The following is a 55,814-nucleotide window of genomic DNA, read 5'->3' as shown; positions in this document are numbered from 1 at the left end:
TGCCGGTCTCCGACCACACCAAGCAGGTGGTGGGTGCCGATGCCGTGGTCGACCGCGTCTTCTACTGGGGCGAGCACCGGCACGATCCCGAGCACGAGATCGACGGCCTGGTGGTGAAAGTCGACGAGATCGCGCTGCAACGCCGGCTCGGCGCCACCTCGCGCGCCCCGCGCTGGGCGATCGCCTACAAGTACCCGCCCGAGGAGGTCACCACCAAGCTCCTCGACATCCGGGTCAACGTGGGGCGCACCGGCCGGGTCACGCCCTACGCGTACATGGCGCCGGTCACGGTGGCGGGGTCCACCGTCGAATTCGCCACGCTGCACAACGCTTCCGAGGTGCAGCGCAAGGGCGTGCTGATCGGAGACACCGTCACCATCCGCAAGGCCGGCGATGTGATCCCCGAGGTGCTCGGTCCCGTGGTCGATCTGCGGGACGGCACCGAGAAGCCCTTCGTCATGCCCACGCAGTGCCCGGAATGCGGTGCGGAACTGGCTCCCTCGAAGGAGGGCGACGCCGATATCCGGTGCCCCAACACCGAGACCTGCCCCGCGCAGTTGCGCGAGCGCCTGTTCTATCTCGCGGGCCGCACGTGTTTCGACATCGAGGGCCTGGGCTACGAGGCGGCGTCGGCGCTCACCGCCTCGCCGGTGCTGCACAACGAGGGAGATGTCTTCTCGCTCACCGAGGAGCAGCTCGCGCAGGTGCCGCTGTTCACCAACGACGGCGGTGCGCTGTCGGCGAATGCGCAGCGATTGCTGACGAATCTGCAGGTGGCCAAGAACAAGCCGCTGTGGCGGGTGCTGGTGGCACTGTCGATCCGGCACGTGGGACCGTCGGCCGCGCGGGCGCTCGCACAGGAGCTCGGCAGCCTGGATGCCATCGAGGCCGCGGACGTCGAGCAACTCGCCGAGGTCGACGGTGTGGGCCGCGTGATCGCCGAGGCCGTGGTCGAGTGGTTCACCGTGGACTGGCACCGCGAGATCGTCGCGAAGTGGCGCGCCGCGGGCGTCACGATGGAGGACGAGCGCGACGAATCGGTGCCGCGCAATCTCGAGGGCCTGTCGATCGTGGTCACCGGTTCGCTGCAGAACTTCTCGCGTGACGGCGCCAAGGAGGCCATCCTGATCCGCGGCGGCAAGGCCGCCAGCAGCGTGTCGAAGAAGACGGCCTTCGTGGTGATCGGCGAAGCACCCGGTTCCAAGGCCGACAAGGCCGAGCAACTCGGCGTGCCGATCCTCGACGAGGCCGGGTTCGAGAAGCTGCTCGCTGAAGGCCCGGAGGCGTTCGCCGCGCCCGACGCTACTTGACGAGTACCGTCGCCACGATGCCGGCGAGGTAGCCCAGGCGGGCCACCTCGGACGGACGGAAGTCGGGGCCGCCGGGCCGCCCGACCACCACCACCTTGCCGATGGCCCCGAGCGGTGCGCCCGCGAGCTTGGTGTCGAGCTGCTGCCAGGTGTCCGGCACCCACTGCGCCTCCGCGTCGAGGGCCACGGGGCCGCTGAGCGGCAGGAAGCCGAGGTCCGCCGGCGCCGTCTCCGGCAGTCCCGAGGAGCCGAACACCGGCCACGGCGAATCCGGGTTGTTCGAGAGCACTGCGCACCAGCCCACCCGCAGCACGCGCGGCACCTGATCGACCAGCATCTGCAACTGGTCGTGGCCCGCGCCCGCCACGTGATCGATGAGTTCGAGCTCGCGATGCGTGTCGAGGACCCCCGAGTACGGGCGGATCGAATCGACCTTGATCCCCTCCAGGGCCTCGGCCGCGGTGATCAGGGTGTCGGGGAGGGACTGCGGTCCGAGATCGACCACCAGATCGTCGACGGCGTAGCCCTCTCCGCGCTCCACGACGTCGAGCGACAGGATGTCGGCACCCACCGTGCCCAGAGCCACGGCGAGGGAGCCCAGGCTGCCGGGCCGGTCCGTCAGGCGTACACGCAGGAGATAAGACACGCACCGATTGTGGCACCAGGCCCCGGCGGGTGCAGATCGCGGTGCGCCGACCGTGACGAAGCCGTGAAGACTTTGCAGCCGCACTGGCGGAGGGGTCGCTTCTTCGGAGAATGGAGCGGGTGCCCATCCGGGCGATGGATGAACTGCTGGAAGGCGGAAACGACATGACCATTTCAGGATCTGCTCGCGTGATCGGGCTCCTCGTGGCAGCCACGGCCCTCACCGCCCCCGCCGTCGCGACTGCGGCGCCCGGCAAGCCCGCACCGAAGTCGCCGGTGATCCGCAACTGCCTCAGTGAGCCCACCGTCAAGCCGAAGACCATTGATCTGTCGTGTGCCGACGCGAACTCGCGGATCGTGGGGATCACCTGGGATGAGGCGTGGGGCCCGGAGATGGCGACCGGTATCGGCACCATCGAGGAGAACACCTGCAAGCCCGACTGCGCGCGCGGGAAGCAGACCGCCCGCAAGGTGACGATCAACGTGCACACGCCGGTCGGCAAGGGCGCCGACCGTCGGTTCACCAAGGTGACCTACGGCTCGTCCGGCTCGTGGGGCAACAACTTCAAGGATGCGGAGCTGCCCCGCTGATCCGACGTCGGCAAGATCACACCGCCCCGGTTGGTGCGACGGGGCATCGGCGCCGACACTGGTACGCATGCCTCACACCGACACCCGGGCGGAGGCAGGAGCGGCCCACAAGGCCTCGCTGACCTCCGTCGCCCGACGTATCGAGCCCGGCCGCGAACACGACTTCGTCGCCTGGACCGATGCGGGAATCGCCCTGGCTCGCACCTACCCGGGATTCCTGGGCGGCGGATGGGTGCGATCCGCCCACCAGGCCGACGAGTACTTCGTGATCTACCGGTTCGCCTCCGAGGAGCACCTCGCGGAATGGCAGCAGTCGCGGGTGCGCAAGCACTGGCTCGAACGTGGCGAGGGGATGGCGGTGGAGACCGCCACGCACCGGCTCTCGGGGATCGAGGGCTGGTTCGATCCACAGCCGCACGGCACCGGACCGGTCGCCGCGCCGGTGGTGAAGGTGCCGCCGCGGTGGAAGCAGGCCGTGGCCATCTGGCTCGGTTTCTTCCCGCTGTCGCTGCTGATCAACTTCCTGGTGCTGCCGCACCTGAACTTCCTGCCCGCGCACGGCTGGGGCCTGGTGGGCCGCACCCTCATCGCGACCCTGATCAACACCCCGCTGATGGTCTTCCTCGTGTTGCCGTGGATCACCGCGCGGCTCAAGCCGTGGTTGGAGCGGCGCTGATCGTCGACTGAGCAAGAACGGTCAAGCGGGACGGGGCGGTCGCGATCGATACTGATCGCATGCCCGAACCGCTCGACCCGCTCCGCCGCCTCCTCGAGGCGGTCCTCGCGGAACCCCACGGCAGCCTCGACGAGATGGCTGCGGGCGCGTACAGCTCGCCCTTCCACTTCGCCCGGCAGGTGAGTGCCGGTGCCGGGGAATCACCCGTGGCACTACGCCGCCGGATACTCCTGGAACGAGCCGCCTGGCACCTGCAGCGCGGATCGACGGTGACCGATGCGGCCTTCGCCGCCGGGTACGAGTCGGTGGAGGGGTTCAGCCGGGCCTTCACCCGCGCCTACGGGCACGCGCCCTCGGCGCTGCCGCGCACCGTCGGGCATTGGCTGCCCGCACCCAACGGCCTGCACTTCCATTCGCCCACCGTGCTGTACGTCGATGCGGCGGAAGGGCGAGCCGGCCATGAGGAGTCGGCGGGCAACGTGGTGGCGCTGCAGGTGCAGCACGACGCGGCGGACACTGTGGCTCTGCTGGACGCCGTCGCGGAGCTGCCGGCCGAGGAGTACCGCAAGGTCCGGCTGCCTGGCTCGCATCCCCGCCGGTGGGACGGTCCGGACGAATCGCTGTCGCAGATCATGTGGCATCTGGTGCACAGCACGGAGCCCTGGCGCGCGACCATCGCCGGTGAGCCCGAACCGAACCGCGATCCCGACCCCGATCCCGCGGTGCTCCGCGCGCACCACGCGGCGAACTCGTCGCGGTGGCTGGCGATGGTCCGCGACATCGATCGTCGCGGCGCGTGGGCCGACCGGGTGATCGACGCCCTGTGCGATCCGCCCGAGTCCTTCCTGCTGTCCCAGATCGTGGCCCACGAACTGACCTTCGCGGCGCACCGCCGGCTGCTGGCGCGATGGATGCTCGCCGATGCCGGAGTCGACACCACCGCAACCGAACTCGATCCCGACCCCATCATCTGGCACCGACGCATCACCGGAGGAACCCGTGACTGACTACCGCTACTACACCGCGTCCACGCTCGACGGCTTCCTCGCCGACGAGAACGACAGTCTGGACTGGCTGCTCAGCCAGCCGATCGATCAGGAAGGGCCGCAGAACATCACGGAGCTGATGAAGCGGACCGGCGCGATCGTCATGGGCCACACCACCTATCAGTGGGTGGTCGACCACATCGCCGAGACCGGCGATCCGTGGATGTACGCCGAGTGGCCCACCTTCGTGTTCACCCACCGCGACATCGCCCCGGTGCACGAATCGGTGTTCGTCGTTGCGGGATCGCCCGCGGAGCACCGCGCGAGACTGGAGAGCGCCGCGGGGGACAAGGGCGTGTGGGTGGTGGGCGGAGGAGATCTCGCCACGCAGTTCGCGTCGGACGGGATGCTGAACGAGCTGATCGTCAGTTACGCGCCGGTCACCGTCGGCGCCGGACGGCCGCTGTTCACCCGCCCCTTCGACTTCGAACTCATCGAGTGGGCCCGCAATCAGGCCTTCCTCATCGGCCGCTACCGGGTGGTGGGCCCGCGCACGTGAGCGCCGCCTAGGATTGGGGGCATGTCTGCCATCTCTCGTGATGAGGTCGCCCATCTGGCGCGACTGTCGCGCCTCGCCGTGACCGACGACGAGCTCGACGTGTTCGCCACGCAGCTCGATTCGATTCTCGAGCACGTCAAGGTGGTGACCGAGGTGGGTGACGCCGACGTCGCGCCGCTGACGCTGCCCGTGGGCAATGTGAACGTCAATCGTGCGGATCAGCCGGTCCCGAGTCTCACGCCCGAGCAGGCGCTGTCCGGTGCCCCGAACCGCGAGGGCGACCGCTTCGCCGTGCCGCGCATCCTGGGGGAGGAGTGACCGTGACCGATCTGCGCGCATCCACCGAGATCACCGGTGCCTCCGCCGCCGACCTGGCCGCGAAGATCGCCTCGGGTGAGCTGAGCTCCGTCGAGGTCACCCAGGCCCACCTGGACCGGATCGCCGAGGTCGACGGCGAGCTGGGGGCCTTCCTGCACGTCTCCGGCGAGCAGGCACTGTCCGCGGCGCGCGCCGTCGACGAGGCCCGCGCCCGCGGGGAGCAGCCGGCGTCGGCCCTGGCCGGCGTGCCCTTGGCGCTCAAGGACGTCTTCACCACCACCGACGCGCCGACCACCTGCGGATCGAAGATCCTCGAGGGCTGGACCGCGCCCTACGACGCGACGGTCACCACGAAGCTGCGTGCCGCGGGCATCCCGATCCTCGGCAAGACCAACATGGACGAGTTCGCCATGGGCTCGTCCACCGAGAACTCGGCCTACGGCGTGACCCGCAACCCCTGGGCGCCCGACCGCACCCCGGGTGGATCCGGCGGCGGCAGCGCCGCCGCGCTGGCCTCCTACGAGGCGCCGCTGGCGATCGGCACCGACACGGGCGGTTCGATCCGCCAGCCCGCCTCGCTGACCGCCACCGTCGGCGTCCGGCCGACCTACGGCGCCGTGAGCCGTTACGGCCTCGTCGCCTGCGCCTCGTCGCTGGACCAGGGCGGGCCGTGCGCACGCACCGTCCTCGACACCGCGCTCCTGCACGAGGTGATCGCCGGGCACGACCCGCGCGACTCCACCTCGCTCGACGCCGCGGTGCCCGATGTGGTGGCCGCGGCCCGCGCGGGTGCCACGGGTGACCTGAAGGGCGTGAAGATCGGCCTGGTCAAGGAGTTCGGCGCCGACGGCACCGAGCCGGGCGTGCAGGCCTCCTTCGAGAAGGCGGTGCAGCAACTGCGCGATCTGGGCGCGGAGACCGTCGAGGTCTCGCTGCCCACGCTGCAGTACTCGCTGGCGGCGTACTACCTGATCCTCCCGTCGGAGGTCTCCTCCAACCTCGCGCGGTTCGACGCCATGCGGTACGGCCTGCGCACGGGCGACGACGGCTCGCACTCCGCCGAGGAGGTCATGGCGCTCACCCGCGAGGCAGGCTTCGGCGCAGAGGTCAAGCGGCGCATCATGATCGGCACCTACGCGCTGAGCTCCGGCTACTACGACGCCTACTACGGCAGCGCGCAGAAGGTGCGTACGCTGCTGGCGCAGGACTTCGCCAAGGCCTACGAGCAGGTCGACGTGATCGTCTCGCCCACCACTCCCACCACGGCGTTCAAGCTGGGGGAGAAGGTGGACGATCCGCTGGCGATGTACCTGTTCGACCTGTTCACGCTGCCGACGAACCTCGCCGGTCACTGCGGCATGTCGGTGCCCTCGGGCCTGTCCACGGACGACGGGCTCCCCGTCGGCCTGCAGATCCTGGCGCCCGCCCAGGGCGACGACCGGCTGTACCGCGTGGGCGCCGCCTACGAGGCCGCCCGCGGCCCCGTCGTCGCCTGATTCCCTGACTTAACTGCGTTAGCCCACACTGTTTCCCCAGGAAGCGGTGTGGGCTAACGCTGTTAAGTCGGAGCGGGAGGCTATGCGGCGGGGTGCAGGTGGGTGGTGATCCCCAGCATGTTCCAGGTGTTGATGGTGCCGACGGCGATCAGCAGATCGGTGCGGCGTTCCTCGCCGAGCAGGCGACCGGCCTCGTCCCACAGCTCGTCGTCGATCGCGTCGATCCCGCCGGTGAGGCGCTCGGCGAAGGCGAGGCCCACGCGCTGCGTCTCGTCGAAGAACGGGCTCTCCTCCCAGGCCGCCACGCCGTAGATGGTGCGGGTGGGGACGCCGCGCCTCTCCAGGTCGGTGCTGTGCATGTCGACGCAGAAGGCGCAGCCGTTGATCTGCGAGGCGCGCAGCTTCACCAGGTCGTAGAGCACGTGGCCGAGGGACTTGCCCAGGCGCCCGTCCAGGGCGATCAGGGCCTTGTAGGTCTCGGGCGACGACGTGGCTCCGTTGGTGCGGGTCATGATGGTTCCTCTCAATAGTTGGATATTCAATGTCCAGGTTTTGGTCTGTTTTCGCGACGCGTCGGTGGATCAGGCGCCGCGGAAGTGCCTGCGGGCGGCCTCGGCCACGTGCCGTGGCGTGCTCGCCGCGAGATCGGCGATCGACGTCGCGGCCAGCTCGCGCCGCCAGCTCAGCTCGGCGCCGCGCATCGCATGCGCGATGCCGCAGGGCTTGGTGAAATCGCTCGCCGGATTCTCCGAGTTCATTCCGCGCTGGCGGATCTCGGTGCACGCGAAGGCCTCCGACGGCCCCTCGATCGCCGCCACCACGTCCATCAGGGTGATGTCGCCGGTCGAGCGTGCGAGCCGGATGCCGCCGCGCCGCCCGGGGAGCGACTCGGTGATACCCGCGCGCGCCAGGGCTTGCAGCTGCTTGCCGAGGTAGGCGGGAGGCAGGTCGTAGGACTCGGCCAGGCGGGAGGCGGGAACCGGGGTGAGATCGCCCTCGTCGAGCCAGTGCAGCAGCACGCACACGTGCGCCGCCCACTCGACACCCTCGTTCATCCGCACGGTCGCCTCCTTAACCTGGACACAATGTATCCGGTTAAATTCGGGTCCGCAAGCCGACGTCCCGCACCAGATCCGAGCCCTGGTGCTCGTCGTAGCGGTGGCCGAGCCCGGGCGGTGGTGCGGTCGCTCCGAGCAGATCGACCGTCGCCTGCAGGAACCCGACCACCGGCAGCCAGGGCGGCCGAGGCGTCGCGCGTCCCGGAGTCGTGGCGGCGCGGTCGGGCGGCGCGACCAGCAGTCGCGGCGACCAGATCCCCACCGGATCGGAGGCGTTCAACAGGGCCGGGCCGGTCACCGGAACATCAGCGGGGGTGCCCGATTGGAGGGTGTTCACCGGTGGCCGCCCGAATGCGATCGCGCGTCGCTGCGCCGCCACCACTCCGACGGTGCCCAGGCTCTGCCCGTAGAGGTATACCCGCGCCGACGGTGCCCGGCGGTGCAGCGCCTCGATCAGGGCCACGGTGCTTTCGGCGGCCGCATCGCGGTGGAACAGGAAGGACTGCCAGCTCGGCTGCTCCGTGTACTGCGCCACCACGATCGCGCTGTCGCCGCCCAGCTCCGATTCGACGCCGCGCACGAAATGCGGGTCCACCCAGCCCGATCCGGTGGGCACCGCGATCACCACCGCGCGCCGATCCAGGCCGCCCGCGGTGAGCAGCCGGTCGACGGCGATCTCGGCGCGCACCGGGGGCGACGAACCGTCGGAGAGCGCCGAATACACCCGCAGCCCCGGTGTGGGGGAGTCGATCCCGAGGAAGCGGGCCTGATAGGACTGCTGCGCGGCGGCATCGGCCGTGGTCACCGGCAGCGCCAGAGCCGACGCCGCCACCACTACCGCCAGCGCCGCCGCGCGCGCCCGCACGCGAAGAGTCCACACCACGGCGACGACATACGGGGCGCCGATCGTCGCGATCGCCAGCACCGCGAACTCCGCCGGCGACACCGCGGCCACATCCGCCGCGTCCCGCACGGCGCCCTGCCACAGCAACCACACCGCCAGCGCCACCGCCGTGACCTGACCCGTCACCCGGCACACCGCGCCCGACGGTGCCCCGCCTCCCGCGAAACGCTGGGCCGCCAGCGCGCCGAGCAAGGCCCCGAACAGACCGAAGACGGCGATCACCGCCAGCTGCGTCGGTACCGAGCGCGGGAGCAGGTTGGGGTACAGCGCCAGAACGACGCCGGCGGTGTAGCCGACGAGCGGGCCCGCGGCCGGGCGCGCCGCGATCACAGCCGGCCCCCGGCGCTGATCCAGCTGGCCGCGAGCTCCGTACCCGACTCGGCCCGCGGCGGACCGTCGTGCTGGCGCCAGGTGTTCGCGCGCACCGCGAGCATCGCGATCGCGGCCACCTGGCCGCATTCGCGCCGTTGCGCCGCGGGCCGGTGCGCGCACACGGCCTCCAGTCGGTCCGCGAGGGTCTCGTCGATCCGCAGCCGCGCCCACCCGCCGAGCGGTCGCCCGGCCGAATCGGCCAGCCGCAGAACGTCGTACCCGAGGTCGTGCGCCTGGCACGGCGCGGTGAAGTCCGCGGGCAGGCGCACCAGCGAGGAGCAGTTACCGTGCGGGTTCAGCGCGTAGCCCGGGCCGGCCGCCGCGCGATAGTTCAGCCCCGCGGGGACCGCCGCGAGCTGCCGCGACGACGAGGCCGACGGATCGGTCAGAGCACGTACCGCGGCGGCCGAAGCGGAGTCCTCGACGGGTGCGACGGTCCGGGCGGATTCGACGGTGACGGCGGGGGCCGGAGCGGCGGTGGCGGGGATCGCCATCGCCAGGGGGAGCGCGATCGCCGTGGCGGCGAGGAGGGTTCGGCGGTTCATGAGGGCGACGCTATGAACCGGCCGCGCGGCTCCGGATCGGCCGCGCGAGTGGACCGATATCACTCGAAAGTATGAGGACAGTGCGCGCGCAGCACCCCTAGCGTTCACTGCATGTCGAAGACCAGCAAGATCGAGCGGTTCGGCCGGGCGACGGTACGCGCCGGCCGCTACCTCGACCAGCAGAGCGCGCTGCACATCCAGGACCCGAACGGCACCCTGCACGACACCCCGCTCGGGGTGTACCTCTCGCGCAAGGCGAACTGGCTGTTCCTGTTCGTCGCGCTGATCATGTGGGCGGTGGCCTGGCCCACGCTCAAGGAGCAGTTCACCGTTCCGGCCGCGCTGCTGCCCATCATCAGCGGGTTCTCGGTGCTGCCGCTGGCCATCGCCTGGGCGCACCCGCGGGCCGCCTGGGGCATCATCGCCGCGACCGCCGCGATCTTCCCGCTGCTGTGGTTCGACGCCAAACAGGACTGGCAGTGGAACTGGCAGGTGTCCCTGATCATCGCCATGCTCGTGTCCACCGTGCTGGTGTACCTGCGCGGCAAGCCGCTCGACGCCATCGCGGTGGCCGCCGCATCGTCGATCCTGTTCTGGGTCAACGCCCAGGAGGGCACCGGCGGCGGCTGGGTGGCCGGACTCCTGGTGACCCTCGCCGTGTGCCTGCTGCTGCGCCTCGCGCTGCAGTCACGCACCCGCCTCGAGGAGCAGACCGAGGTCAGCGAACTCGAACGCGGCCGCCGCGCCATCCTCGAGGAGCGCACCCGCATCGCCCGCGACCTGCACGACATCGTGGCCCACCGGATGTCGCTGGTGGTGGTGCAGGCGCAGACCGCGCAGTACCGGGTACCCGATGTCTCCGAACGCGCCCGCGCCGAATTCGACGGCATCGCCGTCTCGGCCCGCGAGGCGCTCAACGAGGTCCGCGCCCTGCTCGGCGTGCTACGGCTCGACGACGCCTCCGCCGACCTCGCGCCCGCCCCCGGCCTCGGCGGCGTCGACGAGCTCATCGACGGCGCCCGCGCCGCGGGTGTCACCGTGGACTATCTGCCACTGCCCGATCCGACGGCGGTGGGCGAGACCACCGCGCTCGTCGCCTATCGGATCGTGCAGGAATCGATCGCCAATGCCACCCGGCACGCGCAGGGCGCGGCGATCACCGTCGCCCTCACCCTGGAGACCGGAACCCTGAACCTGCGCGTGGAGAACGGACCCCGCACCTCCGACGCCGACCTCGGCGGACCCGGACTCGGACAGGGCATCCCCGGAATGATGGAGCGCGCCCGCACCGTCGGCGGTTCGCTCGCGGCGACCCCCGTGGCCGGCGGCGGATTCGCGGTGCGTGCGTCGCTGCCCGCCCGCACTGACGCCGCGGCCTAGGCTGGAGCGGTGCCGATCACCGTCTTCATCGCCGACGATCAGGCCATGGTGCGCCAGGGCTTCGGCGCTCTGCTCGGCGCCCAGCCCGACATCTCCGTGATCGGCGACGCGCCCGACGGCAGGGCCGCCGTCGCGGAGGTCGCCCGGCTGCTGCCCGATGTGGTGCTCATGGACGTCCGCATGCCCGAGATGAACGGGTTGCAGGCCGCGGAGGAGATCCTGCGCCGCCACGACGGTGTGCGGGTGCTCATGCTCACCACCTTCGACATCGACGACTACGTCTACGAGGCGCTGCGCGTGGGTGCTTCCGGATTCATGCTCAAGGACGCCCCCGCGGAGGAACTCGTGCGCGCCGTCCGCGTGGTGCACGAGGGCCAATCGCTGCTCGCACCGTCGGTCACCCGGCGGATGATCGCCGAGGTCACCGCCGCCCGCTCCCGCCGTCGCCCGGCCCCCGCCGAGCTGAGCACCCTGACCCCGCGCGAACGGGAGGTGCTCGAGGCCGTGGCCGCCGGACGGTCCAACGCCGAGATCGCCGAGGCCCTGTTCGTCTCCGAGCAGACGGTGAAGACCCACGTCAGCAAGGTCCTGCAGAAGTTGGGGCTGCGCGATCGCGCGCAGGCCGTGGTCTACGCCTACGAGACCGGAGTCGTCACGCCCGGGTGAACGCGGGTGAACTCCTCGTGAGTTGTCATGACAGGTTGGGGTCGGCCCGGGAAGAATGGACCCCATGAGCCTGCGAATCGGAGTCCTGACCGGCGGTGGCGATTGCCCCGGCCTCAACGCGGTGATCCGCGCCGTGGTGCGCACGTGCGATTCCCGCTACGGTTCCTCGGTCGTCGGCTTCCAGGACGGATGGCGCGGCCTGCTGGAGAACCGGCGCATCCACCTCGCCAACGACGACCGCAACGATCGCCTGCTCACCAAGGGCGGCACCATGCTCGGCACCGCGCGCACCCATCCGGACGTCCTGCGCAACGGGCTCGACAAGATCACGGAGACCCTCGACGACAACGGGATCGACGTGCTGATCCCGATCGGCGGCGAGGGCACGCTCACCGCCGCGTCCTGGCTCGCCGACGAGGGCGTGCCGGTGGTCGGCGTCCCCAAGACCATCGACAACGACATCGACTGCACGGATGTCACTTTCGGCTTCGACACCGCGCTGACCATCGCCACCGACGCGATCGACCGGCTGCACTCGACCGCCGAATCCCACCAGCGCGTGATGCTGGTGGAGGTGATGGGCCGGCACGCAGGCTGGATCGCCCTGAACTCGGGCCTGGCCTCCGGTGCGCACATGATCCTGATCCCCGAGGTGCCCTTCGACGTCGAAGAGCTCTGCGCGATGATCAAGCGCCGGTTCCAGCGCGGGCACTCCAGCTTCATCGTGGTGGTCGCCGAGGGTGCCAAACCCGCCGAGGGAACCATGGAACTGCGGGTGGGCGGGCTCGACGAGTTCGGCCACGAGCGGTTCACCGGCGTCGCGCACCAGCTGGGCGTGGAGATCGAGAAGCGGATCAACAAGGAGGTCCGCACCACGGTGCTCGGCCACGTGCAGCGCGGCGGCACCCCCACCCCGCACGACCGGGTGCTGGCCACCCGCTACGGCGTGAACGCCGCCGACGCCGCACACGCGGGCAAGGTGGGCAACATGGTCTCGCTGCGCGGCACCACCGTCGGGCTGGTGCCCCTCGCCGACGCGGTCCAACAGCTCAAGCGCGTGCCCCGCGAACGCTACGACGATGCCGCGGAGTTCTTCGGCTGACCCCGCCGGATCGGCACTGGCCGTCCAGAAGCGACCGTTAAGCGCCCGGCCGCACGCTGATCGGCATGAACCAGAATCCTCCCTCGAACCCGGGCTTCCCGGGAGCGGACCCGTACAACCCCAACGAATCGACCCAGCTGCGTCCCACCTGGCAGTCGGGCGAGACCCCGCAGTACGCGCTGCAGCCGCCGTACGGCGCCCCGGCGCAGATGCCGCCGCAGTACCCGATGCCGGGACCCGCCGCACCCAAGGCACCGCGCCCGCGCTGGCTCCTGCCCGGCCTCCTCGGTGGCGGCGCCGTGCTGCTGGTGATCATCCTCATCGCGGGTGTGGCGATCGTGCGGAGCGCCGGCGGCTCGTCCAATTCGCCCGGCGATACGGTCAAGGCCTACTTCGCCGCGCTGCAGGCCGGGGACGCGAAGAAGGCGTTGAGCTACGGCAAAGAGGCGCCCGCCACCACCGATCTGCTCACCGACGAGGTGCTCCGCAAGCAGACCGCGCTGGCCCCGATCAAGGACGTCACCATCGTCAGCTCGTCGGCCGACACCTTCGGCAAGGTGCACCTCACCGTGACCATCGGCGAGGTCGCCTACGACGAGGAACTCATGATGGAGAAGGCCGGCAGCGATTGGAAGCTCAAGACCGCCGCCGTGAAGATCGAGCCCTCCGTCTCCTCCGACGCCGATAAGAAGGCCCTCACCATCCTGGGCAAGCCGTTGCCCGCGTCCGGCGTCGCCTACGTCTTCCCGGGCGCGCTCGACCTCGGCACGTCGAACAAGAACCTGCAGGCGCAGTCGTCGAAGTACAGCATCGACGGCGGCACCGGGCAGGCCTCGGTCAAGGGACTCTCGGCGTTCTCCATCGGCGGCTCCGTGCGGATCGCGTTCGGGCTCAGCGAGGCCGGCAAGAACTCCGCCCGGCAGCAGATCGCCGCCACGTACGCCGGGTGCGCCGCGTCGAAGGACGGGATGCCGGCGGGCTGCCCGCAGTCCGACTTCTTCGGCGCCGACGGCTCCTACACCTGGACCGCCCCGAACGCCGACGGGATCGACCTCAGCGACGAGGTCAGCAACGGCACGATGACCTTCCGCGACAACCGGCCCTGGGCGTACACCGCCACCTCCCGCGACGGTCGCCCGCTGACCGGCACCGACACCGCCTTCACCACCGGCACCATCACGGTGACCCCGGACGCGGTGGCCGTCTCCGTGCGATGACCGGCCGACGATTAGGCTGAAGGGCATGAGTGCCCAGCTTTCCGAGATCGACCTTCCCGAGTACGCGGACGTGGTGGACCGCTACGAGCCCGTGATGGGCATGGAGGTCCACGTCGAGCTCGGCACCGCCACCAAGATGTTCTGCGGTTGCCGCACCGAGTTCGGTGCCGAGCCCAACACGCAGGTGTGCCCCACGTGCCTCGGGATGCCGGGCGCGTTGCCCGTGGTCAACGAGGAGGCGGTGCGCTCGGCGATTCGCATCGGCCTGGCCCTGAACTGCTCGATCCGGCCCTCGTCGCTGTTCGCCCGGAAGAACTACTTCTATCCGGATCAGCCGAAGAACTACCAGATCAGCCAGTACGACGACCCGATCGCGCACGACGGCTACGTGGACGTACCGCTCGAGGACGGCACCGTCTGGCGGGTCGAGGTCGAGCGCGCCCACATGGAGGAGGACACCGGCAAGTCGACGCACATCGGCTCGGCCACCGGCCGCATCCACGGCGCCTCGCACTCCCTGCTCGACTTCAACCGCGCCGGCGTCCCGCTGGTCGAGATCGTCACCAAACCCATCGAGGGCGCGGGGGAGCGGGCACCCGAGATCGCGCGTGCCTACGTCACCGCGCTGCGCGACCTGCTGGCCGGGCTCGACGTCTCCGACGTCCGCATGGATCAGGGCTCGATGCGCTGCGACGCCAATGTCTCGCTGAAGCCGAAGGGCACCACCGAGTTCGGCACCCGCACCGAGACCAAGAACGTCAACTCGCTCAAGTCCGTCGAGGTCGCCGTGCGGTACGAGATGCGCCGCCAGGCCGCGGTGCTCGACGCCGGCGGCGAGGTCACCCTCGAGACCCGCCACTTCCAGGAGGGCGACGGCACCACCACTCCCGGCCGCCCCAAGGAGAGCGCCGAGGACTACCGCTACTTCCCGGACCCGGATCTCGCGCCCGTGGCGCCCGCCGCCGAGCTGGTCGAGGAGCTGCGCGGCACCATCGGCGAACTGCCCTGGCTGCGCCGTGCCCGGATCCAGGCCGACTGGAACCTGTCCGACGAGGTGATGCGCGACCTGGTGAACCTGGGCGCGATCGACAAGATCATCGCCACCGTCGACGCCGGCGCCACCCCCGATGCGGCGCGCTCGTGGTGGGGCAGCTTCCTGCCGCAGCAGGCCAACACGCGTGAGGTCGAGCTCGAGGCGCTGGCCATCTCGCCCGCCCAGGTGGCCCGCGTGATCGCGCTGGTCGAGGAGGGCAAGCTCACCAGCAAGCTGGCGCAGCAGGTTATCGTCGGTGTACTCGACGGCGAGGGCGAGCCCGACGAGGTGGTCGCCGCCCGCGGCCTCGAGGTCGTGCGCGACGACGGTGCGCTGCAGAAGGCCGTCGACGAGGCGCTCGCCGCCAACCCCGACATCGTGGACAAGATCAAGTCCGGCAAGGTGGCTGCCGCCGGCAAGATCGTGGGCGATGTCATGAAGGCCACCCGCGGCCAGGCCGATGCGGCCCGCGTCCGCGAGCTGGTGCTCGCCGCCTGCGAGTAGCCCGTCAGTCCTCGCCGCCGGTGGCATCGCCACCGGGGAGCGGGAGCAGCACGATCCGGTCGTCCGTCGGCGCGACCGGTCCGGTGACCTTGTTGGTCGTGAGTCCCTGCGGCAGTCCCTTCGGTCCCGTCGCGAGGCGGCCGAAGACCCCGTAGCGCTTGCGGTCGAGCATCGGGATCGGTTCGCGATCCGCGGCGGTGGCGCCCTTCGGCAGCAGCACCAGTTCGACCTTCCCGGCCCGGCTCTCACTGACCACCACGCCACCGTCGACCGCGGCGCAGCCCTCCAGGCCCGGCCGGTCGGGCCAGGACCAGGCCACCGTGGTGGGGGAGCCCGGCGTCACCACGCGCAACCGGTCCTGCGTGACGCCCTGGTCGGCCACGAAGACCGGGCCGCCCTCCGGATTCCGGCACAGCGATGCGCGGACCCCGCCGTCGGTGGCGAGCACCTTGGGCGGCACCGGCGTGCCCGGGGTCGGAGAGGGGAGCAGGAGCACCTTGCCGGCCAGCGACTGCGGGTCGCGCGCGGCGTTCGGATCGCCCGCGTTGCCGGTGGCCACCACCAGATCGCGGCCCACGAACAGCAGGGAACCGGCATTGCCGATGGGGCCCTTGGGGATCCCGGCCAGGATCACCTTCGGCTCGTCGCCCGGCGTCACCCGCACCACCCGGTTATCGGTGGGCGTGCTGACGTACGCGAACATCAGGCGGTCTTCGGCGTAGCTGGGCGAGAGGACGAGCGAGGTGAGCCCGCCATCGCCCGCGGTGTCCACGCCGATCCGCAGGACCTCGCGGTTGGGCATGTCGGTGGTCGTGTACTGGACCGCCCCGCCCCGCTCGGCGACGTACCCGTTCTCCAGCTCGTCCGTGGGGATCACCGCGGTGGGATCGGTGAGGCAGGTGGCCAGCACCAGCGGGTCCTGATCGATGCACGGGCCGGGCGGCTTCGGTGGCCGGCTCGTGGGGAGCGCCTGCGGTGTGGTCGTCTGGGCGCCGCCGGTGGGCAGGCCGGTGAACGGCGCCGACTCGCTCCCGCTGAAATCGGCGCACGCCGAGACCAGCAGCACCGCGGCGACCGACGCGGCCAGCGTGGCGCGCGCCGCCCGGGACCCCTCACTCATGCCGCCACCCTACCGATCGGGGGTGAGCGCGGTTCGCTCCCGGCTCGGACGGCCCGCGCACTCTACGCTGGGTGACGTGAGCGACAAGGACGGAACCGAGAAAGAGTCGACCGACGCCCCGCAGGCCCCGTTGGACACCTCGTCCACCGGCGATCTGCCGCGGTTCGGTGAGCGACACCCGACCGGTGGGTTCGTGCTCGACCCCCACGACGATTCGGATACCGGCATCGGCCCGGTGCTGCCGCGGTACCGCGACGAGCCGACGGTCGCCGGGGACGACAGCGCGCCGCCGACTGCGGCCGCCGCCGTGACCCCACCCGCCGCCGTGACCCCGCCCGCCGGGGACACCCCCGCGGTGCCGGACACGAGCGACCTCGCCGCGGCCATCGCGGCGGCGAACGCCGCCACCGAGGCCATCTCCACCAGCGGCACGACGCCGGCCGACGGTGCCGCGCTGTCCAGTGAGGAGCGCGACGAGTTCGGCAAGCGGTACAACCGCCGCGCCGGCCGCGAGCGCGCGGCGCAGGCGCGGGCCGAGGCCGAGGGCGTCCCGGTCGAGGCCGCCGCCACCGATGTCATCGAGCCGCCGCGCGGCCGCCGCTTCGGCAAGCCCGTGGGCGACGAGAGCGAGGAGCTGCGGGCGGCCAAGCAGGCCGCCAAGCGCGGCACCACCGACCTCGGCCTGCTCGTGCTGCGGGTGGCCGTCGGCGTGATCCTCGCGGCGCACGGCGCGCAGAAGCTGTTCGGCATCTGGGGCGGCCCGGGCATCGACGGCTTCGCGAAGTACCTGCAGAACAGCCCCGACCCGTCGCTCGGCTTCGAACGCTTCACCAAGGTGATCGCCGTCGCCACCGGCGTGGTCGAACTGGGTGGCGGCGCCATGCTGGTGCTCGGCCTGCTCACGCCGATCGCCGCCGCCGGCGCCGTGGGCGTGATGCTCTCGGCCACGCTGTTCAAGCTGACCACCCTGGGACAGGGCATCGTCTTCTTCGCCCCGAAGGGCGTGGAGTACGAGCTGCTGCTCATGTTCGCCTCGGTCGCGATCCTGCTCACCGGGCCGGGCAAGCTCTCGCTCGACTTCAACCGCGGCTGGGCGCGACGCCCCTACATCGGGTCGGTGGTGTGGCTGATCATCGCGATCGCCGCGGCCGTCACGGTGTGGATCCTGCTCAACGGCGCCAACCCCCTGGTCAAGCGCTGACCCCACGCAACGAAGAAGCCCCGGTCCACGAGGACCGGGGCTTCTTTCGACTATCGGGTCACGGCACGTGCCGCACCGCGCCCTTGTCGGCCGAGGTGGCCAGGGCGGCGTAGGCGCGCAGCGCGGTGGTCACGGTGCGCTGCCGGTCCTTGGGCTGCCACGGGCGTTCCGAGGCCTCCATCTTGGCGCGGCGCCGCTCCAGCTCGTCGTCGTCCACCAGCACCTCGAGGGCGCGGGTGTGCACGTCGATGCGGATCCGATCGCCGTCCTCGACCAGGCCGATCACGCCCCCGGCCGCGGCCTCGGGGGAGATGTGGCCGATCGACAGGCCCGATGTGCCGCCGGAGAACCGGCCGTCGGTGATCAGCGCGCACACCTTGCCCAGTCCCCGGCCCTTGAGGAAGGACGTGGGGTGCAGCATCTCCTGCATGCCGGGGCCGCCCTTGGGGCCCTCGTACCGCACCACGATCACGTCGCCCGGCGTGATCTGCTTGCCCAGGATCTTCGAGACCGCCTCCTCCTGCGACTCGACCACCACGGCCGGGCCCTCGAAGGTGAACAGGTCCTCGTCGATGCCCGCGGTCTTGAGGATCGCGCCGTCCACGGCGATGTTGCCGCGCAGCACGCACAGCCCGCCCTCCACGGTGTAGGCGTGCTCGATGTCGCGGATGCAGCCGCCCGCCTGATCGGTGTCGAGGCTCTCCCACTGGTTCTTGGTGGAGAAGGGCTCGGTGGTGCGCACTCCGCCGGGTGCCGCGTGGAACAGCTCGAGCGCCTCGTCGGTGGCCTTGCCGGAGCGGATGTCCCAGTCGTCGAGCCACTTGTCGAAGGACTGCTCGTGCACGGTGTGCACGTCGGTCTCCAGCAGGCCGCCGCGGCGCAGCTCGCCCAGGATGGCGGGGATTCCGCCGGCCCGGTGCACGTCTTCCATGTGGTAGTCGCTGTTCGGCGACACCTTGGACAGGCAGGGCACCTTGCGGCTGATCGCGTCGATGGTCTCCAGGTCGAAGTCGACCTCGCCCTCCTGCGCGGCGGCCAGCGTGTGCAGCACGGTGTTGGTGGAACCGCCCATCGCCACGTCCAGCGCCATCGCGTTGCGGAAGGCGGCCGGGGTGGCGACGTTGCGGGGGAGCACCGACTCGTCGCCGTCGCGGTAGTAGCGCGTGGCGGCCTCGACCACCACGGTGCCCGCGCGCTCGAACAGGGCGCGGCGCGCGGCGTGGGTGGCGAGTGTGGAGCCGTTGCCCGGCAGGGCCAGACCGAGGGCCTCGGTGAGGCAGTTCATCGAGTTCGCGGTGAACATGCCCGAGCAGGAACCACAGGTGGGGCAGGCGGACCGCTCGACCTCGCTGAGCCCTTCCTCGTCGATCGCGTCGTTCGCGGACGCCGAGATGGCGGTGATGAGGTCGGTGGGCGCCTTGGCGATCCCGTCGACGATCACGGCCTTGCCGGCCTCCATCGGCCCGCCGGAGACGAAGACGGTGGGGATGTTCAGCCGCATCGCGGCGTTGAGCATGCCCGGGGTGATCTTGTCGCAGTTGGAGATGCACACCAGCGCGTCGGCCGTGTGAGCGTTCGCCATGTACTCCACGGAGTCGGCGATGATCTCGCGGCTGGGCAGGCTGTAGAGCATGCCGCCGTGGCCCATGGCGATGCCGTCGTCGACGGCGATGGTGTGGAACTCGCGGGCCACGCCGCCGGCGGCGCGGACCGATTCGGCGACGATCTCGCCCATGTCCTTGAGGTGCACGTGACCGGGGACGAACTGGGTGTACGAGTTGGCGATCGCCACGATGGGCTTGCCGAAGTCGCTGTCGGTGAGGCCGGTGGCGCGCCAGAGCGAGCGAGCGCCCGCGGCGTTGCGGCCGACGGTGGTGGTGCGTGAGCGGAGCGGTGGCATTGGACGTGAGCCTCGGATCTTGAACTAGTGGCTGAGAAACGGATTCCCTCTACAGGAATGAGCCTGCGCGAGGGTGATTTATTCCCCGGTGATGTCCGGAATGCGTCCCCCGGAGGCGGTTGCGACGCGGGGGAGCTGGCTCAGGGTCACGGCGGGTAGGCGCACCTCGGAGCCGTCGGTGCGGACGGCGTAGACCGCACCGTTGTTCCCCAGTCTAATCCCCGACAGGTCGTCCCAGTCGATGGAGTCGCTGCTCGTGACCCGCACCGAGCGGATCCCGCTGGGGCCGATCACGGTGCGTACGCGCAGGATCCAGAGCGCGGCCAGGATCGGAAGCAGCAGCAGCAGCCAGCCCAGGACCTGCAGGCCCACGCTCGCCGCGCCCCCGTCCATCGCGCGGCCCACGGTCCACGGTCCGACGATGGGCGCCAGGCACACCGCGAACAGTGCGACGCCGAGCAGGGCGATGCCGGGGTGCTTGAAGACCACACGATCGCCCGCGTTGATCGGCACCTCGGTGTCCGAGGTGTGATCGGTGGTCACGATGCGGGTCGAGTCCTTGGTGGCGGGGCTGTCGCTCATAACATGCATTGTCGCATGCGGCAGCAACATCCCAGAATGTGAGACGCACTGACTCGCCGGTTTGACTCAGGCGCACGTGGAGGCCTACTTTCACTGTTGTGAAGCACAGCTACCAGCTCCTCGTAATCGGTCGGCGCGTCGCCGCCTGAACCGGTTACATCCGTTTCACACCAGCATCGACGCGCCACCCTCGCTCAGCTACCGCTGACGGGGGTTTTTTGTTGCCCGGATGGACTTCCGGACAGCGCCGCGCGTCGAACCGTCCATAACGCAGAAGATCTCCACGAGCACGAGAAGGTCAAGCCGTGAGTGCACCTACCGCTCGGCCCCACCCAGGGCAGAAGCCCGGGGCCCGCAAGCCCGGCGCCGGAATCCCCGGCGCGCACCCCGCCGCCTCGAAGTCGAACGTCGCCGACGTCGCGCACAGCACCCTCGACGGTGCCCGCACCGTAGCGCCCGAGCGCGTCACGGGCGCGCAGTCCGTGGTCCGGTCGCTCGAGGAGATCGGTGTGGACACGGTCTTCGGCATTCCCGGCGGCTGCATCCTCCCGGTCTACGACCCGCTGCTCGACTCCAAGAAGGTGCGCCACGTCCTGGTGCGGCACGAGCAGGGTGCCGGCCACGCCGCCACCGGCTACGCCCAGTCCACCGGCAAGGTCGGCGTGTGCATGGCCACCTCCGGTCCCGGCGCCACCAACCTGGTGACCCCGCTCGCGGACGCCCAGATGGACTCGGTCCCGATCGTCGCGATCACCGGCCAGGTGGGTCGCCCCCTGATCGGCACCGACGCCTTCCAGGAGGCCGACATCTCGGGCATCACGATGCCCGTCACCAAGCACAACTTCCTGGTGTACGACGCCGCCGACATCCCGCGCGTGATCGCCGAGGCCTTCTACCTGGCGCAGAGCGGACGCCCGGGCGCGGTGCTCGTCGACATCCCGAAGGACGTGCTGCAGGAGGACACCGTCTTCTCCTGGCCGCCGCAGATCGACCTGCCCGGCTACCGCCCCGTGACCAAGCCGCACGGCAAGCAGATCCGGGAGGCCGCGCGCCTCATCGCCGCGGCGAAGTCGCCCGTGCTCTACGTGGGCGGCGGCGTGCTCAAGGCCGAGGCCTCCGAGGAGCTGCTGAAGCTGGCCGAGCTCACCGGGATTCCGGTGGTCACCACCCTGATGGCCCGGGGCGTGTTCCCGGACAGCCACCCGCAGCACATGGGCATGCCCGGCATGCACGGCACCGTCGGTGCCGTGGCCGCCCTGCAGCGCTCCGACCTGCTGGTCACGCTCGGCGCGCGGTTCGACGACCGGGTCACCGGCAAGCTCGACTCCTTCGCGCCGGATGCCAAGGTGATCCACGCCGATATCGACCCGGCGGAGATCGGTAAGAACCGGTTCGCGGACGTCCCGATCGTGGGCGACTGCAAGGAGGTCATCACCGAGCTGATCGCGGCGATCTCCGAGGACCGCGCCACCATCGCGGCCCCCGACCTCGCCACCTGGTGGAGCTACCTGGACGGGATCCGCGAGACCTACCCGCTGGCGTACAACAAGCCCTCCGACGGTGCGCTGAGCCCCGAGTTCGTGATCGAGCGCCTCGGCGCCGCAGCGGGTCCCGACGCGATCTACTGCGCCGGCGTGGGCCAGCACCAGATGTGGGCGGCGCAGTTCGTCAAGTACGAGAAGCCGCGCACCTGGCTGAACTCGGGCGGCCTCGGCACCATGGGCTACGCGGTTCCCGCGGCCCTCGGCGCCAAGATGGGCGCTCCCGAGAAGGAGGTCTGGGCGATCGACGGTGACGGCTGCTTCCAGATGACCAATCAGGAGCTCGCCACCGCCGCTATCGAGGGCGCACCGATCAAGGTGGCCATCATCAACAACGGCAACCTGGGCATGGTGCGGCAGTGGCAGACGCTCTTCTACGAGCAGCGCTACTCCAGCACCGACCTGTCCACGCACTCGATGCGCATCCCCGATTTCGTCAAGCTCGGCGAGGCCCTGGGCTGCGTCTCCTTCCGCTGCGAGCGCGAGGAGGACGTCGACGCGATCATCGCGCAGGCCCGCGAGATCAACGACCGCCCGGTGGTCATCGACTTCATCGTGGGCGCCGACGCCCAGGTGTGGCCGATGGTGGCCGCCGGCACCAGCAACGACGAGATCATGGCGGCGCGGGACATCCGTCCGCTGTTCGACGAGGACGACGCGGCCGACGAGCCGGCCGTCATCCACGCCGTGATGGAGCGTTCGGAGGAGCAGAAGTGAGCACCACGCACACGCTGAGCGTTCTGGTCGAGGACCGTCCGGGCGTGCTCGCCCGCGTCTCGTCCCTGTTCTCCCGCCGGGGTTTCAACATCGAATCCCTCGCGGTGGGCGGTACCGAGCTCAAGGGCGTCAGCCGCATGACGATCGTCGTGACGGTCGACGAGCTGCCCCTGGAGCAGGTCACCAAGCAGCTGAACAAGCTGGTCTCCGTTCTCAAGATCGTCGAACAGGATTCGACGACCTCGGTGGCGCGCGAGCTCATGCTCATCAAGGTGCGCGCCGACGCCACCACCCGTGGCCAGGTCACCGACACCGTCGACCTGTTCCGGGCCAAGATCGTCGATGTCTCACCGGATTCGGTGACCATCGAGGCCACCGGCACGCCGGACAAGTTGGATGCGCTGCTGGCCGTGCTGGACCCGTTCGGAATCCGGGAGATCGCCCAATCGGGTGTGATCGCCCTGGGTCGGGGTCCGAAGTCGATCACGGCAACGCGATAATCATCACAAGTTTCTAGGAACCGAAGGGATACCGAACCAAGTGGCAGTCGAAATGTTCTACGACGAGGACGCCGACCTCTCGATCATCCAGGGCCGGAAGGTGGCCGTGATCGGCTACGGCTCGCAGGGCCACGCGCACTCGCTGAGCCTGCGTGACTCGGGCGTCGACGTGCGGATCGGCCTGCAGGAGGGCTCGAAGTCGCGCGCCAAGGCCGAGGAGCAGGGCCTCACCGTGGACACCCCGGCGCACGTCGCCGAGTGGGCCGACGTGATCATGGTGCTCGCACCCGACACCGCGCAGGCGTCGATCTACACCAATGACATCGAGCCCAACCTCAAGGACGGCGACGCGCTGTTCTTCGGCCACGGCCTCAACATCCACTTCGACCTGATCAAGCCGCCGGCGAACATCACCGTCGCCATGGTCGCGCCGAAGGGCCCGGGCCACCTGGTCCGCCGTCAGTTCGTCGACGGCAAGGGCGTTCCCGCGCTCATCGCCGTGGACCAGGACCCGAAGGGCGAGGGCCAGGCCCTTGCGCTGAGCTACGCCGCCGCCATCGGTGGTGCGCGCGCCGGCGTCATCAAGACCACCTTTAAGGAGGAGACCGAGACGGATCTCTTCGGTGAGCAGGCCGTGCTGTGCGGCGGCACCGAGGAGCTCGTCAAGACCGGTTTCGAGGTCATGGTCGAGGCCGGTTACGCGCCGGAGATGGCCTACTTCGAGGTGCTGCACGAGCTCAAGCTGATCGTCGACCTCATGTACGAGGGCGGCATCGCGCGCATGAACTACTCGGTGTCCGACACCGCGGAGTTCGGCGGCTACCTCTCGGGCCCGCGCGTCATCGACGCCGGCACCAAGGAGCGCATGAAGGAGATCCTGTCCGACATTCAGGACGGCACCTTCGTCAAGCAGCTCGTCGCGAACGTCGAGGGCGGCAACAAGCAGCTCGAGGCGCTCCGCAAGGAGAACGCCGAGCACCCGATCGAGGTCACCGGCAAGAAGCTGCGCGACCTGATGAGCTGGGTCGACCGGCCGATCACCGAGACCGCGTAACCGGGTCTCCCCACACGCCGGAGCCCCGTCGAACCGCTGAGGTTCGACGGGGCTCTTGTGTGTCCGGGCGAGGAGGACTACCCTACTGAACATGTTCAGTGAACGTGTTCAGTCGCGGTCCGAGGCGAAGGCCGACACCCGGGCCCGGGTGCTCGCGGCCGCCGATCGGTCGTTCCGGGCGCACGGTTTCGCCGGGACGACGGTGCGCGCCATCGCCGCGGACGCCGGCGTCAGTGTGGGGACCGTGATGGCGGTCGGTGACAAGGATGCGCTGCTCATCGCGATCGTCGACGACTGGATCGCGGCGGTGCACGCCGAACGCCCCGGGGGTGAGCCGCTGCCCGCGCTGTCGGCCGACGAGGCCGTCGCCCGGCTGGTGGGCACCGTCGCGCCCTTCGTCACCTACTTCAACGCCGACGGTGACCTCTCGCGCGAGTACGCCGCCGTGCTCGCTCGGGGCGTTCATCGCTCGCGGACCTTCGGCGACCTGGCGGACGAGCTCCGCGGGGACTTCGCGCGGATCTTCGCGGCTGCGGGGCATCGCGATCCCGAGGCCGCGGCACGCACCCTCTACTTCGTCTACATCGGCCTGTTGTTCACCACGTCCGGGGCCGCGATCACGCGGGAGGAAGCCGGTGCGGGTCTCATTGAAGCCATCGAACAGATTCTCGGACAAGGAGTTCCGCAATGACCACTGGATACATCGATACCCCGCACTGGCCCTGGCTCACGGTGGCGCTCGCCGTCGTCCTCCTCGGCGACGCCCTGCTCTCGATCCGGCCGCCGCAACTCATCCAGGACTGCCTCGACGGGGTGCGGTTTCCGCGTGACTGGTGGTGGACGCTCATCGTGATCAAGGTGTGCGCCGGTGCCGGGCTCCTCGCCGGGCTGCAGTTCCCGGGCGTCGGCGTCGCGGCGAACGCCGGCGTGGTGGTCTACTTCGTCTGTGCGGCCGTGGCGCACGTGCGCGCGAACTTCATGGGCTCGACCTTCTGGGTGAACTGCCTGGGGATGCTCGCCTTCTCGACGATCGTGCTGATCGCGTCCTACGTCTAGCGCGTCTCGAAAGAAACCAGCGCTGCTGATTGATAGTGATAGTCTGGGGCCAATCGGCTATCACCAGGGTGGGGCCGCGGACGAAAGCGAGACGTGAGATGCGACTGGCACTGACGCACATGAGCCGGACCATGAACGACCCGTTCCCGGGACAGGCGGAGTACGAGGAGACGCTCCAGGATCTCTCGGAGGCGTCGGTGCGGCGCAACTTCGACCCGTACATCGACATCGACTGGGACAACCCGGAGCTGGCCATCGTCCCGGACGATCCGCGCTGGGTGTGCGATCCCCGCTTCGATCCGATCGGCCGGCACCCCTGGTACCAGGCGCAGCCGCTGGCTAAGCAGATCGAGATCGGCATGTGGCGCCAGGCCAATGTCGCCAAGGTGGGCCTGCAGTTCGAGTCCATGCTGATCCGCGGCATCATGCAGTACACCGCGGCGCTGCCCAACAACTCGCCGGAGTTCCGGTACGCCACGCACGAGGCGAAGGAGGAGTGCCAGCACACGCTGATGTTCCAGGAGTTCGTCAACCGCGTGGGTGTGGACGTCCCCGGCGGCAGCTGGTTCCTGCGCCGCATCTCGCCGATCGTGCCGCTGTCCGCCACGATCACGCCGCTGTACTTCTACATGATGGTGCTGGGCGGTGAGGAGCCGATCGATCACCTGCAGAAGCAGTTCCTGCGCTCGGGTTCCGAGCAACATCCTGCGATGAGCTCGATCATGCAGATCCACGTGGCCGAGGAGGCCCGGCACATCGGCTTCGCGCATCAGTTGCTGGAGCACCGCATTCCGGCTCGCGGATGGTTCCCGCGCCTGGTGCTCTCGTTGATGCTGCCGATCACCATGCGGGTGATGGTCACGATGATCATGATGCCGCCCAAGCAGTTCTGGGAGACCTTCGACATCCCGCGGTCGGTGAAGAAGGACATCTTCTGGCGTTCGCCCGAATCGCAGCAGATGAAGCGCGACGTCTTCGGCGATGTGCGGATGATGGCCGAGAAGGCGGGCCTGTGGAATCCGCTGGCCCGGCTGATGTGGCGGATCTGCGGTATCGACGGCCGCGTCTCGCGCTTCCGCAGCGAGCCGGCCTACGCCGCGCAGTAATCTCTCTGTCATGGGTGAGGACAATCGAGTTCCGGGTCCGGCGTGGGAAGGACGTGCGCTGAGGTTGCCCGCCGCGCCGGTGGCCGCGAACGCTGCAGAACTCGCGGTCGTCGCGGTGGACGCGGCGCGGTCCGTGGCAGGACTGGAGCTCGACTACACGCCGGGCTCGCTGCGTGCAGTGGACGAGGTCCTCGACGGCTTTCGTGAGCCGGGGTCCGACGCGATGGCGGAGACGATCTTCGTCTTCGGCTGCTACGTCGGCGAGGTGCTGGTGCGGCACGCGGGCTACCGATGGATCGACACTCCGAATGACGGAGTGCAGTTCGTGGGGCCGCTGAGCGTGGTGTCCGGTGGACAGTACGCGTCACCGATCAACAAGGCCTTCAAACGTGTGGACGAGGGCGAAGTCGACAGCGTCGCCTATTTCTACGAGGTGTTCAGCGCCCCGAACTCCTGAGCCGGATCACAGTCGCGCTATCGCCCGGGTCGCGGCGTGGAAGCCGCACATACCGTGCGCGGCCGGACCGGGCGGCGTCGCGGCGGAGCAGATGTACATCCCCGGCACGCCGAGGTCGTAGGGCTGCAGCGTGATCCGCGGGCCGAACACCAGCTGCATGGGGTCCTTGGCGCCGGTGTTGATATCGCCGCCCACGAAGTTCGCGTTGTAGCGGGACATCTCGGTGGTCGAGCACACCGCGGTGCCCACGATCCGGTCGCGGAATCCGGGGGCGAAGCGCTCGATCTGCGCGATGATCGCCGCCGTGGCGTCGCCGGTGAAACCCGCCGGGACGTGCGCGTACGACCACACCGGATGCACATCGCCCGAGCTGCGTGAGGGGTCGGCCAGGTACTGCTGGCCCACCAGCACGAAGGGCCGCTCGGGCATCCGTCCGGCCGCGATCTCCCGCTCGGTGGCGGCGACCTCGGCGAACTCGCCGCCGAGGTGCACCGTGCCGGACCGTCGCGCATCGGGATTGGTCCAGGGCACCCCGCCCTGCACCGCGAAATCCACCTTGAACGCGCCGGGACCGTGCCGGAACCGGCTCAGCGCACGCCCGATCCGCCGCGGGAGGCGGTCGCCGAGGATCGCCGCGACCTGCCCCGGATCCAGGTCGAACAGTGTGACATCGGACGCGGGTAGGTTCGCCGCGCTCACCCGGGCCCCGGTCTCGATCTTCCCGCCCAGATCCTCGAACTCGGCGGCCAGAGCGGCGGCGATGCTGCCCGATCCGCCCTCGGCCACCTGCCAGCCGTACCGGTGGCCGGCGGTGATGAGTCCCAGGCCGATGGCCGAGGTCATCGGGCGATGCAGCGGCTGGAAGGTGTGCGCCGCGATGCCCGCCCACAGGCCGCGGGCCTGCGGGGTGCGGAAGGCGCGCCCCAGCGCCGCAGCGGGGAGCGGCGTCGGCATCCCGAACTCCGCCAGCGCCACCGGATGCCGCGGCACCCGCAGCATCGGCCCCATCATGGTGGGGGAGATCGCGTCGAAGTGCCGCACCGACCGGTCGAACAGCCGGCGCCACACCGCGCCGTCGGGCCCCAACCCGGCGGCCGTCTCGGCCACACCGCGGTGCAGCACGCCGGCACTGCCGCCGTCGAGGGGGTGCACGCAGTCCAGCTCCGCCGAGCGCCACCGCAGCCCGCGCCGCTCGATGTCGATCGAGGCCAGGAACGGCGAGCCCACCGCCATGGGATGGATCGCCGCGCAGTGGTCGTGGATCAGGCCGGGGGCCAGAGCCTCGAAGGAGCGCACGCCGCCGCCCACGGTGTCGGCCGCTTCCAGCAGCGTGGTCTCGATCCCCGCGCGGGCCAGGGTGATCGCCGCGGCGAGCCCGTTGGGTCCGCCGCCGACGACGGTGCCGGTTGTCATACCGACGAGCCTACGGGGAACCGCACCGGGTCGGTCGTCCACGTGATCTCGCAGGAGACCGGACCGTCGGGCAGCCAGGGCTGGCTGTTCACGCAGTCGATCACGCTCCACCGTCCCCGCGCGATCACGCCGAGGGCGGCGTCGATGATCTTGAAGTCCTGGCTCATCCGGGTGATCGGCTGCGATTCCGCCCACACCACGATCACCTCGCCGGGCTCGAACCGCGCCTGCTCCTGCACCGCGGCGATCAGGCGCTCGTCGTGCAGGTGCCCGTCGCCGAAGTTGAAGCCGATCAGGGTGTTGCACACCAACTCGCCCTCGCGCAGCGTGCGCTGCTCCACATCGGGCACGTGCCGCAACATCATCGAGAACAGGCCCCGACCGTTGCTGTGCAGCGCCCGCCAGCCGAGCCCCTTCTCCAACAGCACCTCCGCCCACTTCCGATCGATGCCGAAGGCCACGAACTGATCGACGGTGTTGTGCACCGGCCGCTGCACCCGATTCAGCTTCTCCTCGGCACCCGGCGCGAAGGCCCACATGCCCGTCGCCCAGTTACCGGCGTACTGCCGCAGCGAGGGGAGGAACGAGACCTTATCGGGCCGGATGTTGCCGAGCACCGGGAAGAAGGCGAGCGCGGCCAGCGTGGGCAGCACCAGCCAGGCCGGCGACATGTCCAGCACCGAGAACCCTTCCTGTGCGGGGAATCCCACGAACAGGAAGACGGCGGTGTACGCGAACAGCAGGTTCCACTCCAGCGGCACCGCCAGCGGGAAGGTGGAGATGATGAACAAGTGGTAGCACACCATGAACACGGCGCACACCACGGTGAGCGTCCGGTTGGTGGAGAAGAGCAGCACCAGGGGAGCGGCGATCTCGACGAACGTGCCCAGCCCCTCGGCCATGAACCGCGACAACTTCGAGGGCAGCAGATCGTGGGGCGCGTTGCGGTAGTGCGCCCGCCGCAGTCCCTTGAACGGCATGCACGGCGAATTGGACACCATCACCGGGATCACCATGATGAAGTGCCGGCCGATCTTGGACAGTCCGGCGCCCACCCACACCGACACGATCAGCAGCTTGAGCCCCACGATCAGGGTGGCGAAGGAGAGCAGCGGGAACAGCGCGAACATGATCAGGGCGGGTAGGTACTGCTCGCCGCGCGCGCCGAGGAAGATCGTCTTGTCGCGCAGGCCGATCAGGATCAGCAGTGCGATCGGCGCGAGCATCGACACCGGCGGCAGCAGCGGCCACGGCGAATCGCCCACCGCGCCGCCGGGCAGCGCGATACCGACGACCAGACTCGCGAGCAGGGCGAGGTACAGCGCCACGTCGAGACCGGTGCGCCGGTTGCCGGCCGTGAACGGCACCCAGGTGTACGGGCGCAGTCGAATGGTCCCGGTGCGGGCCCAGAACCGGATCCCGCCCGTCATCGGCTTGATCTTGAAGGTCAACGGTCCCCACGCGCCCGCGATCCCGATGGCCTCGAGGAGCACGGTCCACAGCACCAGCTTCTGGTAGACGATCGGCTGGTTCCACCACTGGCCGACATCCCAGAAGTGCAGGCCCGATGTGGCCGTGGCGGCGAGCACTCCACCGAAGGCGAAGAGCACCGCGAGTTTCGCGATGTACACCAGGTAGATGCCCCAGGCGCTGCCGAAACCGTTGTCCACCCAGTGCTGCGTGGCGAACTTGGAGCGCTCGCGAATGGGGCGGGCGAGGAATTCGTCGGGGTCGACGGGCGGGAAGGCGGGTTGCAGGAATCCCATGGCGGTCTTCTTCTCTCTTCGCTTCGGGACGGAGGTCAGTGGGCGGCGTCGAGGCGGCGCAGGGCGGGCTTGTCGATCTTGCCGACGGGGTTCTTGGGCAGTTGATCGACGATCGTGACGGCGGTGGGCTGCTTGTACTTCGCGAGATGCTCGCCGGTGTGGGCCAGGACCCGCTCGGCCGCGAGCGAGGCGCCGGGGGCGGCCACCAGGTAGAGCACGGGTACCTCGCCGTACTTCTCGTCCGGGCGGCCGATCACGGCGGCCTCGGCCACCCCGTCCAGCGCGTACACCGCGGTCTCGATCTCCTTGGGGTAGATGTTCTCCCCGCCGCGGATGATCATGTCCTTCGCGCGGTCCACCAGGACGAGGTAGCCGTCCGCATCGAGGAATCCCACATCGCCGGTGTGCAGCCAGCCGTCGACCAGTGTCTTCGCCGTCTCCTCCGGCCGATTCAGGTAGCCGCGCATGATGTTCGGTCCCGCGAGCAGCACCTCGCCGGCCTCGCCCGCGGGCATCTCGGCACCGTCGGCGTCGACGATCCTGATCCGCTGCTCCGGGAGCGGCAGGCCCACGGTGCCCACCTTGCGGACACCGTCGAGCGGGTTGCAGGTGGCGGCGCAGGTGCACTCGGACAGGCCGTAGCCCTCGATGAGCGGGAAGCCGTACCGCGCCTCGAAGCCCGTCAGCAGCTCGCGGCTCGCCGGTGCGGCGCCGCACACCGCGAACCGCACCCGCGAGGTGTCGGGGCGCACCTCGGGCGGCAGGCCCGCCAGCATGGTGTAGATGGTCGGCACGGCCGAGAAGTACGTGGCCCCGGTGCGTTCGACGATGTCGAAGAAGGTGCGCGGATCGAATCGGCCCACGATGGTCACCCGGCCGCCGGCCCGCAGCGGGTTGAGGGTGGAGACCACGATCGCGTTCACATGGAACAGCGGCAGGATCAGCAGGCTGTGCTCGCCGGGCTCGAACTCGAAGGCCGCACTCGACATCTCGCTCATCGCGATCAGGTTCGCGTGATCGAGCATGACACCCTTCGGCCGCCCCGTGGTCCCGGAGGTGTATATCAACAGCGCCAGGTCCGACGGTGCCGCCACCGCCGCGCCGTCGTCGGGCGCGTTCTCCAGCAGGGACTCCGGGCGCAGGACCGTCACTCCGGCGGGGGCCGCGTCGTCGGTCGCGATGAGCACGCGCGCCCCGGCGTCGCTGATCTGATAGCCCGATTCGTTCGGTGTGAGATAGGGATTGATCGGGGTGGCGGCGGCGCCGAGCCGCCACGCCGCGAACAGGTCGACCACCAGGTGTGCGGTGTTGGGCAGCCGGATCGCCACCACATCGCCGCGTCCGACTCCCGCCGCCCGCAGCCCGGCGGTGGTGCGCCGTACCGCGTCGAGGAAGGCGGTGTTGTCGAGATCGAGCGCGTCGTCGGCGACGGCCGGATCGTGCGGCGCGGCCCCGGCGCGGGTGTCGGGGACGGTGGCGAAGGTGAGGTCGGTGGACACGGCGACTCCTATTCGTTCGGTGAGGAGAACCCTAGGCGTGATGTGATGTCGGTCACTCCGTCCCGCGGCGACCAAATCGGTGCGGGATTTCGTCGTGGGAGGACAAAGGAATCGCCTCACGAGACGTCGACAGAGCCCTAGCCTGACCTCATGAGACAGTCGTCGGGCAGTCCCGAACTCGGCTCCGATCCCATCGGGTCCACCGTGGCCGGTGTGCTGACCTCGTTGGAACCGCACACGGTTGCCGATCGGATGACCGCGCTCATGCTGGCCGAGATCCCGGAGCTGCGCGGTGATCACGCCCTCGAACTCGCCCTGGCCGCGAGTGTCGCGGGCAACGTCGACACCGTGCTGCACGCCATGGTGCTCGGCGTGGATCCGGCCTCCATCGAGGCGCCGCTCGCTGCGATGGAGTACCCGCGGCGGCTCGCCCAACGCGGCCTGCCGGTGACGGCGCTGGTGCGCGCCTACCGTCTCGGCCAGGCGAGCATGGTGCGGCAGATGCACGACGCCGTGCGCGCCACCGGCCTGACCGCGGAACAGAAACTCGCCGCGCACGAATGGATCACCGACTGGTCCTTCGCGTACTCCGACACCGTGATCGAGACCGTCATCACCGCCTACCAGCGCGAGCGCGACCGGTGGATGCAGGCCCGGTCCGGGGCCCGGGTGGCGCGCGTGCGCGAGCTGCTCGCGCACGACGGCCCTGTCGACATCGACGCCGCCTCGCTCGCCCTCGGCTATCCACTGCGCCGCCACCACCTCGCGCTGATCGCCTCGTACCCCGACGAGACCGACCGCGTGGAGCGGCTCGAGTCCTACGTTCGTGAGCTCGCCACCGCCGTCGGCCCCGTGGAGGCGCCGCTGCTGCTGGCCGCCGATCAGCGCACCGTCTGGGGCTGGCTGCCGGTGGCCGACCCGGTCGAGGCGATCGACCGGGCGCGGGCCTTCGCCGCACCGTCGGGCGACGGTCCGCGGGTGGCCTTCGGAGCCGTGCGCCCCGGCGTGGAGGGCTTCCGCCGGTCGTACGCCGAGGCCGCCGCGGTGCGGCGCAGCGCGGGGGAGCGTCCGGTGGTCTTCGCGGGCGACCCCGGGGTGATGGTGGCGGCGCTCATCGGTGCGGACCCGGCCGCGGCGGGGCGATGGGCGCGGGACGTCCTGGGACCGCTGGCCGACGACACCGAATCCGACGCCCGCCTCCGCGGCACCCTCGCGGTGTACCTGCGGCACGGCGGAGGGTTCAAGGCCGCGGCGGCGGAACTGAACCTGCACCCGAACTCGGTGAAGTACCGGGTGCAGCGCGCCCTGGAGCGGCGTGGCCGCGGCATCGGTGCCGATCGCCTCGATGTGGAGGTCGCGCTGCTCGTGTGCGACCCGGCGGCAGGTGGGCGCCCCGCAGGTCACTAAGCTTCAGGCCACAACCGGCACCCTGATTGAGGAGCGCAAGTGAGCCGTCCCGTGGTATTGATCGCCGACAAGCTGGCACCGTCGACAGTGGAGGCGCTCGGCGACGGCGTCGAGGTGAAGTGGGTCGACGGTCCGGACCGTCCCGCACTGCTGGCCGCGGTCCCCGAGGCCGATGCGCTGCTGGTGCGCTCGGCGACCACCGTCGACGCCGAGGTCCTCGCGGCCGCCACCAAGCTGAAGATCGTGGCCCGCGCCGGCGTCGGCCTGGACAACGTCGACGTTCCCGCCGCCACCGAGCGCGGCGTGCTCGTGGTCAACGCGCCCACGTCGAACATCCACACCGCCGCCGAGCACGCCGTCGCGCTGCTGCTGGCCACCGCCCGGCAGATCCCCGCCGCCGACGCCACGCTGCGCGAGCACGAGTGGAAGCGCAGCAAGTTCAACGGTGTCGAGATCTTCGGCAAGACCGTCGGCGTGGTGGGCATGGGCCGCATCGGCCAGCTCGTCGCGCAGCGCCTGGCCGCGTTCGAGACCAAGATCATCGCCTACGACCCCTACGTGAGCCCGGCCCGCGCCGCGCAGCTCGGCATCGAGCTGGTGACCCTCGACGAGCTCGTCGAGCGCGCCGACCTGATCACCGTGCACCTGCCGAAGACCCCGGAGACCAAGGGCCTCATCGGTCGCGAGCTGCTGGCCAAGACCAAGAAGGGCGTCATCATCGTCAACGCCGCCCGCGGCGGCCTCGTCGACGAGCAGGCGCTCGCCGACGCCATCACCTCGGGCCACGTCTTCGGCGCCGGACTCGACGTCTTCGAGACCGAGCCCTGCACCGACAGCCCGCTGTTCGAGCTGCCGCAGGTCGTGGTGACCCCGCACCTGGGCGCCTCGACCTCGGAGGCCCAGGACCGCGCCGGCACCGATGTCGCCAAGAGCGTGCAGCTGGCGCTCGCCGGCGAGTTCGTCCCCGACGCCGTGAACGTCAAGGGCGGCGCCGTCGACGAGGAGGTCGCGCCCTGGCTCGAGCTCACCCGCAAGCTCGGTGTGGTGCTGGGCGGCCTGCCCGGCCCGCTGCCCGAGAAGGTCGGCGTCACCGTGCGCGGCGAGCTGGCCAGCGAGAACGTCGAGATCCTGCAGCTCTCGGCCCTGCGCGGCCTGTTCTCGGCCGTCATCGAGGACGCCGTCACCTTCGTCAACGCCCCCGCCCTCGCGGAGGAGCGCGGCGTGAGCGCCGAGCTGGAGAAGCTCTCCGAGAGCCCCAACCACCGCAGCCTCGTGGACGTGCGCGCCGTGTACGGCGACGGCACCGTGCACAACGTCTCCGGCACCCTGTCGGGCCTGGGCCAGGTGCAGAAGGTCACCAACATCAACGGCCGCAACTTCGACCTGCGTGCCGAGGGCTTGAACCTGTACGTCGCGTACCCGGACCAGCCGGGCTCGCTGGGCAAGCTGGGCACCGTGCTCGGTGACGCCGGCATCGACATCCAGGCCGCGGCGCTCAGCCAGGACGCCGAGGGCGACGGTGCCACCGTGCTGCTGCGCGTGAGCCAGCCGGTGCCGGCCGATGTGCAGCAGAAGATCAGCGACGCCGTCTCGGCCACCACCGTGGTGCAGGTGGACCTGTCGTGAAGCTCGCGGTGATCGGTGGCGACGGTATCGGCCCCGAGGTGGTGGCGGAGGCCCTCAAGGTGCTCCGCGTGGTGGTCGGCGAGTTCGAGACCACCGACTACGACCTGGGTTCGCGTCGCTATGAGCGCAATGGCGAGCTGCTGACCGACGAGGATCTGGCGTCGCTGCGCGAGCACGACGCGATCCTGCTCGGCGCCATCGGCGATCCGCGCAAGGTGCCGCCGGGCGTGCTGGAGCGCGGCCTGCTGCTGAAGATGCGGTTCGCGCTCGACCATCACGTGAACCTGCGGCCCTCCAAGCTGTTCCCCGGCGTCGAATCGCCCCTGAAGAACCCGGGCGAGATCGATTTCGTGGTGGTCCGCGAGGGCACCGAGGGCGCGTACACCGGCAACGGCGGCGCGATCCGCGTGGGCACCCCGCACGAGGTGGCCAACGAGACCTCGGTGAACACCCGCTTCGGCGCGGAGCGCGTGGTGCGCTACGCCTTCGCGCTCGCGCAGACCCGCCGCAAGAAGCTCACGCTGGTGCACAAGACCAACGTGCTCGTCTACGGCGGCGGCCTGTGGCAGCGCACCGTCGACGAGGTGGCGCGCGAGTTCCCTGATGTCGCCGTGGATTACAGCCACATCGACGCGGCCACCATCTACCTGGTGACCGACCCGTCGCGGTTCGACGTGATCGTCACCGACAACCTGTTCGGCGACATCCTCACCGATGAGGCCGGCGCGGTCTCGGGCGGCATCGGCCTGGCCGCATCGGGCAACATCGATGCGACGGGCACCAACCCGTCGATGTTCGAGCCCGTGCACGGCAGCGCCCCCGACATCGTGGGCCAGGGCATCGCGGACCCCACCGCGGCCATCCTGTCCGCGGCGATGCTGCTGCGTCACCTCGGCAACGAGGAGGGCGCGCAGCGGATCGAGACGGCCGTCGCGGCCGATCTCGAGGCCCGTGGCGACGCCCCGATCCGCACCGTCGAGGTCGGCGACCGCATCGCCGCCGCCCTCCGCTAGGCCCCGTTCTCTGACTTAACGTCGTTAGCCCACACTGTTTCCCCAGGAAGCGGTGTGGGCTAACGCTGTTAAGTCAGGAGGGGGTGGTCGACGGTGCCGGCTCCCGGTCCCGTTCCCGCGGCTGCGCATCGCGGGGGACGAGGGGGTAGGCGAGCAGCGGGGCCAGGGCGACGATGCCGAACGCGGCGGCGAAACCGGTGGCGTGGATCAGCGTTCCGAGGATCGGTCCCGCCGCCGTGGTCACGATGAACTGGCCGGTGTTCTGGATGCCGAGGGCGCGCCCGCTGTAGTACGGGCCGGCCTTCTCGGCGATGGCGGTGAAGGCCAGGCCGTTGTCGGCGACGGTGACGACCGAGGCGATCAGGAAGACCGCCACCGCGACCGGCGATCCGATGGCGGTGAGCGCGCCGAGTGCGCCCATCGACGCGGCGGCGCCCAGGGCGATCCACTTGATGGGCGCGGTGCGCGACCCGAGCCGGTCCGACCAGGCGCCCGCGGCGATCCGCCCCAGCGCGCCGCAGAGCTGGCTGGCGGAGACCAGCAGGCCTGCGGTGGCGGGCGTCCAGTGCAAGCCGATGATCAGCCAGGTGATGCCCCACGTCCACACCGCGCCCTGCGGCAGCACCAGCAGCAGGGAGACCGCGTGGATGCGGGCCAGGAAGGAATCCTCGCGGTACGGATTGGCGCGGGCCTCCGCGGCGGCGGGACCGCTCTCGGGCCGCGGCGGGTCGATGATGAACGCCCACACCAGGATCAGGGAGATCGCGGCCACGGTGAGCGGGACCAGCATGGCGGCGGTCAGGCCCACCCGGTTCGCGAGCAGCGGCATCGTGAGCGAGAGCAGGGCGATGCCCAGCGGCTGCGAGGTCTGGCGGATGCCCATCGCGGTGCCGCGACTGGAGGCGGGGAACCAGCCCACCACGATCCGTCCGCTGGCGCCGTTCCCGCTCGCCGCCATCGCCGACGACATGAACAGACCGATCGCGACCACCGGCAGCGGTGCGTGCGCGGCGAAGGCGGCGACGGTGCCCGCGAGACCGGCGGTGGCACCGGCGAGGCTCACCAGGAGCACGCGCCGCTCGCCGTAGCGATCGATCATCGCACCCCACAGGATGGTGGTCAGCAGGAGTCCGGCGGGCGCAGCGGCGGCGAACAGTCCCGCGCGCTGCGGGCCGAGACCGTCCTGGATGAGCTGGGGGAGGAGGAAGGCGGTGCAGTTCACAGTGGCGGTGGTGGTGATCGCGGCGGTCATGGAGACCACCAGGATCCACCAGCGGCGGGCGGCGGACATCTCCATCGCGACTCCCAACTAGTGAGATTGCATGCTTAACATCTGAGACGAAGCCTAGCGGATCGAAGTAGCCCGGCCAAACGGTAGGCTCGCGGCATGCGCCTTGCACGAATCGCCAGCAGTGACGGAGTCGCGTTCGCGGCCATCGAGGGAGACCCGGACGACGGTGCGCGGGCACGCGAGATCTCCGAACACCCCTTCGGCACACCGGAGTTCACCGGGCGCAGCTGGGCACTCGACGATGTGCGGCTGCTCGCGCCGATCCTCGCCAGCAAGGTGATCTGCATCGGCAAGAACTACGCGGCGCACGCCGCGGAGATGGGTGGCGAGGCACCCAAGGATCCGGTGATCTTCATCAAGCCCAACACCTCGATCGTGGGCCCGCTCGCGCCGATCAAGCTGCCCCGGAACTCACAGCAGGTGGACTACGAGGGCGAGCTCGCCGTGGTGATCGGCCAGCCCTGCCGCGATGTGGCCGCCGCACGCGCCAAGGACGTCATCCTCGGCTACACCGTGGCCAACGACGTGACCGCCCGCGATCAGCAGGCGCACGACGGCCAGTGGACCCGCGCCAAGAGCTACGACAGCTTCTGCCCGCTGGGCCCCTGGATCGAGACCGAATTCGACCCCTCGGACGCCCGGATCTACACCGAACTCGACGGCGAGATCAAGCAGGACTCCCGCACCTCGCTGATGATCCACTCGATCGGCGACATCGTGGAGTGGATCTCCTCGGTGATGACCCTGCTCCCGGGCGATGTGATCCTCACCGGCACCCCCGAGGGCGTCGGACCGATCCGCGCCGGACAGCACGTGGCCGTCACCGTCGAGGGCATCGGCACGCTCACCAGCCTCGCCGAGGACCGCTGATCACTCCCGGTCGATGATGCGCACCGTCCCCGGCTCGCCGGGGCGGTACGCCTCCCACGCGGGGTGCGCGGGGCGTCGTGTGGCCACGAATCCCGCGACGGCGCGGCGGATCCGCTGTGCCAGCGCGCGCGCTGCAAACGTCCGACTGTCGTCACTGAAGGTCCGGCGCCGAGCGCTCGAACCTCCGCGTGTGCACGGCGACTACCCTGGTAGCCGTGACTGAGCTCCCCTCGAACCCCGCCGTCCGCGTGCGCTTCTGCCCGTCGCCCACTGGTATCCCGCACGTGGGCATGGTGCGCACCGCGCTGTTCAACTTCGCGCACGCCCGCCATACCGGCGGCACCTTCGTCTTCCGCATCGAGGACACCGATGCCGCCCGCGACAGCGAGGAGAGCTACGCCGCGATCCTGGAATCGCTGCGCTGGCTGGGCCTGAACTGGGATGAGGGCCCCGAGGTGGGCGGCCCCTACGGCCCCTACCGGCAGTCCGAGCGCAAGGACCTGCACCTGGACGTGGTGCGCAAGCTGCTGGACGCGGGCCTGGCCTACGAGGCCTTCTCCACCCCCGAGGAGGTGGAGGCGCGGCACGTGGCCGCCGGCCGCAACCCGAAGCTGGGCTACGACAACTTCGATCGCGACCTCACGCAGGAGCAGCGGGCGGCGTTCATCGCCGAGGGCCGCAGCCCCGTGGTGCGGCTGCGGATGCCCGATCGCGATCTCGCATGGAACGACATGGTGCGCGGTGAGACCAGTTTCGCCGCCGGCAGCGTGCCCGATTTCGCGCTCACCCGCGCGAACGGCGACCCGCTGTACACCCTGGTCAACCCCGTCGACGACGCGCTGATGAAGATCACCCACGTGCTGCGCGGCGAGGACCTGCTCAGCTCCACCCCGCGGCAGATCGCGCTGTACGAGGCGCTGCAGCAGATCGGTGTGGCCGATTTCACCCCCGAGTTCGGGCACTTGCCGTTCGTGATGGGCGAGGGCAACAAGAAGCTCTCCAAGCGCGATCCGGAGTCGAACCTCTTCCACCACCGCGACCGCGGCTTCATCCCCGAGGGACTGCTGAACTACCTCGCGCTGCTCGGCTGGGGCATCTCCGCCGACAACGACGTCTTCAGCCTCGACGAGATGATCGCCGCCTTCGACGTGCACCGGGTGAACTCGAATCCCGCCCGCTTCGACCAGAAGAAGGCCGATGCGATCAACGCCGAGCACATCCGCCTACTCACCGCCGAGGACTTCGCCGCCCGCCTGCGCGCCTTCCTCATCGAGCGCGGGCACGTCACCGATGCGCAGCTGGGACCGGAGTTCGCCACGGCGGCCGATCTGGTGCAGACCCGCATCGTGGTGCTGGGCGACGCCTGGGACCTGCTGAAGTTCCTCTACGTGGACGAGGCCGAGTTCACGGTCGATCCCGCCGCGGCCGCGAAGAACATCAAGGCCGATGCCGGCCAGGTGCTCGACGCCGCCTCCGAGGCGCTCGCCGGACTCGACGCGTGGACCACCGAGGCCATCGAGGCGGCGCTCAAGGGCAAGCTGATCGACGAGCTGGAGCTCAAGCCCCGCAAGGCCTACGCCCCGATCCGCGTGGGCGTCACCGGTTCGCCCGTGAGCCCCCCGCTGTTCGAATCGCTGGAGCTGCTGGGGCGCGAGCGCACCCTGGGCCGGCTGGCCTCGGCGCGTGCGCTGGTGCCCGCCGACGGTGCCGCGGGCCAGTAGGGGTTGACCAGCCGATTTGGCGTATCCGTTTCCGGTGGGTACGCTGAATCGCGGCTCAAAACGGGGTTGGAAACATCCCCGAGGCGAGTCATTGGCCTATGGTGTAATTGGCAACACAGCTGATTCTGGTTCAGCCATTCTAGGTTCGAGTCCTGGTAGGCCAGCGTGACAACGCTTCTGCGCGAGTGGAAGCGTGTCCTAGCCCCCGTCGTCTAGCGGCCTAGGACGCCGCCCTCTCACGGCGGTAGCGTGGGTTCGAATCCCATCGGGGGTACGTTCGATGTCGGTTGTGCTACCTTCATCGGCAGTTCTAGCCCCCGTCGTCTAGCGGCCTAGGACGCCGCCCTCTCACGGCGGTAGCGTGGGTTCGAATCCCATCGGGGGTACGCAGACGGAAGGCCCGGACCACACGGTCCGGGCCTTCCGCGTTCTCCAGGAGTGCTCATGGCCGACACCGACTTCTTCGCCGCACTCGACGGCCTGCTCGCCTCGAGCGCGGTGGTGATCGACCGCCCGCGCGGTACGGGGCACCCGCGATACCCGGCGATCGTCTACCCCGTGGACTACGGCTACCTCGACGGCACTGTGTCGGGCGACGGGCAGGGCATCGACCTGTTCCGCGGCACCGGCGCCGGACGGGGCGTGGTGGGCGCCTTCGTCATCGTCGATCCCGGCAAGCGGGACACCGAGATCAAGCTCCTCGTGGACTGCTCCGCCACCGAGATCGATGCCGTGGACGGCCTTCTCGGCCGGCTCTCGCTGCCCCGGGCGTACCTCGCCCGGTGAGATCAGCGGTCGCGCAGCCGCTGCACCGCGGGGGCCATCGCATCCATCAGCTCCGAGCTCACCGTGAAACAGGAGATGCCGAACCGGTCACGGCGTTCGATCAGCTTGGCGCACAGGTCGTCGGGGTCGCCGGGGAGCCAGGCGAGGGAGTCGCGTTCGGCCAGCCCGTCGGCGTGCGGCCCGAGGAAGTGTCGCGCGAAGGGCGGAACGTCGTCGCCGATCGCGAAGATCGACGAGGCGATCTCGACCCGGTCGGGCAGCGCCGAGGTGATCGCCTCGGCCTCGTCCGGCGTGGCCCCGGGGCTGATCGCCAGGGCGATGGTGTCGGCGCGGTCGGCGGCCAGGCGCAGGGCCTTGGGCCCGCCCGCCGCGACGAGAACCGGTGTGTGCGGCCCGGAGCCGTCCGCGGCGTCGAGGGCGTCGAGGGTGGCCGCCACCCGGGCCAGGCGCTCCGAGCCGGTGCCGAAGGGCACGCCGAGCGCCTCGGCATCCGCCGCCACATCCGGTCGTCCTGTGCCGATGCCGAATCGGAAGCGCCCGCCCGAGGTGGTCGCGAGGGAGTGCGCCTGCCAGGCCACATGCCGGGGATCGTGGAGCGGGGAAGCCAGCACGAAGGTGCCCACCTCCAGGGTGACGGTGGCGCCCAATGCCACCCCCGCGGAGGTCATCCCGTCGGGCAGCGGGTGGTTCTCGGGGAGGAACAGGCGGTGGAACCCCGCGGCCTCCACCGCGCGGGCCACATCGGGCCACGGGCCCTGGCCGGGAACGGGCATGGCGGTGACGCCGAAACGGAACGGATGCGGCATGAGGAGACCTCCGGGGCGGACGAATGTGCTCGCGTTCCACGCTACGCCCGCGGGACCGCTCCGCGCCGGTGGTCAGAGCCTGCGCTGCAGCGCTTCCGCGGCCTGGAGGAGGTCGGCCGCCCAGCGGGCGCCGGGGCGCCGCCCCATGCGGTCGATCGGCCCCGAAACGGAGATCGCGGCGATCACCTCGCCGCGGGCGTCCCGTACGGGGGCCGAGACACTCGCGACGCCCGCCTCCCGCTCGCCGGCGCTCTGCGCCCAGCCGCGCTTGCGGACCTCGGCGAGGGTGCGGTCGCTGAACGGCGCCTCGGTGGTGTCCGTCCACGCCGTGAGCACCTTCGCGCCGGATCCGGCGGTCATCGGCAGGCGGGTGCCCACGGGGACGGTGTCGCGCAGACCCGACGGAGGTTCCGCCGCCGCCACGCACACGCGGTGGTCGCCCTCGCGTCGGTACAACTGCACCGATTCGCCGGTGATCTCGCGCAACCGCGGCAGCACCATCACGGCGGCGTCGACGAGGGTGTCCGTGGTGCTGGCGGCCAACTCCCGCAGGGCGGTTCCGGGGCGCCAGAGCCCGTCTCCGTCGCGTGCGAGCAGGCCGTGCAGCTCCAGTCCCACGGCCAGACGGTGCGCCGTGGCCCGGGGGAGTCCGGTGCGCGCGCAGAGATCGGCGAGGCTCGCGGGCTCCTCGGCGGCGGCTCGCAGTACGGCCACCGACTTGTCGAGCACTCCGATGCCGCTCACCGGGGCGTGAGCCGGACTTTCGGTAGCGTCGGCCAGTGAGCTATTCTGTCCCATAGTTCGATACTAAGCTCTCGCATGGTGGGATTCAACGCGCAGCCCGCGTCCACCGGCGGAGCCCGATCGTAGGAGCAGGTGGAACCATGCAGCCGCGCACCATGGCCGAGAAGGTCTGGGACCAGCACGTCGTCGTCAAGGGATCGGGCGAGGGCGCCTCGCGTGAACCCGATCTCATCTACATCGACCTGCACCTCGTGCACGAGGTCACCAGCCCCCAGGCCTTCGACGGACTGCGCCTGGCCGGGCGGAAGGTGCGCCGGCCGGACCTCACCATCGCCACCGAGGACCACAACGTGCCCACCGACACGCTGGTCCAGCCCATCGCGGACGAGGTCTCCCGCACCCAGGTCGAGACCCTGCGCCGCAACTGCGCCGAATTCGGCGTGCGCCTGCACTCGATGGGCGACGGCGAACAGGGCATCGTGCACGTGATGGGACCGCAGCTGGGCCTCACCCAGCCGGGAATGACGGTGGTGTGCGGCGACAGCCACACCTCCACCCACGGCGCCTTCGGCGCGATCGCCATGGGCATCGGCACCTCCGAGGTCGAGCACGTGCTCGCCACGCAGACGCTGCCGCTCAAGCCCTTCAAGACGATGGCGATCAACGTGACCGGCGAGCTGCAGCCCGGTGTCACCTCCAAGGACCTGATCCTGGCGATCATCGCGAAGATCGGCACCGGCGGCGGTCAGGGCTACGTCTTGGAGTACCGCGGCAGCGCCATCGAGAAGCTCTCGATGGAGGCCCGGATGACCATCTGCAACATGTCGATCGAGGCCGGTGCCCGCGCGGGACTGATCGCCCCGGATCAGATCACCTACGACTACATCCAGGGCCGCGAGCACGCGCCCAAGGGGGAGCTGTGGGACGAGGCCGTCGCGGCGTGGGACGCCCTGCGTACCGATGAGGGCGCCGTTTTCGACGCCGAGGTCGACATCGACGGCAGCGCGCTCACCCCGTTCGTCACCTGGGGCACCAACCCCGGTCAGGGCCTGCCGCTGAGCGGTTCGGTGCCCGATCCGGAATCCTTCGGGTCCGACGGTGAGCGGGAGACCGCCGCGAAGGCACTGCAGTACATGGGGCTCGAGCCCGGCACGCCGCTGCGCGAGATCGCCGTGGACACCGTGTTCGTGGGATCGTGCACCAACGGCCGGATCGAGGATCTGCGCGCCGTGGCCGAGATCCTGCGTGGGCGCACCATCGCCGAGGGCGTCCGAATGCTGGTGGTACCGGGTTCGATGCGCGTGCGCGCACAGGCCGAAGAGGAGGGCCTGGGGCAGATCTTCCTCGACGCGGGCGCCGAGTGGCGCCAGGCCGGATGCTCGATGTGCTTGGGAATGAACCCCGATCAGCTGGCACCGGGGGAGCGCTCCGCGTCCACCTCGAACCGCAATTTCGAGGGGCGGCAGGGCAAGGGCAGCCGCACGCACCTCGTCTCACCCGCGGTGGCCGCGGCCACCGCCGTGCGCGGCACCCTCTCCGCGCCCGCCGATCTGGCCCCCCTCGACCTCGCGGCCGCCGGCGCCTGACCGCCGCCACCGCCCGAGACCTCAGTCGTACCTAGGAGACACCCCCGATGGAAGCCATCGTCACCCACACCGGAATCGGCGTCCCCCTGCGCCGTACCAACGTCGATACCGACCAGATCATCCCCGCCGTGTACCTGAAGCGGGTCACGCGCACCGGATTCGAGGACGGCCTGTTCTCGGCCTGGCGCACCGATCCGAACTTCATCCTCAACACCGCTCCCTACGACCGCGGCTCCGTCCTCGTGGCAGGGCCGGATTTCGGCACCGGCAGCTCCCGCGAGCACGCCGTGTGGGCCCTGATGGACTACGGCTTCCGCGTGGTCATCTCATCCCGCTTCGCCGATATCTTCCGCGGTAACTCGGGCAAAGCCGGTCTAGTGGCCGCTCTGGTCGAGCAGGAGAACGTGGAACTGCTCTGGAAAGCCCTCGAGAACGAGCCCGGTTTGGAGGTCACCGTGGACCTCGAGGACCGCACGGTGACCGCTGGGGACCTTGTGGTCCCGTTCACCATCGACGATCCGGTTCGCCATCGGCTGATGGCCGGATTGGACGATATCGGCATCACTTTGCAGCAGGTCGACGCCATCACGGAATACGAAAACCACAGGCCTGCATATAAACCCGTCACTATTTAGTGTGACTCAATTGCGTGCGGCGGCCCCGGATCGAACCGGTGCCGCCGCACGCGATTCCGACACACCCTGGATCAAATATGGCGTGGCACTTGGATTGAATGCAATCCTGCGTTTACGGTATCCGTAGTTGGCTCAGCGGTGAGCCACCGACTGCAGAGGAAAAGCGTTCATGAACAAGGCAGAACTCATTGAGGAGCTCACCGAGAAGCTGGGCACCGACCGACGCACCGCCGGTGCCGCCGTCGAGGCGATCGTGGACACCATCGTCCGCGCGGTCCACGCCGGTGACTCGGTGACCATCACCGGTTTCGGCGTCTTCGAGCAGCGCAAGCGCGCCGCTCGGGTGGCTCGTAACCCGCGTACCGGCGAGACCGTCAAGGTCAAGCCCACGTCCGTGCCCGCCTTCCGGCCGGGTGCGCAGTTCAAGGCCGTGATCTCGGGTGCCGCCAAGCTCCCGGCCTCCGGCCCGGCCGTGCGCCGCAGCTCCGCCACCGCGACCCCCACGAAGGCCGCGAAGAAGACGGCGGCGAAGAAGGCTCCCGCCAAGAAGGCCGCACCGGCGAAGAAGACCGCCGCCAAGAAGGCCGCACCCGCGAAGAAGGCTCCGGCCAAGAAGGCTCCCGCCAAGAAGGTCGTGCCCGCGAAGAAGGCTCCGGCCAAGAAGACCGTGACCAAGGCCGCACCCGCGAAGAAGGCTCCGGCCAAGAAGACCGTGACCAAGGCCGCACCCGCGAAGAAGGCTCCGGCCAAGAAGGCTCCCGCCAAGAAGGCCGCGCCCGCGAAGAAGGCTCCGGCCAAGAAGGCCGCGACCAAGGCTCCGGCCAAGAAGGCGCCTGCCAAGAAGGCTCCCGCCAAGAAGGGCAAGAAGTAACGATTCCCGCCCACTGCCCCTGGACGCCTCAGTGCTCCAGGGGCAGTGGCGTGTCTATGTGATCCGCGGTGAGCAGCACGCCGTCGGCCGTGGTCACCACCCAGACGCTCGCCTTACGGTTGCGGGCGGCGGGCAGGCGCACATCGTCGGCTCCCGCCCACCAGGCGGTGAGGTCCGGGATCACCCCGCCCTGGCTGCACACCACGGGCACGATCCCCGAACGCTCGCCCTCCCGGGCGATCTCACGGATGCGTCGGTGCGCCGCGGCCGGATCCCGTGCATAGGCCTGTTCGGAGACGGTGGGCTCCTCGACGATCGGCAGGACCGATTCCTCGGCGAGCGGCTCGAGCGTCTGCTGGCACCGCACCGGCGGGGCAGACAGCAGCCTCCCGGGGCCGAAGGCGCCGCACAGGTCCACCAGGGCCTCGGCCTGGGCCCGCCCGTGCCGATCCAGCGGTCGCGCGAGATCGTCGCCCTGGTAACCCTGTTTGCGGCCCGCCTTGGCGTGCCGCACGATCAGCATCGTCGCCGTCGACGACGGCTGCTTGCCGAACTCCCGCAGGATGCGTTGGTCCATCGAGTAGGTGAGCAGCTTGCCGCCCTCCTTCACCGAGCCCCAGCGCAGCTCGTCGGTCTCCTCGTTCGGGACGAACTCACCCGTGCCCGCCAGAGCGGACCAGTACACGACCCGCTTGCGCGCGGTGGCGCCGCTGCCGCCGTGCCGCTTGCGCCGGGGCACGTCGTAGGCCACCTTGCCCACGGCGCGCACGAACCGGGCCCGGAAACCGGTCTCCTCGACCACCTCCCGCAGCCCACCCACGACGGGATGCTCGTCGGCCTCCACGTGCCCCTTGGGCAGCGACCAGTCGTCGTAGCGCGGACGATGCACCAGGGCCACCTCGGGCCCCGCCGGGCCGGGGCGCCACAGCACGCCCCCGGCCGCGTGCACCACCGGGCGGGTGTCCTTGCCGCGACCGCTCATCGGCGGCCGGCGCGGTGTGCGCGCATGAGCTCCCGCTGATGATCTCGCACGGGGTCGCCCGGGGTGGGGGAGGCGTTCCAGTTGCCGTCGGCGTCCAGCACCCAGCACCGGGTCGCGGGATCCAGTGCGGAGTCGAAGATGTCACCGAGTTGCTGGGTGAGGCGCGGATCCTTGACCTGGGCCATCACCTCGATGCGCCGGTCCAGGTTGCGGTGCATCATGTCGGCACTGCCGATCCAGAACTCGCCCGCGCCACGGAAGTGCAGGATCCGCGAATGCTCCAGGAACTGCCCCAGAATCGACCGCACGGTGATGTTCTCACTCACCCCCGGCATACCCGGCCGCAGCGCACAGATCCCGCGCACCACCACCTGCACGGGCACGCCCGCCTGGCTGGCGCGGTAGAGCGCATCGATCACCTGCTCGTCGACCAGAGCGTTGGCCTTGAGTCGGATTCCGGATTCCTTACCCGCCCGGTGCAGCTCGATCTCGTCGTCGATCCGGTCGATGATCCCGGACCGCACACCGTGTGGTGCAACCAACAGGTTCCGGTACTCCTCCTTGCGGGAGTAGCCGGTGAGCCGGTTGAACAGGTCCGTGAGATCGGCGCCCAGATCGGGATCGGCCGTCAGCAGGCCGACGTCCTCGTAGAGCCGCGCCGTCTTCGGGTTGTAGTTGCCCGTACCGATGTGGCAGTACCGGCGGATGTGCGATCCCTCGCGGCGCACCACCAGGCAGGTCTTGCAGTGCGTCTTGAGGCCGACCAGACCGTAGACAACGTGCACGCCCGCCTGTTCCAGCTTCCGGGCCCACTTGATGTTGGCCTGCTCGTCGAACCGCGCCTTGATCTCCACCAGCGCCACCACCTGCTTGCCGGCCTCGGCGGCGTCGATCAGCGCATCGACGATCGGCGAGTCGCCCGAGGTGCGGTACAGGGTCTGCTTGATGGCCAGCACCTGCGGATCGGCGGCGGCCTGTTCGATGAAGCGCTGCACGCTCGTCGAGAACGAGTCGTACGGATGGTGCACCAGGACATCGCCTTCCCGGAGCGTGGAGAACACGCTCTTCGGCGTCTCCCGCTCGCCGAAGGCGGGGTGCGTGACCGGGACGAAGGGGGCGTCCTTGAGCGCCGGACGATCCACGCCGTACAGCTGGAACATGCAATTGAGATCCAGCAGTCCCGGCACGGTGATCACATCGGCGGGGTCCACGTCCAATTCGCGCAGCAGCAGCTCCAACATGTGCTCGGACATGTCCTCGGCCACCTCGAGGCGCACGGGCGAGCCGAACCGGCGGCGTGCCAGTTCCCGCTCCAGGGCCTGCAGCAGGTCCTCGTCGCGGTCCTCCTCGACCTCGAAATCCGCGTTGCGCGTGATGCGGAAGACGTGATGCTCGACCACGGTCATCCCGGGGAACAGCACATCGAGATGTGCGGCGATGAGGTCCTCCATCGGGAGCACCGCGTTGTCCATCCGGTCGGCCCGCACGGTCACGAGCCGATCGACGTTGTCCGGCACCTTGATGCGGGCGAAGTGCTCGCCGCCCGACGTGGCATCGCGCACCGCCACCGCCAGATTCAGCGACAGTCCGCTGATGTACGGGAAGGGATGCGCAGGATCGACCGCGAGGGGAGTCAGCACCGGGAAGACCTGCGTGTGGAAGTACTCCGCGAGCCGCTCGCGTTCCTCCGCCGACAGATCGTCCCACCGCAGCACCGAGATGCCCTGCGCCGCCAGCTCCGGGCGCACGGCGTCGCTGAAGACCAGGGCGTGCTTGCGGGAGAGCTCCTGCGTGCGCTGCGAGATGAGCCGCAGCTGCTCGCGCGGCGACATGCCGTCGGCCGACCGCACCGACAGCCCCATCTGGTCGCGCCGCTTGAGCCCGGCCACCCGCACCATGAAGAACTCGTCCAGGTTCGAGGCGAAGATCGCCAGGAACTTCGCGCGCTCCAGCAGCGGCTGCGAGGCGTCCTCGGCCATCGCGAGCACGCGGGCGTTGAAGTCGAGCCAGCTGAGTTCGCGGTTGAGGTACCGGTCCTCGGGAAGATCACTGGCGGCCTCCGTGGGGGCCGCCGGCGGCGCCGCGGGGATGGCGGTGATCCGCCCGGGCAGAACCGAGGCCGGCTCGGATTGCGGCGCCGGTTCGGGCGCGGGATCGGGGGACTGCGGCTCGTTGGTCACCGCCCCATTCTGTCGTATCAGCAGCGCGAGTTCGACGCGATGCCGGGATCGCAGGCGGCGATCGCCGCGGTGGTGTGAACTCCCAGCGCCGTGGGGGCCTTCAGATCGGCCGGGGTGTCGATGTCGGAGCGCAGGCCGGGCCACGGTCCGGCGAGGGCGAGCGCCCCGCCACCGGCGTGCGCGGACGCGGAATCCGGTCCGAACGCGGGGCGCAGCGCGTCGCCGGCGGGACTGAACAGCGCGGCCGTCCCGGTCCCGGCACGGTCGGGAACGAAGGCTCGGCGGCCACCGGCCGCCGCGAGGAAGGCCCGCAGCTCGTCGACGCTGACGCCCGGCAGGTCGGGCTGCAGGGCCAGCACGGCCACCTCGCCCTCCGCCCCCGCCGCCGCCGCCCCCGCGGACAGGGCGGCGTTCAGCCCGCCCGGAGAGGGCTCGGGTACCGAGCGGGCACCCGCGTCGGCCGCGGCGGCCCGCACCGCGGGATCGGGCGAGACCACGTACGCGGCAGTGATCTCCGGCACGGCGAGCGCCGCGGCGAGCACATCGCGCAGCATCGCCAGCACCAGCCCCGGTACCGCCTCGCGGTGGCCGTCGCCGGGCGCGGCGAACCGCGATTTCGCGGTGTCCAGCGCCTTGACGGCGGTGACGACCACGAGGGCGGGAGGCGCATCGGCGCCACGCGGTGCGGTCATGACCACCAATCTAGGCGGGCCGAACCCGGCCTGCCGACTGCGGGCGGGAGATACGCTCAACGTCGGGCTTCCGTCGCGGCAGGGCGGGATGCGGAACGCGATGCGAGAAGGGTGGGCCGAATGGTCGACGTTGCAGTGATGGGCGCCGGATCCTTCGGCACCGCGATGGCGAAGGTCTTCGCCGAGGCCACCCGTCCGGAACCGCACCGCGTCACCATGTGGTGCCGCCGCCAGGAGGTCGCCGATCAGATCAACGCGACCCGCATCAACGCGCAGTACCTGCCGGAGGGCGTGCTCCCCGAGAACCTCACCGCCACCCACGATCCCGAGGAGGCGATGCGCGGCGCGGGGCTGGTGGTGCTCGCCGTGCCCTCGCAGACCTTGCGCGCCAACCTCGCGGACTGGGGCCACCTGATCCCGCCGGACGTCACGGTGCTCAATCTCGCGAAGGGTATCGAGATCGGCACGCTGAACCGGATGAGCGAGGTGGTCGCCGAGGCGGCCGACATCGACCGCGACCGGATCGCCGTGCTCACGGGACCGAATTTCGCGAAGGAGATCGCCAAGCGTCAGCCGACGCTCGCCGTGATCGCCTCCACCAACGAGCGGCGCGCCCAGCACACCCAGTACCTCGTGCGCACCGACTACTTCCGGCCGTACACCAACGACGACGTGATCGGTTGCGAGATCGGCGGCGCCACCAAGAACGTGATCGCCCTGGTGTGCGGCATCGCCTCGGGCATCAACCTCGGCGAGAACTCGCGCGCGGCCATCATCACCCGCGGCCTGGCCGAGACGCTGCGGCTCGGCACCGCCCTGGGCGCGCAGCCGCTCACCCTCGCGGGGCTCGCGGGTGTGGGCGATCTGGTGGCCACCTGCAGCTCACCGCAGTCCCGCAACTTCAGCTTCGGCGCGCGGCTCGGCCAGGGGATGACCGTCGACCAGGCGCAGGCGGCCGCGCACGGCCAGGTGGCCGAGGGTGCCAAATCCTGTATCTCCATCGCCGATCTCGCACGCAAGGTGGGCGTCGAGATGCCGCTCACGGAGGCGGTGCGCGCGGTCTGTTACGACGGTGTGCCCGTCTCCCGTGCCATCGACGACCTGCTCAATCGCGATGTCGGTGGGGAGTGGCATCAGCCGACCAGTGCGTAACCACGTGGCCCCGGCCGGGGCGCACCCGTAAGGTGGTCTGCCGTGACGGACTCGCGGATCAAGGTGGCAGTGGTTTTCGGCGGACGCAGCAGCGAGCACGCTGTCTCGTGCGTCTCGGCGGGCAGCATCCTCGGTCACCTCGATCCCGAGCGCTACGAGGTGGTGCCGGTGGGCATCACCTCGTCCGGTTCGTGGGTGCTCTCCGATGCCGACGCGCAGAGCCTGCGGTTCGCCGACCGCGCGCTGCCGAGCGTGCCCGAGGGGCCGACCGATCTGGCCCTGCTCCCCGGCGCCGAGCTGGTCTCCGTCTCGTCCGATGCGGCCGGCTCCGTGCTCGGTTCGGTCGATGTGGTCTTCCCTGTGCTGCACGGCCCGTACGGCGAGGACGGCACCCTGCAGGGGCTGTTGGAGATGGTGGGCGTGCCCTACGTGGGGGCCGGTGTGCTGGCCTCCGCGGCGGGCATGGACAAGGAGTTCGCGAAGAAACTCCTCGCCGCCGACGGCTTGCCGGTGGGCGACTTCCACGTGCTGCGCCAGCGCGACACCGAGGTGCCCGCCGACGTCCTGCATCGGCTCGGCCTGCCGCTGTTCGTCAAGCCCGCGCGGGGAGGATCGTCGATCGGCATCACCCGGGTCACCGATCTGGCGGCGTTGCCCGCCGCGATCGCCGAGGCCCGCCGGTGGGATCCGAAGGTGATCATCGAGGCCGCCGTGATCGGCCGTGAGGTGGAGATCGGTGTGCTGGAGCGCCCCGACGGCACCGTGCACGCGTCCGCGATCGCCGAGATCGAGATGGCCGCCGACGCGGAGCACTCGTTCTACGACTTCGAGACCAAGTACCTCGACGACCGGGCGCAGTACACCGTGCCCGCGAATCTCACCGACGACGAGGCCGCCGCGATCGGCGACCTGGCGGTGCGGGCCTTCCACGCCTTCGACGGCCAGGGCCTGGCCCGCGTGGACTTCTTCCAGACCGCCGACGGTCCGGTGATCAACGAGGTCAACACCATGCCGGGATTCACCTCCACCTCGATGTACCCGCGGATGTGGGCCGAATCGGGTGTGGGCTACGCCGAGCTGCTGAGCCTGCTGATCGACACGGCGCTCGCCCGCGGCACCGGCCTGCGCTGACTAGCGGCCCAGGTCGAGCGACGCGGCCTGGAGGTTCGCCCTGATCGCATCGGAGACGGCCTGGATCGCGGCGGTACCGGCGCTGTCGGGTACCCAGAGCGCCACGTAGGGCCGGTGATCCACCGCGACCCAGTAGGCGCCGCCGTTCGGGGCGGGCGCGCCCGCGGGCGTCGACTGCAGCCATTGGACCCCGTTGACCACCTGCAGCTTCGAGGTGTTGGTCAGGTCGGTCGGGCGATCGGTACCGCAGCGCACCTCGACGGCGCCGGCCTTATCGCTGGTCCAGCGGGCGAAGCCCGTGGGTTCGGTGGTGTCGTCGCGGCGGAAGACGCCCAGCTCCGCGGGGATCGCCGCGAGCAGTTTCCCGCACGCGGGTTCGCCGGCGGCGGGAGCCGAGACCGACTTCAGGTGGCCCGCCTCGGCGGTCGCGCGCAACTCGCCCTCCTTCTGCTGGGCGAGCACGAGGAAGACGGCGAAGCAGACGATCACCGCCACGGGGAGTGCCACGACCGTCGCCAGGAGGGCGGGGCTGCGGCGCTGGCGGGGCTCGGGGGCCTTGGTCTCGTCTGCGTTGTCCACGTTCGATACGGTAGCCGCGATGACATCTACGGGCCCGGGCCGGGCCGGGCAGCCGCCCGCGCGCACCGTCGCCGAACTGGGCGAGGAGGGCGTGATCGCGCTCGCCACGGCGCCGATCGGTCCCGATCCGCGGGTGCTCCTCGGCCCCGGTGACGATGCGGCCGTCGTGGCCGCCCCGGACGGCCGAGTGGTGATCTCCTCCGACGCCCTCGTCGAGGGGCGACACTTCCGGTTCGAGCTGACCACGGCGGAGCACGTGGGGCGCCGCGCGATCGCGCAGAACGCGGCCGATATCGCGGCCATGGGCGCGGTGTGCACCGGCTTCACGGTGACGCTGGGCTGCCCGCCCGCGACTCCCGAGCACGTCGTGGCAGGCATCTCGCGGGGGATCGCGCGCGGCGCCCGCGATGCCGGCGGAGCGGTGGCGGGCGGAGACGTGGTGCGCACCGAGCAGGTGCTGCTGGCGATCACCGCGCTCGGCGATCTGCAGGGCCGCGCGCCGGTGCTGCTGTCGGGTGCCCGCGCCGGCGATGTGGTGGCGGTGTGCGGAACCCTGGGGCGATCGGCCGCTGGCCTGGCCGCCCTGGATGCCGGGCGCGCGGACGATTTCCCGGAGATCGTCGAGATCTACCGCTGCCCGGTGCCGCCGCTCGCCGCCGGGCCGGGCGCCGCCGAGGCGGGGGCCACCGCGATGACCGACGTCTCCGACGGGCTGCTCCGGGACGCCCGCGCCCTGGCCGCCGCGAGCGGCGTCCGGATCGAGCTCGACGGTGCCGCCCTGCGCCCGGACCCACTGCTGCTGGCCTGCGCATCCGCGCTCGGCGCGGACGCCGACCACTGGATCCGCACCGGCGGCGAGGATCACGCCCTGCTGGCGACCTTCCCGCCTGCGACGGTGCCGGACGGGTGGCGCGAGATCGGTACCGTCCGGGACGCCGACGGTGCGCCGGGCACCGTCACCGTCGACGGTGCGGCCGGGCCCGAGCGGGGCGGCTGGAACACCTTCGACAGCGACACCGAGGACGGCGGAGAGGGACTGTGATGACGGCGAGACCACTGGCGGAGACCGTCGAGGCGGGCTGGGCCCGGGCGTTGGAGCCGGTCGCCGGCGACATCGCGGCGATGGGGGAGTTCCTCCGCGCCGAGATCGCCGCGGGCCGCAGCTACCTGCCCGCGGGCGAGAACGTGCTGCGCGCCTTCACCCAGCCCTTCGACGAGGTGCGGGTGCTCATCGTGGGCCAGGATCCGTACCCCACGCCGGGACACGCTGTGGGCCTGTCTTTCTCGGTCGATCCCGCGGTGCGGCCGGTGCCCCGCAGTCTGCAGAACATCTATCAGGAGTACACGGCCGATCTCGGCCTGCCCGCGCCGGCGAACGGCGATCTCTCGCCGTGGGCGCAGCAGGGTGTGCTGCTGTTGAACAGGGTGCTGACGGTGCGCCCGGGCGAGCCCGCCTCCCATCGGAAGAAGGGATGGGAGAAGGTGACCGAGTGCGCCATCGATGCGCTCGTGGCTCGGGACGCGCCGCTCGTCGCGATCCTGTGGGGCCGTGATGCCGCTTCGCTGGGGCCGCGGCTGGGCGACACCCCGCGGATCGAGTCGGTGCATCCGTCGCCGTTGTCGGCCTCGCGTGGCTTCTTCGGCTCGCGCCCGTTCTCCCGGGCCAACGAGGCGCTCGCCGGACTGGGCGCCGAGCCCGTCGACTGGCGCCTACCGCACCTCGCCGAGGTGCGCTGAAACGAGAAAGAGGGCCCGCGACCGGTTGGTCGCGGGCCCTCTGTCAGTCTTGTCGCGGAATCAGCCGCGGACGACCTTGCCGGCCTTGATGCACGAGGTGCACACGTTCAGGCGCTTGGTCTGACCGGGCGCCACCTGGGCACGCACGGTCTGGATGTTCGGGTTCCACCGGCGATTGGTACGCCGATGCGAGTGCGACACCGACTTACCGAAGCCGGGGCCCTTGTCGCAGACGTCGCAGACGGCAGCCATGTCGTGTACTCCTCGCAATAGATGTATCTGTCGTTCCGCCTCGGTGGTCGGGTCTCGATGGACACGCCCGGACGCGAGGCAACCCTGCAATCATAGACCCATAACGGTCCACGCGACAAACCGCTCCGGCAGCCCTCGGCTGTGGGACGACCCACTAGGCTGGGAGCCGTGACGGGACCGATGGAGCCGGACGGCCGCGTGGTGGTGGCCTGGCTGCGGCGCGCGGTGCTCGGACTCGAGCGTTCCGTCGACGAGATCAACGCTCTCAACGTCTTCCCCGTGGCTGATGCCGATACCGGTACGAACATGCTGGTCACGCTCCGTGCCGCCGCCCGCGCGGCGGAGGAGGCCGACCGCTCGGAGGGGCCCCATGCGGTGGCCCGTGCCACCGTTGCCGGCGCCGTCTCCGGTGCCCGCGGCAACTCCGGGGTCATCGTCTCGCAGATCATGCGCGGCGTGGTGGGAGAGCTGGGGCCGGAGGCCGATCTCACCGCGGCGGGCCTCGCGGCGGGCCTGCGCACCGCCACCGACCTGGTGACCTCCGCGGTCGCTGCACCCGTCGAGGGCACCATCCTCTCGGTGCTCCGCGGGGCCGCCGACGGTGCGGGAGCCGCCCTCGCCGCCGGTGGCGATCTTCCCGTGTGCGTGCGCGCGTCCGCCGACGCCGCCTTCGACGCCCTGCTGCGCACCCGCGCCCAACTCGATGACAACGCCCGGGCCGGTGTGGTGGACGCGGGCGGCCGCGGCCTGCTGGTACTGCTCGACGCCTTGGTCGAGGTGACCGCGGGTGCGCCGCCCGAACGTCCCCGCTTCACCCGGCAGGTGGCACCGCACGTGCAGGTCCAGGTGGAACCCGGGGGCGCCGCCCACGGCCACGATCACGACGATCCGCCGCGCGGTCCGCACGTGGACTACGAGGTGATGTACCTCCTGCCGGAGGCGACCGAGGCGTCCGCGAACCGGCTCCGGGACGAGCTGCAGACCTTCGGTGATTCCGTGGTCGTGGTCGCCGCGTCCGACCCCGATCCGGTGGCCACCTGGTCGGTGCACACGCATACCACCGAACCCGGACGGGCCATTCAGGCCGGACTCGCGCTGGGCAAGCTCCGCGGCATCGCGGTGAACGTGCTCCAGGAGACCGGCCACGGCGAGACCCCGCTGCAGGCGCTGCTCGACGCGCCGCGCGCCATCGTCGCCCTGGTCTCGGGTGAGGGGGCGGCCGAGCTCTTCGCCGCCGAGGGGGCCGAGGTGATCCGCTGCGACGAGGGCATCACCCACGCGGCGCTGCTCGCGGCGCTGCACAGGTTCGAGGGCCGCGAGGTGCTGCTCATGCCGAACGGAGCGCTGCCCACCCCGGAGCTGCTGGCCGTGGCCGCCCGCTCCCGGGAATCGGGGGTGCTGGTGACGCTGCTCCCCACCTCGTCGATGGTGCAGGCCATCGCCGCCCTCGCGGTGCACGATCCGCGCGGCCACGCCGCGGACGACACCTTCTCCATGGCCGAGGCCGCCGCCGGCGCGCGCTGCGGCTCCGTGGTCGCGGTCACCGAGGACGCACTGACGATCCTCGGCCCGTGCGGGCCCGGGGACTACCTCGGCATGGTCGGCGGTGAGGTGGTGGTGCTGGAGGAGGATCAGTACTCCGCCGGTGAAGCGCTGGCGGAGCTGTTGCTCGCGACCGGTGGCGACATGGTGACCGTCTTGCTCGGTGACGCCGGCGACGGCGACTTCCCGGACCGGGTGGGCGCGGCGCTGCGGCCCGACCGCCCGGAGGTCGAGGTGGTCGGTTACCGCGGAGGGCAGACCGGCAGCGTGATGGAGATCGGCGTCGAATGAGCCCAGCCGCGGACCTCACACTGCAGACTCCGCTGGTCGATGCGATCGATCCCGAGATCGCCGATCAGATGACCTCCGAACTGGGGCTGATCACCGTCGGTGATCTGCTGCGGCACTTCCCGTTCCGGTACGAGGGCGGCGCCTCGATCGACGAGGGGACGCGAGCCACCGAACCCAAGATCGGCGACGACGTGGTGGTGATCGGCACCGTCACCGCGGTGACACCGCCCCGGGCCCACCACCGCGGCAAGAAGATGTTCAAGGTGCAGGTGGTCAACAAGGTTCGCGCCTACGACGTGACCTTCTTCAACTACCTGCCCAAGCCGATCCAACCCGGCCGGCAGATGCTGCTGATCGGCCGGCTCGGCGAGTTCAATCACAAACTGCAGCTGACCCATCCGGACTGGCTGGTGCTCCCGGACGACGATATGAACTCCGCGCAGGCCTTGGCGGCCAACGAGACCGGCGCCACGAAGGCGGGCTCCAAGCGTCTCAAGCTGGCCAATCTCGCGCTGCTCACCGGTCCGGTGGTGCCGATCTACCACGGCACCAAGAACATGCCCACCTGGCTGATCGCCTCGATCGTCGACGCCGTGCTGGGCCGGCTGGCTCCCGTCCCCGAGTCGCTGCCCGCCGAGTTCCGGAC

The 55,814-nt window shown here is 70.3% G+C and carries 54 protein-coding genes and 3 tRNA genes (2 of these 57 cut by a window edge); 38 read left to right on the top strand and 19 right to left on the bottom strand.

Translation table 11 applies throughout. From position 1 onward, the window contains the following. Positions 1-1,310, top strand: the 3' portion of a protein-coding gene (ligA, locus tag ABD108_RS01565; RefSeq protein ID WP_343929052.1) for an NAD-dependent DNA ligase LigA. 769 nt of this gene lie to the left of the window's left edge; 1,310 of the gene's 2,079 nt are visible here — the last part of the coding sequence; its start codon lies beyond the left edge, outside the window; it ends in the stop codon at positions 1,308-1,310. Here the strand turns inward: ligA and ABD108_RS01560 are convergent. Next, on the bottom strand, positions 1,303-1,956 hold the full coding sequence (locus ABD108_RS01560; protein ID WP_343929051.1) for an ACT domain-containing protein: 654 nt from the start codon (positions 1,954-1,956) through the stop codon (positions 1,303-1,305). The two genes, ligA and ABD108_RS01560, sit on opposite strands and share 8 nt — an antisense overlap. A 164-nt stretch (positions 1,957-2,120) precedes the next feature. Here ABD108_RS01560 and ABD108_RS01555 point away from each other — a divergent pair, with 164 nt between their 5' ends. From ABD108_RS01555 to gatA, 6 genes are all read left to right on the top strand, one after another. Continuing rightward, positions 2,121-2,546, top strand: coding sequence for a hypothetical protein (locus tag ABD108_RS01555; RefSeq protein ID WP_343929050.1), 426 nt, complete (start codon positions 2,121-2,123; stop codon positions 2,544-2,546). A 67-nt stretch (positions 2,547-2,613) separates the two neighbouring features. Next, positions 2,614-3,222: an antibiotic biosynthesis monooxygenase gene (locus tag ABD108_RS01550; RefSeq protein WP_220656058.1), complete on the top strand. Its 609-nt coding sequence runs from the start codon at positions 2,614-2,616 to the stop codon at positions 3,220-3,222. Positions 3,223-3,281: 59 nt separating this feature from the next. After that, positions 3,282-4,229 (top strand): helix-turn-helix domain-containing protein, encoded by a 948-nt coding sequence (locus ABD108_RS01545; protein ID WP_305111808.1) that lies wholly within the window; start codon positions 3,282-3,284, stop codon positions 4,227-4,229. Further along, complete coding sequence (locus tag ABD108_RS01540; RefSeq protein ID WP_343929049.1) at positions 4,222-4,767, top strand: dihydrofolate reductase family protein; 546 nt, start codon at positions 4,222-4,224, stop codon at positions 4,765-4,767. The genes ABD108_RS01545 and ABD108_RS01540 overlap by 8 nt, the downstream gene beginning before the upstream one ends. Before the next feature lie 21 nt (positions 4,768-4,788). Then, positions 4,789-5,085, top strand: coding sequence for an Asp-tRNA(Asn)/Glu-tRNA(Gln) amidotransferase subunit GatC (gatC, locus tag ABD108_RS01535; RefSeq protein ID WP_220656055.1), 297 nt, complete (start codon positions 4,789-4,791; stop codon positions 5,083-5,085). Between the two features lie 2 nt (positions 5,086-5,087). Continuing rightward, positions 5,088-6,581, top strand: a complete 1,494-nt coding sequence (gene gatA, locus ABD108_RS01530; RefSeq protein ID WP_255585473.1) for an Asp-tRNA(Asn)/Glu-tRNA(Gln) amidotransferase subunit GatA — start codon at positions 5,088-5,090, stop codon at positions 6,579-6,581. Between the two features lie 80 nt (positions 6,582-6,661). On the opposite strand, the gene ABD108_RS01525 is transcribed toward gatA, so the two are convergent. The 4 genes from ABD108_RS01525 to ABD108_RS01510 all read right to left on the bottom strand — a co-directional run bounded on the left by ABD108_RS01525 (position 6,662) and on the right by ABD108_RS01510 (position 9,460). Then, complete coding sequence (locus ABD108_RS01525; RefSeq protein WP_343929048.1) at positions 6,662-7,093, bottom strand: carboxymuconolactone decarboxylase family protein; 432 nt, start codon at positions 7,091-7,093, stop codon at positions 6,662-6,664. A gap of 69 nt (positions 7,094-7,162) precedes the next feature. Further along, positions 7,163-7,636: an RrF2 family transcriptional regulator gene (locus ABD108_RS01520; RefSeq protein WP_255585713.1), complete on the bottom strand. Its 474-nt coding sequence runs from the start codon at positions 7,634-7,636 to the stop codon at positions 7,163-7,165. Positions 7,637-7,676: 40 nt separating this feature from the next. Next, complete coding sequence (locus tag ABD108_RS01515) at positions 7,677-8,873, bottom strand: alpha/beta-hydrolase family protein (RefSeq protein WP_343929047.1); 1,197 nt, start codon at positions 8,871-8,873, stop codon at positions 7,677-7,679. After that, a complete protein-coding gene (locus ABD108_RS01510) occupies positions 8,870-9,460 on the bottom strand; it encodes a phospholipase A2 family protein (protein WP_343929046.1) in 591 nt (196 codons plus the stop codon). Before ABD108_RS01510 ends, ABD108_RS01515 begins: the two co-directional genes overlap by 4 nt. A gap of 111 nt (positions 9,461-9,571) precedes the next feature. On the opposite strand from ABD108_RS01510, the gene ABD108_RS01505 reads away from it, so the two are divergent. The 5 genes from ABD108_RS01505 to gatB all read left to right on the top strand — a co-directional run bounded on the left by ABD108_RS01505 (position 9,572) and on the right by gatB (position 15,362). After that, on the top strand, positions 9,572-10,840 hold the full coding sequence (locus tag ABD108_RS01505; RefSeq protein ID WP_343929045.1) for a sensor histidine kinase: 1,269 nt from the start codon (positions 9,572-9,574) through the stop codon (positions 10,838-10,840). Positions 10,841-10,849: 9 nt separating this feature from the next. Then, positions 10,850-11,506, top strand: coding sequence for a response regulator (locus ABD108_RS01500; RefSeq protein WP_305111801.1), 657 nt, complete (start codon positions 10,850-10,852; stop codon positions 11,504-11,506). 70 nt (positions 11,507-11,576) lie between these two features. Beyond that, on the top strand, positions 11,577-12,608 hold the full coding sequence (locus tag ABD108_RS01495) for an ATP-dependent 6-phosphofructokinase (RefSeq protein WP_220658419.1): 1,032 nt from the start codon (positions 11,577-11,579) through the stop codon (positions 12,606-12,608). 65 nt (positions 12,609-12,673) lie between these two features. Beyond that, complete coding sequence (locus ABD108_RS01490; protein WP_343929044.1) at positions 12,674-13,825, top strand: hypothetical protein; 1,152 nt, start codon at positions 12,674-12,676, stop codon at positions 13,823-13,825. A gap of 25 nt (positions 13,826-13,850) precedes the next feature. Further along, positions 13,851-15,362, top strand: a complete 1,512-nt coding sequence (gene gatB / locus ABD108_RS01485) for an Asp-tRNA(Asn)/Glu-tRNA(Gln) amidotransferase subunit GatB (RefSeq protein ID WP_220656046.1) — start codon at positions 13,851-13,853, stop codon at positions 15,360-15,362. A gap of 4 nt (positions 15,363-15,366) precedes the next feature. Here gatB and ABD108_RS01480 read toward each other — a convergent pair whose 3' ends face one another. Then, a complete protein-coding gene (locus ABD108_RS01480; RefSeq protein WP_343929043.1) occupies positions 15,367-16,482 on the bottom strand; it encodes a PQQ-dependent sugar dehydrogenase in 1,116 nt (371 codons plus the stop codon). Between the two features lie 76 nt (positions 16,483-16,558). Between ABD108_RS01480 and ABD108_RS01475 the strand changes: the two genes are divergently transcribed. Then, on the top strand, positions 16,559-17,683 hold the full coding sequence (locus ABD108_RS01475) for a DoxX family protein (protein WP_343929042.1): 1,125 nt from the start codon (positions 16,559-16,561) through the stop codon (positions 17,681-17,683). Positions 17,684-17,741: 58 nt separating this feature from the next. Here ABD108_RS01475 and ilvD read toward each other — a convergent pair whose 3' ends face one another. Together ilvD and ABD108_RS01465 are read right to left on the bottom strand one after the other, a co-directional pair. After that, positions 17,742-19,583 carry a dihydroxy-acid dehydratase gene (ilvD, locus tag ABD108_RS01470; RefSeq protein WP_220656043.1) on the bottom strand — a complete coding sequence of 614 codons (1,842 nt, stop codon included), beginning with the start codon at positions 19,581-19,583 and terminating at the stop codon, positions 17,742-17,744. A gap of 78 nt (positions 19,584-19,661) precedes the next feature. Next, on the bottom strand, positions 19,662-20,165 hold the full coding sequence (locus ABD108_RS01465) for a PH domain-containing protein (RefSeq protein WP_220656042.1): 504 nt from the start codon (positions 20,163-20,165) through the stop codon (positions 19,662-19,664). Positions 20,166-20,470: 305 nt separating this feature from the next. Here ABD108_RS01465 and ABD108_RS01460 point away from each other — a divergent pair, with 305 nt between their 5' ends. The 7 genes from ABD108_RS01460 (at position 20,471) to ABD108_RS01430 (ending at position 26,596) form a co-directional block, all read left to right on the top strand. Continuing rightward, positions 20,471-22,423 carry an acetolactate synthase large subunit gene (locus tag ABD108_RS01460; protein WP_343929041.1) on the top strand — a complete coding sequence of 651 codons (1,953 nt, stop codon included), beginning with the start codon at positions 20,471-20,473 and terminating at the stop codon, positions 22,421-22,423. Further along, positions 22,420-22,923, top strand: a complete 504-nt coding sequence (gene ilvN / locus ABD108_RS01455; protein ID WP_220656040.1) for an acetolactate synthase small subunit — start codon at positions 22,420-22,422, stop codon at positions 22,921-22,923. The genes ABD108_RS01460 and ilvN overlap by 4 nt, the downstream gene beginning before the upstream one ends. Before the next feature lie 52 nt (positions 22,924-22,975). Beyond that, positions 22,976-23,977 (top strand): ketol-acid reductoisomerase, encoded by a 1,002-nt coding sequence (gene ilvC, locus ABD108_RS01450; protein ID WP_220658418.1) that lies wholly within the window; start codon positions 22,976-22,978, stop codon positions 23,975-23,977. Between the two features lie 91 nt (positions 23,978-24,068). Next, positions 24,069-24,668, top strand: a complete 600-nt coding sequence (locus tag ABD108_RS01445) for a TetR/AcrR family transcriptional regulator (protein WP_343929040.1) — start codon at positions 24,069-24,071, stop codon at positions 24,666-24,668. Beyond that, positions 24,665-25,033, top strand: coding sequence for a DoxX family protein (locus ABD108_RS01440; RefSeq protein WP_220656038.1), 369 nt, complete (start codon positions 24,665-24,667; stop codon positions 25,031-25,033). The genes ABD108_RS01445 and ABD108_RS01440 overlap by 4 nt, the downstream gene beginning before the upstream one ends. 98 nt (positions 25,034-25,131) lie before the next feature. Continuing rightward, positions 25,132-26,139 (top strand): AurF N-oxygenase family protein, encoded by a 1,008-nt coding sequence (locus ABD108_RS01435; RefSeq protein ID WP_220656037.1) that lies wholly within the window; start codon positions 25,132-25,134, stop codon positions 26,137-26,139. A gap of 10 nt (positions 26,140-26,149) precedes the next feature. Further along, entirely contained in the window at positions 26,150-26,596 is a 447-nt protein-coding gene (locus tag ABD108_RS01430; protein WP_343929039.1) for a hypothetical protein, read from the top strand. A gap of 6 nt (positions 26,597-26,602) precedes the next feature. Here the strand turns inward: ABD108_RS01430 and ABD108_RS01425 are convergent, their stop codons facing one another. From ABD108_RS01425 to ABD108_RS01415, 3 genes are read right to left on the bottom strand one after another with little or no spacing between them, the layout of a single operon-like run. Then, positions 26,603-28,009: a phytoene desaturase family protein gene (locus ABD108_RS01425; protein WP_343929038.1), complete on the bottom strand. Its 1,407-nt coding sequence runs from the start codon at positions 28,007-28,009 to the stop codon at positions 26,603-26,605. Beyond that, positions 28,006-29,775 (bottom strand): DUF3556 domain-containing protein, encoded by a 1,770-nt coding sequence (locus tag ABD108_RS01420; protein WP_343929037.1) that lies wholly within the window; start codon positions 29,773-29,775, stop codon positions 28,006-28,008. The genes ABD108_RS01425 and ABD108_RS01420 overlap by 4 nt, the downstream gene beginning before the upstream one ends. Before the next feature lie 35 nt (positions 29,776-29,810). Next, positions 29,811-31,274 (bottom strand): class I adenylate-forming enzyme family protein, encoded by a 1,464-nt coding sequence (locus ABD108_RS01415; RefSeq protein ID WP_305111795.1) that lies wholly within the window; start codon positions 31,272-31,274, stop codon positions 29,811-29,813. Between the two features lie 150 nt (positions 31,275-31,424). Between ABD108_RS01415 and ABD108_RS01410 the strand changes: the two genes are divergently transcribed. Genes ABD108_RS01410 through ABD108_RS01400 form a run of 3 tightly spaced genes read left to right on the top strand, consistent with a single transcriptional unit; the run spans position 31,425 to position 35,320 of the window. Then, positions 31,425-32,681 carry a PucR family transcriptional regulator gene (locus tag ABD108_RS01410; RefSeq protein WP_343929036.1) on the top strand — a complete coding sequence of 419 codons (1,257 nt, stop codon included), beginning with the start codon at positions 31,425-31,427 and terminating at the stop codon, positions 32,679-32,681. Between the two features lie 39 nt (positions 32,682-32,720). After that, positions 32,721-34,307 carry a phosphoglycerate dehydrogenase gene (serA, locus tag ABD108_RS01405; RefSeq protein WP_220656031.1) on the top strand — a complete coding sequence of 529 codons (1,587 nt, stop codon included), beginning with the start codon at positions 32,721-32,723 and terminating at the stop codon, positions 34,305-34,307. Next, positions 34,304-35,320, top strand: coding sequence for a 3-isopropylmalate dehydrogenase (locus ABD108_RS01400; protein ID WP_305111793.1), 1,017 nt, complete (start codon positions 34,304-34,306; stop codon positions 35,318-35,320). The genes serA and ABD108_RS01400 overlap by 4 nt, the downstream gene beginning before the upstream one ends. A gap of 73 nt (positions 35,321-35,393) precedes the next feature. On the opposite strand, the gene ABD108_RS01395 is transcribed toward ABD108_RS01400, so the two are convergent. Then, a complete protein-coding gene (locus ABD108_RS01395; RefSeq protein WP_343929035.1) occupies positions 35,394-36,617 on the bottom strand; it encodes an MFS transporter in 1,224 nt (407 codons plus the stop codon). A gap of 90 nt (positions 36,618-36,707) precedes the next feature. Between ABD108_RS01395 and ABD108_RS01390 the strand changes: the two genes are divergently transcribed. From ABD108_RS01390 to ABD108_RS01365, 6 genes are all read left to right on the top strand, one after another. Continuing rightward, entirely contained in the window at positions 36,708-37,481 is a 774-nt protein-coding gene (locus ABD108_RS01390; RefSeq protein ID WP_305111791.1) for a fumarylacetoacetate hydrolase family protein, read from the top strand. Between the two features lie 215 nt (positions 37,482-37,696). Next, positions 37,697-39,202, top strand: coding sequence for a glutamate--tRNA ligase (gene gltX / locus ABD108_RS01385; RefSeq protein WP_343929034.1), 1,506 nt, complete (start codon positions 37,697-37,699; stop codon positions 39,200-39,202). A gap of 92 nt (positions 39,203-39,294) precedes the next feature. Next, a tRNA-Gln gene (locus ABD108_RS01380) sits at positions 39,295-39,366 on the top strand. Positions 39,367-39,403: 37 nt separating this feature from the next. After that, positions 39,404-39,476, top strand: a tRNA-Glu gene (locus ABD108_RS01375). 39 nt (positions 39,477-39,515) lie between these two features. After that, a tRNA-Glu gene (locus tag ABD108_RS01370) sits at positions 39,516-39,588 on the top strand. A 58-nt stretch (positions 39,589-39,646) separates the two neighbouring features. Beyond that, positions 39,647-39,988, top strand: coding sequence for an inorganic pyrophosphatase (locus ABD108_RS01365; RefSeq protein WP_343929033.1), 342 nt, complete (start codon positions 39,647-39,649; stop codon positions 39,986-39,988). Positions 39,989-39,990: 2 nt separating this feature from the next. Here ABD108_RS01365 and ABD108_RS01360 read toward each other — a convergent pair whose 3' ends face one another. Then, on the bottom strand, positions 39,991-40,794 hold the full coding sequence (locus ABD108_RS01360; RefSeq protein WP_220656025.1) for an LLM class flavin-dependent oxidoreductase: 804 nt from the start codon (positions 40,792-40,794) through the stop codon (positions 39,991-39,993). A gap of 72 nt (positions 40,795-40,866) precedes the next feature. Beyond that, on the bottom strand, positions 40,867-41,592 hold the full coding sequence (locus tag ABD108_RS01355; protein ID WP_220656024.1) for an IclR family transcriptional regulator: 726 nt from the start codon (positions 41,590-41,592) through the stop codon (positions 40,867-40,869). A gap of 86 nt (positions 41,593-41,678) precedes the next feature. Between ABD108_RS01355 and leuC the strand changes: the two genes are divergently transcribed. The 3 genes from leuC (at position 41,679) to ABD108_RS01340 (ending at position 44,630) form a co-directional block, all read left to right on the top strand. Then, complete coding sequence (leuC, locus tag ABD108_RS01350) at positions 41,679-43,124, top strand: 3-isopropylmalate dehydratase large subunit (RefSeq protein ID WP_305111786.1); 1,446 nt, start codon at positions 41,679-41,681, stop codon at positions 43,122-43,124. Between the two features lie 47 nt (positions 43,125-43,171). Then, positions 43,172-43,759, top strand: a complete 588-nt coding sequence (leuD, locus tag ABD108_RS01345) for a 3-isopropylmalate dehydratase small subunit (protein WP_220656022.1) — start codon at positions 43,172-43,174, stop codon at positions 43,757-43,759. Between the two features lie 169 nt (positions 43,760-43,928). After that, positions 43,929-44,630: an HU family DNA-binding protein gene (locus ABD108_RS01340; protein ID WP_220656021.1), complete on the top strand. Its 702-nt coding sequence runs from the start codon at positions 43,929-43,931 to the stop codon at positions 44,628-44,630. Positions 44,631-44,658: 28 nt separating this feature from the next. Here the strand turns inward: ABD108_RS01340 and ABD108_RS01335 are convergent, their stop codons facing one another. From ABD108_RS01335 to cofC, 3 genes are all read right to left on the bottom strand, one after another. Next, positions 44,659-45,612, bottom strand: coding sequence for an NUDIX hydrolase (locus ABD108_RS01335; RefSeq protein WP_343929032.1), 954 nt, complete (start codon positions 45,610-45,612; stop codon positions 44,659-44,661). Beyond that, positions 45,609-47,723 (bottom strand): RNA degradosome polyphosphate kinase, encoded by a 2,115-nt coding sequence (locus tag ABD108_RS01330; protein ID WP_374758701.1) that lies wholly within the window; start codon positions 47,721-47,723, stop codon positions 45,609-45,611. Before ABD108_RS01330 ends, ABD108_RS01335 begins: the two co-directional genes overlap by 4 nt. Before the next feature lie 86 nt (positions 47,724-47,809). Next, on the bottom strand, positions 47,810-48,484 hold the full coding sequence (gene cofC, locus ABD108_RS01325) for a 2-phospho-L-lactate guanylyltransferase (RefSeq protein ID WP_343929031.1): 675 nt from the start codon (positions 48,482-48,484) through the stop codon (positions 47,810-47,812). A gap of 120 nt (positions 48,485-48,604) precedes the next feature. Here cofC and ABD108_RS01320 point away from each other — a divergent pair, with 120 nt between their 5' ends. Both ABD108_RS01320 and ABD108_RS01315 read left to right on the top strand, forming a co-directional pair. Then, positions 48,605-49,636 carry an NAD(P)H-dependent glycerol-3-phosphate dehydrogenase gene (locus ABD108_RS01320; protein WP_343929030.1) on the top strand — a complete coding sequence of 344 codons (1,032 nt, stop codon included), beginning with the start codon at positions 48,605-48,607 and terminating at the stop codon, positions 49,634-49,636. A gap of 42 nt (positions 49,637-49,678) precedes the next feature. Further along, positions 49,679-50,767 (top strand): D-alanine--D-alanine ligase family protein, encoded by a 1,089-nt coding sequence (locus tag ABD108_RS01315; RefSeq protein WP_220656016.1) that lies wholly within the window; start codon positions 49,679-49,681, stop codon positions 50,765-50,767. On the opposite strand, the gene ABD108_RS01310 is transcribed toward ABD108_RS01315, so the two are convergent. Further along, positions 50,768-51,346, bottom strand: a complete 579-nt coding sequence (locus tag ABD108_RS01310; RefSeq protein WP_343929029.1) for a DUF3515 domain-containing protein — start codon at positions 51,344-51,346, stop codon at positions 50,768-50,770. A gap of 19 nt (positions 51,347-51,365) precedes the next feature. Here ABD108_RS01310 and ABD108_RS01305 point away from each other — a divergent pair, with 19 nt between their 5' ends. Both ABD108_RS01305 and ABD108_RS01300 read left to right on the top strand, forming a co-directional pair. Continuing rightward, positions 51,366-52,388 carry a thiamine-phosphate kinase gene (locus ABD108_RS01305; RefSeq protein WP_305111781.1) on the top strand — a complete coding sequence of 341 codons (1,023 nt, stop codon included), beginning with the start codon at positions 51,366-51,368 and terminating at the stop codon, positions 52,386-52,388. Beyond that, entirely contained in the window at positions 52,388-53,083 is a 696-nt protein-coding gene (locus ABD108_RS01300) for a uracil-DNA glycosylase (protein WP_305111780.1), read from the top strand. Before ABD108_RS01305 ends, ABD108_RS01300 begins: the two co-directional genes overlap by 1 nt. Before the next feature lie 60 nt (positions 53,084-53,143). Here ABD108_RS01300 and rpmB read toward each other — a convergent pair whose 3' ends face one another. Beyond that, the gene (rpmB, locus tag ABD108_RS01295; protein ID WP_013127447.1) at positions 53,144-53,335 is read right to left on the bottom strand and encodes a 50S ribosomal protein L28; all 192 of its coding nucleotides are present in this window, start codon (positions 53,333-53,335) and stop codon (positions 53,144-53,146) included. 168 nt (positions 53,336-53,503) lie between these two features. On the opposite strand from rpmB, the gene ABD108_RS01290 reads away from it, so the two are divergent. Both ABD108_RS01290 and ABD108_RS01285 read left to right on the top strand, forming a co-directional pair. Next, complete coding sequence (locus ABD108_RS01290; protein WP_343929028.1) at positions 53,504-55,168, top strand: DAK2 domain-containing protein; 1,665 nt, start codon at positions 53,504-53,506, stop codon at positions 55,166-55,168. Continuing rightward, positions 55,165-55,814, top strand: the 5' portion of a protein-coding gene (locus ABD108_RS01285) for an ATP-dependent DNA helicase RecG (RefSeq protein ID WP_220656011.1). It continues 1,687 nt past the right edge of the window; only the first 650 of its 2,337 coding nucleotides appear in the window; the start codon lies at positions 55,165-55,167; its stop codon lies beyond the right edge, outside the window. The genes ABD108_RS01290 and ABD108_RS01285 overlap by 4 nt, the downstream gene beginning before the upstream one ends.

The sequence above is a fragment of the Tsukamurella strandjordii genome (assembly GCF_039525985.1).
Classification (GTDB): domain Bacteria; phylum Actinomycetota; class Actinomycetes; order Mycobacteriales; family Mycobacteriaceae; genus Tsukamurella; species Tsukamurella strandjordii.
This window is presented reverse-complemented; position numbering and strand designations above follow the sequence as displayed.

Bases quoted from the DNA above. Each gene is read 5' to 3' on its own strand.
- ABD108_RS01555 (WP_343929050.1), top strand. From the start codon at position 2,121: ATGACCATTTCAGGATCTGCTCGCGTGATCGGGCTCCTCGTGGCAGCC.
- ABD108_RS01550 (WP_220656058.1), top strand. From the start codon at position 2,614: ATGCCTCACACCGACACCCGGGCGGAGGCAGGAGCGGCCCACAAGGCC.
- ABD108_RS01545 (WP_305111808.1), top strand. From the start codon at position 3,282: ATGCCCGAACCGCTCGACCCGCTCCGCCGCCTCCTCGAGGCGGTCCTC.
- gatC (WP_220656055.1), top strand. From the start codon at position 4,789: ATGTCTGCCATCTCTCGTGATGAGGTCGCCCATCTGGCGCGACTGTCG.
- ABD108_RS01525 (WP_343929048.1), bottom strand. From the start codon at position 7,093: ATGACCCGCACCAACGGAGCCACGTCGTCGCCCGAGACCTACAAGGCC.
- ABD108_RS01520 (WP_255585713.1), bottom strand. From the start codon at position 7,636: ATGAACGAGGGTGTCGAGTGGGCGGCGCACGTGTGCGTGCTGCTGCAC.
- ABD108_RS01510 (WP_343929046.1), bottom strand. From the start codon at position 9,460: ATGAACCGCCGAACCCTCCTCGCCGCCACGGCGATCGCGCTCCCCCTG.
- ABD108_RS01505 (WP_343929045.1), top strand. From the start codon at position 9,572: ATGTCGAAGACCAGCAAGATCGAGCGGTTCGGCCGGGCGACGGTACGC.
- ABD108_RS01490 (WP_343929044.1), top strand. From the start codon at position 12,674: ATGAACCAGAATCCTCCCTCGAACCCGGGCTTCCCGGGAGCGGACCCG.
- gatB (WP_220656046.1), top strand. From the start codon at position 13,851: ATGAGTGCCCAGCTTTCCGAGATCGACCTTCCCGAGTACGCGGACGTG.
- ABD108_RS01480 (WP_343929043.1), bottom strand. From the start codon at position 16,482: ATGAGTGAGGGGTCCCGGGCGGCGCGCGCCACGCTGGCCGCGTCGGTC.
- ilvD (WP_220656043.1), bottom strand. From the start codon at position 19,583: ATGCCACCGCTCCGCTCACGCACCACCACCGTCGGCCGCAACGCCGCG.
- ABD108_RS01465 (WP_220656042.1), bottom strand. From the start codon at position 20,165: ATGAGCGACAGCCCCGCCACCAAGGACTCGACCCGCATCGTGACCACC.
- ilvC (WP_220658418.1), top strand. From the start codon at position 22,976: ATGTTCTACGACGAGGACGCCGACCTCTCGATCATCCAGGGCCGGAAG.
- ABD108_RS01445 (WP_343929040.1), top strand. From the start codon at position 24,069: ATGTTCAGTGAACGTGTTCAGTCGCGGTCCGAGGCGAAGGCCGACACC.
- ABD108_RS01440 (WP_220656038.1), top strand. From the start codon at position 24,665: ATGACCACTGGATACATCGATACCCCGCACTGGCCCTGGCTCACGGTG.
- ABD108_RS01435 (WP_220656037.1), top strand. From the start codon at position 25,132: ATGCGACTGGCACTGACGCACATGAGCCGGACCATGAACGACCCGTTC.
- ABD108_RS01430 (WP_343929039.1), top strand. From the start codon at position 26,150: ATGGGTGAGGACAATCGAGTTCCGGGTCCGGCGTGGGAAGGACGTGCG.
- ABD108_RS01425 (WP_343929038.1), bottom strand. From the start codon at position 28,009: ATGACAACCGGCACCGTCGTCGGCGGCGGACCCAACGGGCTCGCCGCG.
- ABD108_RS01420 (WP_343929037.1), bottom strand. From the start codon at position 29,775: ATGGGATTCCTGCAACCCGCCTTCCCGCCCGTCGACCCCGACGAATTC.
- ABD108_RS01410 (WP_343929036.1), top strand. From the start codon at position 31,425: ATGAGACAGTCGTCGGGCAGTCCCGAACTCGGCTCCGATCCCATCGGG.
- ABD108_RS01395 (WP_343929035.1), bottom strand. From the start codon at position 36,617: ATGGAGATGTCCGCCGCCCGCCGCTGGTGGATCCTGGTGGTCTCCATG.
- ABD108_RS01390 (WP_305111791.1), top strand. From the start codon at position 36,708: ATGCGCCTTGCACGAATCGCCAGCAGTGACGGAGTCGCGTTCGCGGCC.
- ABD108_RS01365 (WP_343929033.1), top strand. From the start codon at position 39,647: ATGGCCGACACCGACTTCTTCGCCGCACTCGACGGCCTGCTCGCCTCG.
- ABD108_RS01360 (WP_220656025.1), bottom strand. From the start codon at position 40,794: ATGCCGCATCCGTTCCGTTTCGGCGTCACCGCCATGCCCGTTCCCGGC.
- ABD108_RS01355 (WP_220656024.1), bottom strand. From the start codon at position 41,592: ATGGGACAGAATAGCTCACTGGCCGACGCTACCGAAAGTCCGGCTCAC.
- leuC (WP_305111786.1), top strand. From the start codon at position 41,679: ATGCAGCCGCGCACCATGGCCGAGAAGGTCTGGGACCAGCACGTCGTC.
- leuD (WP_220656022.1), top strand. From the start codon at position 43,172: ATGGAAGCCATCGTCACCCACACCGGAATCGGCGTCCCCCTGCGCCGT.
- ABD108_RS01340 (WP_220656021.1), top strand. From the start codon at position 43,929: ATGAACAAGGCAGAACTCATTGAGGAGCTCACCGAGAAGCTGGGCACC.
- ABD108_RS01335 (WP_343929032.1), bottom strand. From the start codon at position 45,612: ATGAGCGGTCGCGGCAAGGACACCCGCCCGGTGGTGCACGCGGCCGGG.
- cofC (WP_343929031.1), bottom strand. From the start codon at position 48,484: ATGACCGCACCGCGTGGCGCCGATGCGCCTCCCGCCCTCGTGGTCGTC.
- ABD108_RS01320 (WP_343929030.1), top strand. From the start codon at position 48,605: ATGGTCGACGTTGCAGTGATGGGCGCCGGATCCTTCGGCACCGCGATG.
- ABD108_RS01305 (WP_305111781.1), top strand. From the start codon at position 51,366: ATGACATCTACGGGCCCGGGCCGGGCCGGGCAGCCGCCCGCGCGCACC.
- ABD108_RS01300 (WP_305111780.1), top strand. From the start codon at position 52,388: ATGACGGCGAGACCACTGGCGGAGACCGTCGAGGCGGGCTGGGCCCGG.
- rpmB (WP_013127447.1), bottom strand. From the start codon at position 53,335: ATGGCTGCCGTCTGCGACGTCTGCGACAAGGGCCCCGGCTTCGGTAAG.